Annotated in this window: 50 protein-coding genes, 1 tRNA gene and 1 riboswitch; of the genes, 30 read left to right on the top strand and 21 right to left on the bottom strand. The window is 70.8% G+C overall.

Going from position 1 to position 53,983, the window contains the following annotated elements:
* The first annotated feature begins 192 nt into the window (after window positions 1-192).
* Window positions 193-546 (top strand): PRC-barrel domain-containing protein, encoded by a 354-nt coding sequence (locus tag ACFWVP_RS31895; protein WP_384501463.1) that lies wholly within the window; start codon window positions 193-195, stop codon window positions 544-546.
* Between the two features lie 513 nt (window positions 547-1,059).
* Here ACFWVP_RS31895 and ACFWVP_RS31900 read toward each other — a convergent pair.
* The gene (locus ACFWVP_RS31900; protein ID WP_384501464.1) at window positions 1,060-1,266 is read right to left on the bottom strand and encodes a hypothetical protein; all 207 of its coding nucleotides are present in this window, start codon (window positions 1,264-1,266) and stop codon (window positions 1,060-1,062) included.
* A gap of 16 nt (window positions 1,267-1,282) precedes the next feature.
* On the bottom strand, window positions 1,283-1,540 hold the full coding sequence (locus ACFWVP_RS31905) for a hypothetical protein (RefSeq protein ID WP_384501465.1): 258 nt from the start codon (window positions 1,538-1,540) through the stop codon (window positions 1,283-1,285).
* A 115-nt stretch (window positions 1,541-1,655) separates the two neighbouring features.
* Between ACFWVP_RS31905 and ACFWVP_RS31910 the strand changes: the two genes are divergently transcribed.
* The 5 genes from ACFWVP_RS31910 (at window position 1,656) to ACFWVP_RS31930 (ending at window position 5,828) form a co-directional block, all read left to right on the top strand.
* Entirely contained in the window at window positions 1,656-2,498 is an 843-nt protein-coding gene (locus ACFWVP_RS31910) for a Scr1 family TA system antitoxin-like transcriptional regulator (RefSeq protein WP_384501466.1), read from the top strand.
* Window positions 2,479-2,745, top strand: a complete 267-nt coding sequence (locus ACFWVP_RS31915) for a DUF397 domain-containing protein (protein ID WP_384501467.1) — start codon at window positions 2,479-2,481, stop codon at window positions 2,743-2,745. Before ACFWVP_RS31910 ends, ACFWVP_RS31915 begins: the two co-directional genes overlap by 20 nt.
* A 188-nt stretch (window positions 2,746-2,933) precedes the next feature.
* Complete coding sequence (locus tag ACFWVP_RS31920; protein WP_384501507.1) at window positions 2,934-4,613, top strand: sensor histidine kinase; 1,680 nt, start codon at window positions 2,934-2,936, stop codon at window positions 4,611-4,613.
* 93 nt (window positions 4,614-4,706) lie between these two features.
* On the top strand, window positions 4,707-5,360 hold the full coding sequence (locus tag ACFWVP_RS31925; RefSeq protein WP_384501468.1) for a response regulator: 654 nt from the start codon (window positions 4,707-4,709) through the stop codon (window positions 5,358-5,360).
* A 75-nt stretch (window positions 5,361-5,435) separates the two neighbouring features.
* Complete coding sequence (locus ACFWVP_RS31930; protein ID WP_384501469.1) at window positions 5,436-5,828, top strand: type II toxin-antitoxin system VapC family toxin; 393 nt, start codon at window positions 5,436-5,438, stop codon at window positions 5,826-5,828.
* Window positions 5,829-5,833: 5 nt separating this feature from the next.
* Here the strand turns inward: ACFWVP_RS31930 and ACFWVP_RS31935 are convergent, their stop codons facing one another.
* Window positions 5,834-6,787, bottom strand: a complete 954-nt coding sequence (locus tag ACFWVP_RS31935; RefSeq protein WP_384501470.1) for an NAD(P)-dependent alcohol dehydrogenase — start codon at window positions 6,785-6,787, stop codon at window positions 5,834-5,836.
* 59 nt (window positions 6,788-6,846) lie between these two features.
* Here ACFWVP_RS31935 and ACFWVP_RS31940 point away from each other — a divergent pair, with 59 nt between their 5' ends.
* Both ACFWVP_RS31940 and ACFWVP_RS31945 read left to right on the top strand, forming a co-directional pair.
* Complete coding sequence (locus ACFWVP_RS31940; protein ID WP_384501471.1) at window positions 6,847-7,479, top strand: TetR/AcrR family transcriptional regulator; 633 nt, start codon at window positions 6,847-6,849, stop codon at window positions 7,477-7,479.
* 248 nt (window positions 7,480-7,727) lie between these two features.
* Window positions 7,728-8,630 carry a hypothetical protein gene (locus ACFWVP_RS31945; RefSeq protein WP_384501472.1) on the top strand — a complete coding sequence of 301 codons (903 nt, stop codon included), beginning with the start codon at window positions 7,728-7,730 and terminating at the stop codon, window positions 8,628-8,630.
* 112 nt (window positions 8,631-8,742) lie between these two features.
* On the opposite strand, the gene ACFWVP_RS31950 is transcribed toward ACFWVP_RS31945, so the two are convergent.
* Window positions 8,743-11,331 (bottom strand): glycoside hydrolase family 9 protein, encoded by a 2,589-nt coding sequence (locus ACFWVP_RS31950; RefSeq protein WP_384501473.1) that lies wholly within the window; start codon window positions 11,329-11,331, stop codon window positions 8,743-8,745.
* 419 nt (window positions 11,332-11,750) lie between these two features.
* On the opposite strand from ACFWVP_RS31950, the gene ACFWVP_RS31955 reads away from it, so the two are divergent.
* Window positions 11,751-12,791: a LacI family DNA-binding transcriptional regulator gene (locus tag ACFWVP_RS31955; RefSeq protein ID WP_384501474.1), complete on the top strand. Its 1,041-nt coding sequence runs from the start codon at window positions 11,751-11,753 to the stop codon at window positions 12,789-12,791.
* 116 nt (window positions 12,792-12,907) lie between these two features.
* Here the strand turns inward: ACFWVP_RS31955 and ACFWVP_RS31960 are convergent, their stop codons facing one another.
* Window positions 12,908-15,688: a glycosyl hydrolase gene (locus tag ACFWVP_RS31960; RefSeq protein ID WP_384501475.1), complete on the bottom strand. Its 2,781-nt coding sequence runs from the start codon at window positions 15,686-15,688 to the stop codon at window positions 12,908-12,910.
* A gap of 240 nt (window positions 15,689-15,928) precedes the next feature.
* On the opposite strand from ACFWVP_RS31960, the gene ACFWVP_RS31965 reads away from it, so the two are divergent.
* The 5 genes from ACFWVP_RS31965 (at window position 15,929) to ACFWVP_RS31985 (ending at window position 21,866) form a co-directional block, all read left to right on the top strand.
* Window positions 15,929-17,230, top strand: a complete 1,302-nt coding sequence (locus ACFWVP_RS31965) for an ABC transporter substrate-binding protein (protein WP_384501476.1) — start codon at window positions 15,929-15,931, stop codon at window positions 17,228-17,230.
* Window positions 17,231-17,382: 152 nt separating this feature from the next.
* Entirely contained in the window at window positions 17,383-18,354 is a 972-nt protein-coding gene (locus tag ACFWVP_RS31970) for a carbohydrate ABC transporter permease (protein WP_384501477.1), read from the top strand.
* Complete coding sequence (locus ACFWVP_RS31975; protein ID WP_384501478.1) at window positions 18,351-19,256, top strand: carbohydrate ABC transporter permease; 906 nt, start codon at window positions 18,351-18,353, stop codon at window positions 19,254-19,256. Before ACFWVP_RS31970 ends, ACFWVP_RS31975 begins: the two co-directional genes overlap by 4 nt.
* A 45-nt stretch (window positions 19,257-19,301) precedes the next feature.
* Window positions 19,302-20,705 (top strand): GH1 family beta-glucosidase, encoded by a 1,404-nt coding sequence (locus ACFWVP_RS31980; protein ID WP_384501479.1) that lies wholly within the window; start codon window positions 19,302-19,304, stop codon window positions 20,703-20,705.
* A 615-nt stretch (window positions 20,706-21,320) separates the two neighbouring features.
* Entirely contained in the window at window positions 21,321-21,866 is a 546-nt protein-coding gene (locus ACFWVP_RS31985; protein ID WP_384501480.1) for an AAA family ATPase, read from the top strand.
* A gap of 542 nt (window positions 21,867-22,408) precedes the next feature.
* Here the strand turns inward: ACFWVP_RS31985 and ACFWVP_RS31990 are convergent.
* The 5 genes from ACFWVP_RS31990 to thrC form a co-directional block, all read right to left on the bottom strand.
* Window positions 22,409-22,918 carry a DinB family protein gene (locus ACFWVP_RS31990; RefSeq protein WP_384501481.1) on the bottom strand — a complete coding sequence of 170 codons (510 nt, stop codon included), beginning with the start codon at window positions 22,916-22,918 and terminating at the stop codon, window positions 22,409-22,411.
* 164 nt (window positions 22,919-23,082) lie between these two features.
* Window positions 23,083-24,705, bottom strand: coding sequence for a chaperonin GroEL (gene groL / locus ACFWVP_RS31995; protein WP_384501482.1), 1,623 nt, complete (start codon window positions 24,703-24,705; stop codon window positions 23,083-23,085).
* A 310-nt stretch (window positions 24,706-25,015) separates the two neighbouring features.
* On the bottom strand, window positions 25,016-25,222 hold the full coding sequence (locus ACFWVP_RS32000) for a cold-shock protein (protein WP_003967346.1): 207 nt from the start codon (window positions 25,220-25,222) through the stop codon (window positions 25,016-25,018).
* Between the two features lie 505 nt (window positions 25,223-25,727).
* Window positions 25,728-26,003, bottom strand: a complete 276-nt coding sequence (locus tag ACFWVP_RS32005; protein ID WP_384501483.1) for a MoaD/ThiS family protein — start codon at window positions 26,001-26,003, stop codon at window positions 25,728-25,730.
* Between the two features lie 28 nt (window positions 26,004-26,031).
* Window positions 26,032-27,330: a threonine synthase gene (gene thrC, locus ACFWVP_RS32010; RefSeq protein WP_384501484.1), complete on the bottom strand. Its 1,299-nt coding sequence runs from the start codon at window positions 27,328-27,330 to the stop codon at window positions 26,032-26,034.
* An 18-nt stretch (window positions 27,331-27,348) separates the two neighbouring features.
* Window positions 27,349-27,476, bottom strand: a riboswitch (SAM riboswitch).
* Window positions 27,477-27,629: 153 nt separating this feature from the next.
* Here thrC and ACFWVP_RS32015 point away from each other — a divergent pair.
* Together ACFWVP_RS32015 and ACFWVP_RS32020 are read left to right on the top strand one after the other, a co-directional pair.
* Window positions 27,630-28,580: a glucosyl-3-phosphoglycerate synthase gene (locus ACFWVP_RS32015; protein WP_384501508.1), complete on the top strand. Its 951-nt coding sequence runs from the start codon at window positions 27,630-27,632 to the stop codon at window positions 28,578-28,580.
* A gap of 56 nt (window positions 28,581-28,636) precedes the next feature.
* Window positions 28,637-30,013, top strand: coding sequence for a trehalose-6-phosphate synthase (locus ACFWVP_RS32020; protein ID WP_384501485.1), 1,377 nt, complete (start codon window positions 28,637-28,639; stop codon window positions 30,011-30,013).
* A 101-nt stretch (window positions 30,014-30,114) separates the two neighbouring features.
* Here the strand turns inward: ACFWVP_RS32020 and otsB are convergent, their stop codons facing one another.
* The 3 genes from otsB to ACFWVP_RS32035 form a co-directional block, all read right to left on the bottom strand.
* Window positions 30,115-30,963 (bottom strand): trehalose-phosphatase, encoded by an 849-nt coding sequence (gene otsB, locus ACFWVP_RS32025; protein WP_384501486.1) that lies wholly within the window; start codon window positions 30,961-30,963, stop codon window positions 30,115-30,117.
* A 156-nt stretch (window positions 30,964-31,119) separates the two neighbouring features.
* Window positions 31,120-31,362: a DUF3263 domain-containing protein gene (locus tag ACFWVP_RS32030; RefSeq protein WP_384501487.1), complete on the bottom strand. Its 243-nt coding sequence runs from the start codon at window positions 31,360-31,362 to the stop codon at window positions 31,120-31,122.
* Between the two features lie 10 nt (window positions 31,363-31,372).
* A complete protein-coding gene (locus tag ACFWVP_RS32035) occupies window positions 31,373-32,590 on the bottom strand; it encodes an extracellular solute-binding protein (RefSeq protein ID WP_384501509.1) in 1,218 nt (405 codons plus the stop codon).
* 244 nt (window positions 32,591-32,834) lie between these two features.
* Between ACFWVP_RS32035 and ACFWVP_RS32040 the strand changes: the two genes are divergently transcribed.
* The 3 genes from ACFWVP_RS32040 to ACFWVP_RS32050 all read left to right on the top strand — a co-directional run bounded on the left by ACFWVP_RS32040 (window position 32,835) and on the right by ACFWVP_RS32050 (window position 36,038).
* Window positions 32,835-33,767 carry an ROK family protein gene (locus ACFWVP_RS32040; RefSeq protein WP_384501488.1) on the top strand — a complete coding sequence of 311 codons (933 nt, stop codon included), beginning with the start codon at window positions 32,835-32,837 and terminating at the stop codon, window positions 33,765-33,767.
* Window positions 33,767-34,930, top strand: a complete 1,164-nt coding sequence (gene nagA / locus ACFWVP_RS32045; RefSeq protein WP_384501489.1) for an N-acetylglucosamine-6-phosphate deacetylase — start codon at window positions 33,767-33,769, stop codon at window positions 34,928-34,930. The genes ACFWVP_RS32040 and nagA overlap by 1 nt, the downstream gene beginning before the upstream one ends.
* A gap of 160 nt (window positions 34,931-35,090) precedes the next feature.
* Entirely contained in the window at window positions 35,091-36,038 is a 948-nt protein-coding gene (locus tag ACFWVP_RS32050; RefSeq protein ID WP_384501510.1) for a 1-phosphofructokinase family hexose kinase, read from the top strand.
* A gap of 79 nt (window positions 36,039-36,117) precedes the next feature.
* Here the strand turns inward: ACFWVP_RS32050 and ACFWVP_RS32055 are convergent, their stop codons facing one another.
* Both ACFWVP_RS32055 and cdgB read right to left on the bottom strand, forming a co-directional pair.
* Window positions 36,118-37,071, bottom strand: a complete 954-nt coding sequence (locus ACFWVP_RS32055; RefSeq protein WP_384501490.1) for a carbohydrate-binding protein — start codon at window positions 37,069-37,071, stop codon at window positions 36,118-36,120.
* Between the two features lie 132 nt (window positions 37,072-37,203).
* Window positions 37,204-38,853 carry a diguanylate cyclase CdgB gene (cdgB, locus tag ACFWVP_RS32060; RefSeq protein ID WP_384501491.1) on the bottom strand — a complete coding sequence of 550 codons (1,650 nt, stop codon included), beginning with the start codon at window positions 38,851-38,853 and terminating at the stop codon, window positions 37,204-37,206.
* Between the two features lie 415 nt (window positions 38,854-39,268).
* Between cdgB and ACFWVP_RS32065 the strand changes: the two genes are divergently transcribed.
* Genes ACFWVP_RS32065 through ACFWVP_RS32075 form a run of 3 tightly spaced genes read left to right on the top strand, consistent with a single transcriptional unit; the run spans window position 39,269 to window position 40,954 of the window.
* Window positions 39,269-39,775: a flavin reductase family protein gene (locus ACFWVP_RS32065; protein ID WP_384501492.1), complete on the top strand. Its 507-nt coding sequence runs from the start codon at window positions 39,269-39,271 to the stop codon at window positions 39,773-39,775.
* Window positions 39,776-39,817: 42 nt separating this feature from the next.
* Window positions 39,818-40,399, top strand: a complete 582-nt coding sequence (locus ACFWVP_RS32070) for a sugar O-acetyltransferase (protein ID WP_384501493.1) — start codon at window positions 39,818-39,820, stop codon at window positions 40,397-40,399.
* Between the two features lie 9 nt (window positions 40,400-40,408).
* On the top strand, window positions 40,409-40,954 hold the full coding sequence (locus tag ACFWVP_RS32075) for a TetR/AcrR family transcriptional regulator (protein WP_384501494.1): 546 nt from the start codon (window positions 40,409-40,411) through the stop codon (window positions 40,952-40,954).
* Between the two features lie 392 nt (window positions 40,955-41,346).
* Here ACFWVP_RS32075 and arfB read toward each other — a convergent pair whose 3' ends face one another.
* Window positions 41,347-41,781 carry an alternative ribosome rescue aminoacyl-tRNA hydrolase ArfB gene (arfB, locus tag ACFWVP_RS32080; RefSeq protein WP_384501495.1) on the bottom strand — a complete coding sequence of 145 codons (435 nt, stop codon included), beginning with the start codon at window positions 41,779-41,781 and terminating at the stop codon, window positions 41,347-41,349.
* 172 nt (window positions 41,782-41,953) lie between these two features.
* Here arfB and ACFWVP_RS32085 point away from each other — a divergent pair, with 172 nt between their 5' ends.
* On the top strand, window positions 41,954-42,529 hold the full coding sequence (locus ACFWVP_RS32085) for a TerD family protein (RefSeq protein ID WP_384501496.1): 576 nt from the start codon (window positions 41,954-41,956) through the stop codon (window positions 42,527-42,529).
* 202 nt (window positions 42,530-42,731) lie between these two features.
* On the opposite strand, the gene ACFWVP_RS32090 is transcribed toward ACFWVP_RS32085, so the two are convergent.
* Window positions 42,732-44,147, bottom strand: coding sequence for a M1 family metallopeptidase (locus ACFWVP_RS32090; RefSeq protein WP_384501497.1), 1,416 nt, complete (start codon window positions 44,145-44,147; stop codon window positions 42,732-42,734).
* 162 nt (window positions 44,148-44,309) lie between these two features.
* Here ACFWVP_RS32090 and ACFWVP_RS32095 point away from each other — a divergent pair, with 162 nt between their 5' ends.
* Window positions 44,310-44,807: a hypothetical protein gene (locus tag ACFWVP_RS32095; protein WP_033297163.1), complete on the top strand. Its 498-nt coding sequence runs from the start codon at window positions 44,310-44,312 to the stop codon at window positions 44,805-44,807.
* A 28-nt stretch (window positions 44,808-44,835) separates the two neighbouring features.
* Here ACFWVP_RS32095 and ACFWVP_RS32100 read toward each other — a convergent pair whose 3' ends face one another.
* The gene (locus ACFWVP_RS32100; RefSeq protein ID WP_384501498.1) at window positions 44,836-45,537 is read right to left on the bottom strand and encodes a pentapeptide repeat-containing protein; all 702 of its coding nucleotides are present in this window, start codon (window positions 45,535-45,537) and stop codon (window positions 44,836-44,838) included.
* A 100-nt stretch (window positions 45,538-45,637) separates the two neighbouring features.
* On the opposite strand from ACFWVP_RS32100, the gene ACFWVP_RS32105 reads away from it, so the two are divergent.
* Both ACFWVP_RS32105 and ACFWVP_RS32110 read left to right on the top strand, forming a co-directional pair.
* Entirely contained in the window at window positions 45,638-46,840 is a 1,203-nt protein-coding gene (locus tag ACFWVP_RS32105) for an NAD(P)-binding protein (protein WP_384501499.1), read from the top strand.
* A 43-nt stretch (window positions 46,841-46,883) separates the two neighbouring features.
* Window positions 46,884-47,885, top strand: coding sequence for a zinc-binding dehydrogenase (locus ACFWVP_RS32110; protein ID WP_384501500.1), 1,002 nt, complete (start codon window positions 46,884-46,886; stop codon window positions 47,883-47,885).
* Window positions 47,886-47,901: 16 nt separating this feature from the next.
* Here the strand turns inward: ACFWVP_RS32110 and ACFWVP_RS32115 are convergent, their stop codons facing one another.
* Together ACFWVP_RS32115 and ACFWVP_RS32120 are read right to left on the bottom strand one after the other, a co-directional pair.
* Window positions 47,902-48,378, bottom strand: coding sequence for a GNAT family N-acetyltransferase (locus tag ACFWVP_RS32115; protein WP_384501501.1), 477 nt, complete (start codon window positions 48,376-48,378; stop codon window positions 47,902-47,904).
* Window positions 48,379-48,418: 40 nt separating this feature from the next.
* Window positions 48,419-49,321, bottom strand: coding sequence for an aminoglycoside phosphotransferase family protein (locus tag ACFWVP_RS32120; protein WP_384501502.1), 903 nt, complete (start codon window positions 49,319-49,321; stop codon window positions 48,419-48,421).
* A 102-nt stretch (window positions 49,322-49,423) separates the two neighbouring features.
* On the opposite strand from ACFWVP_RS32120, the gene ACFWVP_RS32125 reads away from it, so the two are divergent.
* Complete coding sequence (locus ACFWVP_RS32125; RefSeq protein ID WP_384501503.1) at window positions 49,424-50,824, top strand: NAD(P)/FAD-dependent oxidoreductase; 1,401 nt, start codon at window positions 49,424-49,426, stop codon at window positions 50,822-50,824.
* A gap of 305 nt (window positions 50,825-51,129) precedes the next feature.
* On the opposite strand, the gene ACFWVP_RS32130 is transcribed toward ACFWVP_RS32125, so the two are convergent.
* Window positions 51,130-51,203: transfer RNA gene (locus ACFWVP_RS32130), tRNA-Thr, on the bottom strand.
* 176 nt (window positions 51,204-51,379) lie between these two features.
* On the opposite strand from ACFWVP_RS32130, the gene ACFWVP_RS32135 reads away from it, so the two are divergent.
* The 3 genes from ACFWVP_RS32135 (at window position 51,380) to ACFWVP_RS32145 (ending at window position 53,921) form a co-directional block, all read left to right on the top strand.
* Complete coding sequence (locus tag ACFWVP_RS32135) at window positions 51,380-52,516, top strand: ABC transporter ATP-binding protein (RefSeq protein ID WP_384501504.1); 1,137 nt, start codon at window positions 51,380-51,382, stop codon at window positions 52,514-52,516.
* 232 nt (window positions 52,517-52,748) lie between these two features.
* Entirely contained in the window at window positions 52,749-53,168 is a 420-nt protein-coding gene (locus ACFWVP_RS32140; protein WP_384501505.1) for a hypothetical protein, read from the top strand.
* A gap of 33 nt (window positions 53,169-53,201) precedes the next feature.
* Entirely contained in the window at window positions 53,202-53,921 is a 720-nt protein-coding gene (locus ACFWVP_RS32145; protein WP_384501506.1) for an NDP-sugar synthase, read from the top strand.
* The last annotated feature ends 62 nt before the right edge of the window (window positions 53,922-53,983 follow it).

Below are 53,983 nucleotides of genomic sequence, written 5' to 3' on the forward strand. Positions count from 1 at the left end.
GGGGGGCGGGGGGGTGGGTTTGCCGGTGTTTAACACAATATCACTCTATATTGTTGGGGGGGGGGGCGCCTCCCCCTGGCGCCCCCCCCCCCCCACGTTTCCCTTTCCCCGTCCCTCAATATGCGTACTCCGCCGAAACAGGGGCACGCGAGTTCCAGAACACGAAAGATTCCGTCGCGAAAGGAGCCAATGATGAACGACTACCTGTGGGGCTACCAGCCGACAAGCGGTCACACCGCCGGCGCCGACCTGACCGGTTATTCGGTCGAGGCGACGGACGGAGGAGTCGGAAAGGTCGACAAGCATTCCGACGAGGCCGGCTCGGCCTACCTCGTCGTCGACACCGGTGTCTGGATCTTCGGCAAGGACGTCCTGCTGCCCGCAGGCACGATCAGGGCCATCGACATCGGGGACCGGAAGATATACGTCGACCTGACCAAGGCCCAGATCAAGGATTCGCCCGAATTCGACAGGCACCTGCACGCGGACGACCCGGGCTATCACGCCCAACTCGACAGCTACTACGGCACCTTCCGCATCATGTGACCTCGCGCACCCTGACCGGCCGGAAACGGGCGGCGAGCCGGTCGGAGAACCGGACGCCGCCCACCGGCCTCACACTGTCCGGACGCTGATCCGTGAACCATCGGGCAGTACGTACGGGCAGAGGGAAGCGGCAGACATGACGCACGGGCCGGCGAGTGGTGACCGTGAAGGATCGACGGCCCCGCGCGAAGAACGGCGGGCCGAGGAGGAGCGCGGGCCGCGACACGGCATCACCCGAACGGCGTTCGCCGTCCTGCGCCGTGACGGACTCCCCCTCTTCGGCCGGGCCGCACGCGTAGCCGGGCCGACGGCACCGGGTGGACCACTGGTGACGGTCCGTCGCCGGACTCCTGGCCCCCATCGCCTTCGCCCTGCTCCTCACCAGCGCCCTGACCCTTCCACCCGGCGTACGCCACCCTCGCGATACTCCACCAGCGGCTCGTCCTTTCCCGGGAGCGGCAGGCAGCGGGGGCGAGGGCCACCCGGACGTGACGCCCGGGACGACCTACGGCCTCACGGCAGCCGCCCCTCCCAGTTGATCTCCCTCACCCGGGCCCGCAGCACGAGCCCCGGCGGGGCCGGCCGGACGGCTTCGGGCGGACAGTCCCACTCCGCGCCACCCCCCGGCGGGCGCAGTTGTACGTACGGCCCGACGCGCCCCATCACGCGGCCGACCCTGCCGTCCCGGCCGTCCATGGCGAACGATCCGGGCTCCGGCATGCACGGCTCAAGTCCTTCAACTGTCATGTGCCGCCGCCGCTTCCCGCCGCAGTTCTTCCAGCCCGGCACTCAGCCGCAGCGCCGTGTCGATCGTGCACCGGCCGAGATCCACCAGCGGTGCCGGCTCGTCGCGTGCGCACGACACCGGGTCGATCCGCAGCGAGGGCAGTTTCACGCCGATCCCGGCGAGCCCCGCCCGCAGCCGTGCCACCGCGTCCTCCGCAGCCCGCACTCTGCCCGCTGCTTCTCTGCGCCGTTCCGTAGCCGTCGTCATGATCTTCCCCATTTCCACGCTGAGTAGTGGCTATGCCTACCCAGCGTGGTCAATTCGTCGCTAACGTGGAAGAGGTGCAGTTCCAACACCCGCACGTGTGTCACAGGGAGTCGCCATGCCCGGGCCGAAGAAGCTCGATCCCTCCTCCTCCCCCCGCGCCCTCCTCGGCGCCGAACTCCGCCACCGGCGCGAGGCCGCAGGCCTCTCCCAGGAGGAACTGGGCACGCCGCTGTTCGTCAGCGGCTCCTTCATCGGCCAGTTGGAGGCCGGTACGCGCCGGATGCAGGCCGACCAGGCCCAGAAACTGGACGAGGTGCTGGGCGCCGACGGGTTCTTCACACGGAACTGCGTCGCGCTGAAGCAGTCGAAGTACCCGGACCACTTCGCGGAAGCCGCAGAGGCGGAGGCCGTCGCGGAGACCATTCGGGAGTACTCGCCGCTTCTCGTGCCTGGGCTGCTGCAAGCAGAGGTGTACGCGCGGACGGTGTTCCAGGGCTACCGGCCAACCGCCCCGGAGGAGACGATCGACGAGCTCGTCGCAGCCAGGATCGAGCGAGCAGGTCTTCTCGTCCATCCAACAACGCCCATGGTTTGGACGGTTCTCGACGAGGCCGTCCTGCGAAGGAAAGTTGGTGGGCCCTCAGTCATGGCGGAGGCACTGCACCACCTCACACGACTGATTCACCAGCGACGCATCATCGTGCAGGTTCTGCCCTTCAGCGCAGGCGGGCACGCGGCAATGGGCGGACCGCTCAAGCTCATGGCATTTCCGGACGCACCGCCCCTGGCCTACCTGGACGGACTGGGTTCCGGCCAGCTCCTCGATGATCCGGCAGCAGTCAGGGCGTACGAACTCACCTACGATCTACTCGTGGCCAGCGCATTGTCACCGGAAGCGTCCCTGGCCCTGATCGAGTCGGTGGCGGAGGATTACGCCCATGAAGCCCATCGGATCTGACTACGACCTGTCCACGGCGACTTGGCACAAGTCTTCATACAGCGACGCGAGCGGCGGCAACTGCCTCGAAGTCGCCACCTGGCGGAAGTCCTCGTACAGCGACGGCAGTGGCGGCAACTGCCTCGAAGTCGCCGACGGTCACCCCGGCGTCGTCCCCGTGCGCGACTCCAAGGTGATCGACGGACCCGCGCTCCTCTTCCGGTCCGACGCGTGGGCCGCCTTCGTCACCGGTCTCCAGCGCGGCTAGGTTCCGCGACTTTCGTCGCAGGCCGCTGCGACCAATGGCCACAGCGGTGTCCGGTCCGGGGTCTCTACGGTTGGCGCGTGACTCGTGTCGAACCCATGGACCCCGCTACCCCGCCCCTGACTTCGGCGGTGAGGGCGCTTCAGGCGTTCCGGCCGACCGTGCCGGGGCGGGCCCTCTTCGCGCCCGGGATGTGGCCCGTCGGGCGTGTCGTCGGTGAATCGGTCCTCAGCCTGGCGCTCGCGCTGCTGGCGATGGGCGCCGAGCTCCTGGACGACAGCGGCACCGCGCAGGTCGTCGGCGTCGCGCTGGGGGCGGGGCTGCTGTCGCCCCTGCGTCGGGTGCTCCCCGCGACCGTCCTGCTGGTGGTCGCCGTCGGCTCCGTCCCGTTCGCGGGACTCGGGCCGTTGTTGCTCGTCGCGTCGTGGTCGGCCGGGCGGCGGATCGAGGGGCTGGGCAGGGCGGCCGGTGTCTTCGCGCTCACCTACGTCCTCACCGTCGGTCTGGCCGCCGTGTGGGAGCCCGATGTCTCCCTGTCGATGCTGGTCTTCAGCGGACTGTTCCTGCTGGTCCCGATCATCGTGCCGGGGCTCGCCGGGCGTTACTGGTCGCAGCGGCGCACCTTGACCGACACCCTGCGCGAGTACAACGCGCAGCTGCTGCGCGAGCGCGAGATGATCGCCGGGCACGCCCGGATACGGGAGCGTCAGCGCATCGCGCAGGACATGCACGACAGCCTCGGCCATCAGCTCGCGCTGATCGCGGTGCACACCGGTGCGCTGGAGGTGGACCGTGAGCTGACGGGGCGGCAGCGGGAGGCCGTCGGTGTGCTGCGGGAGGCGTCGGTGGCCGCGATGCACGAACTGCGTGACGTGGTGGGCGTACTGCGGGACGGGGTTCCGGAGGGTCCGCAGGCAGCCGAGCCGGACGGTGAGGAGCCCGGGAACCCCTCTCGTGGGGTGGCCGGTATCGATGGTCTGGCGGAGGGGTCGCGGAGGGCCGGGGCGGTCGTGGACGTGCGGCGTTCGGGCGAGGAGCGGCAGCTCGCGCCGACGGCCGACCATGCGGCGTACCGCGTGGTCCAGGAGGGTCTGACCAACGCGCACAAGCACGCTCCGGGAGCCGCGATCACGATCGGGCTGCGGTACGAGCCGGACTCGCTGGTCGTGGAGGTCGCCAACGGTCCGGCGGTGGAGCCGGTGAGCGGCAGGGTGGCGAGCGGCTGCCAGGGGCTGACGGGGCTGGAGGAACGGGCGCGGCTCGTCGGCGGGATGGTGCACGCCGGCCCCACGGCGGACGGCGGCTTCCGGCTGGCGGGCGTCCTGCCGTACACCTCGCCGGGTGACGGCTTCCCGAGCCCGCCGCCCGGTGATGTCCTGGCGACGTTCGTCGCGCCCACCGACGACTTTCGGGCGCAGAACGCGAAGGGCTCCGCGGGTGAAAGTGATCCGGTCACCGACTGGAACGGTTTCCCGAAGGAGTTGGCCAGGACCATGAGCAGGACCAAGAGGGGCAACGGCATAGCCATCGGCTGCGGAGTCGCGGCGCTCGTCGCCGTGCTGCTGGTGATCGGTCTGGTCGTCGGGGGGATCTTCCTCATGCGTGAGGCGGACACGGCGATGATCGAGCCCAAGCAGTACGAGGCCGTGAAGGTCGGCCAGTCCGAGGCGGAGGTCCGTGATCAGCTGCCGAGCGGCGAGTCTTTCCTGAACACCGAGACGGGCAAGGGCGGGCCGCCCGAGCCGGAGGGGTCGACGTGTCTCACGCTCCTCTCCACGGAGTTCGGCACGGGCTGGGACGCGGAGCCGGTGTTCCGGTTCTGCTTCAAGGACGGGAAGCTGATCGAGAAGAAATCCTTCGAGACGAAGTGAGGTCTCCTGCCCAGGTGTTCGATGCGGACGGCCGATCGGGGATGATGAGCCGATGCCCGCAGGTATGACCGCTCAGGACCGTTCGGGAGAGTCGTGATCAGGGTTCTTGTGACGGACGACGAGCCGCTCATTCGCGCGGGCATCCGGATGATCCTTGCCTCGGCCGACGACATCGACGTCGTGGCCGAGGCGGCGAACGGCCGCGAGGCGGTCGAGATCGCGCGGGCCCAGCGTGTGGACGTGGCCCTGCTGGACATCCAGATGCCGGTCATGGACGGGCTGACGGCCCTGGCCGAGCTGCGCCGGACCGTGCCCGAGGTGCGGGTACTGATCCTGACGACGTTCGGGGAGCGGCACAACGTCCTGCGGGCCCTGACGGAGGGGAGCGCGGGCTTCCTCCTGAAGGACTCGGCGCCCGCGGAGCTCATGCGCGCGGTCCGGGCGGCGGCGGCCGGGGAGGCGTATCTGTCGCCCGGCGCCACCCGTCATGTCGTGGACTCGCTGGCCTCCGGCGGGACCGCGCACCGCGCGGAACAGGCCCGCCGCCGGCTGGAGAAGCTGACGGGACGCGAACGGGACGTCCTGGCCCTGCTCGGCGAGGGCCTGTCCAACGCGGACGCCGGTCAGCGGATCCATATGAGCGAGGCGACGGTCAAGGCGTACGTGAGCCGCATCCTCGCCAAGCTGGAGTGCGAGAACAGGGTGCAGGCCGCCCTGCTGGCCCGGGACGCGGGCCTGGAGGCGTAGGCCGCGCCCGGTCACAGCACCCGTGCACATGACAAGAGTTTTGTTGAACTGCGCGGCGGACGCGTCGGACGCGGCGTGAGTGGGACGCTCGTCCTCGGCTGCGAGGGTCTGTCCAAGCTGGTACGCCGCACACCCGAGCTCACTGAGTGGCTGGCTGCGGCGGAGGCGGAGGACATCCGCGTCGTCACCAGCTCCGTCACGCTCGTCGAGGCCCGCGAAGCGCGAGTGAATCAGGCCCGATTCGATTTCGCTGTTTCGCGCGTGAACGTCGTTCCTCCGAGCGAAGCCGTCGCCCGGCACGCGAGCAGCCTCCTTGCCGCATCCGGCCTGCACGGACACGAGTACGCCCTCGACGCGATCGTGGCCGCCACCGCGCTCGCCGCGCCCGCTCCCGCGACCGTGCTGACCTCCGACCCCGAGGATCTCCTCGTACTGTGCGGTCCCGGCGTCCAGGTCTTCAGGATCTGACCCGATCACACCACCTGGATCACGTGCTTCCCCCGCACTCCGCCCGCTTCCAGGGCCCGGTGGGCGGTGGCGATGCCGCTCAGGGGGTGGACGGTGTCCACCACGGGACGGATCGCGCCGCTCTCCGCGTAGCGGGTCAGTTCGGCGAACAGGTCGTGCTTCGGGTTGCCGCTGAAGAAGCGGACCCGGCGCGGGCCGTGGACCGTCGAGGTGAGCAGGTAGGAGAGGCTCCGGGCGAGGTGCTCCATGTCGAACGCGATGGAGACCATGCGCCCGCCGGGGGCCAGGAGCCTCCGGAAGGCGGGGTGTTCGGTGCCGACCGTGTCCAGGACGACATCGAAGGTGCCGAGGTCGGCCGGACCCGTCGTCGTGTAGCTGAAGGCCTCGTCGGCGCCCAGGTCCCGGACGAAGTCGAGGTTGCCGGCTCCCGCGAGGCCGGTGACATGCGCCCCCAGGGCCTTGCCGAGTTGTACGGCGACGCTGCCGATCCCGCCGGAGGCACCGCGTACGAGGAGCCGCTCCCCCGGTTTCAGCCGCGCCTTGGCCCGCAGCGCCGTGATGGCCGTCGTGCCCGCGGGAAGGGAGGCGGCCTCGATCAGGCCGAGGTTCTCCGGGGCGTACGACAGCTGCCGGGGCCGGACGGCCACGTATTCGGCGGCGCTTCCGAAGCGGCGCCCCAGCACCCCCCACACCCGGTCGCCCTCGCGCAGGCCCGTCACGGCGGGGTCGACCCGGGCGATCTCGCCGGTGAAGTCCATCCCCGTGCGCAGGGGGAAGCGGCGGCCCGTCACCAGGCGCACGCGGCCGGCCCGGCCGTACAGTTCTCCTCCGTTGACGCTCGTCGCGTGGACGCGGACCAGCACCTCGCCCCGCTGGAGGACCGGTACGGGGACCCGGCCCTCGTACAGCACCTCGGGCGGGCCGTAACTGTCGTAGAGCGCTGCTCTCATGTCATTCATGTTTTCCACGCTAGACGGGTAAACGGATGGCACCCTCCATTTAGCCCGAAGTGAGAAACATGCCTGCTCAGCTGCCTCAGAAGGCGCTCCGCGCCGACGCCCGGGAGAACCGCGACCGCATCCTCAAGGCCGCCCGCGAGGCGTACGCCCTCCATGGGATCGACGTACCGATGGCCACGATCGCCCGGCGCGCGGGCGTCGGGGTCGCCACGCTCTACCGACGCTTCCCCACCCGGGCCGCCCTCGTGACCGAGTCCTTCGCCGAACAGCTCGAACACTGTGTGGCCGCGCTGTTCGAGGCGCTGGAGGATCCTGATCCCTGGCACGGGTTCTGCGTGTTCATCGAACAGATCTGTCTGACGCAGGCGACGGAGCGGGGCTTCACCCAGGCGTTCTTCTCCCAGGTCCCCGATCACGTCGAGTACACCGCGCAGCGGACCCGCGCGGAGGAGGGGCTGGCGCTGCTGGTGCGGCGGGCCCAGGATTCCGGGCAGTTGCGCCAGGACTTCGGCGTGGACGACATCGTCCTGGTGATGCTGGCCAACTGCGGTGCGACGGCCGGGGCGGGCGAGCAGGCCGCCGCCGCGTCCCGGCGACTGGTCGCCTATCTGCTCCAGTCGTTCCGGGCCGGACCGGCCGCTCCCCTGCCGTCGCCCGTGCGGCTGGACCTGGACCGGATCCACCCGCACTGAGCGCGGGCGCGGAACCGGAAGCAGGAGCTGGACCGGGGCTCAAGCCGCGAGTTCCGAGCGCTCTTTCAGCGGAATGGGTGGAGGGACTGCTTTCCCACCCACCCTCCCTGCCTGCGGTCTTGACTTTTCGTGACCGACTTGCCACGGAAGGTCATGGCGTTCTAGCGTGCCGGTAGACCAAGCGACCCCCACCTGGTGCGGGAACACCGGGCAGGGGTCTCACCAGATCGATCGAAGAAGGCGATCTCATGGCTGCCGGCCAGTTTAGTGCTGTCCCCTCCACCCCGTACGAGCCCCCGCACCCGATGGCCGATCCCGGCTACGGCAAGCGCTCGGCTCCGGACCAGCGAGCGCGCGGTGAGCGCGACTTCGCGCATCTGCCGCCCCGCGAGGCGGCCGTCGCCGCGTACATCGACCGGCTGCCCGACGGCGCCGACATCTCCGTGAAGACCCTGGCCAAGTGGCTCCCGTACGGGCAGTGCGCCCTGCGTACCGCGCTCAACCGGATCCAGGCGGCCGGCCACCTGCGCCGGGGCAGCGAGTGCGTCGCCACCGACGAGGTGCTGCTCTGGGTCACCCGGACGTTCTTCTCCCGGACCGCGCGGGACGACGAATGGTGGGCGGCCTTCAGCCGGGGCGACGTACCGCAGGAGGCGCGACGCCTCACCCGTTCACGGGCGTTCGTCCTGCTGGCCGCGCTGGGGCGCACCGCACCCGCGCTGAGCCTGTCGGCGGCGGACTGCGTGAGTCTGGAACCGCAGGTGAGCGAGTGGTTCGAGCGGGGCGCCACCGAGGCGCAGACCCTGCACGCCCTGACGCGCGGGCTCCCCGCCGTCGTGCACCACGCCGCCTCCCTCGTCCGGCGCCGCCTTCTCGACAAGCTGCCGCCCGAACGGATCGACCAGGCCCCGCGAACGGTCCTGCGCACCCTGGAATGCGGGATGTGCCGCGCGCCCGGCAGCCCGGAGGCGCTGCGCGACGGCCTGTGCGCCCGGTGCCGGAACGAGACGGTGGACACGCCCACAGGTCCCCCGGGAGCGGTGCCCACCGACGGCGTGCAGGAGCGGATGGCGGCGGTCCGGGCGGGCCTCGTGCCACGGCAGGACCGGACCGGCAGGGCCAGGGGGTCCATGGCCCGCGCCCGGCGCTGAAGGCGGATTCCAGGCTCGGCGACGGCAGCAACGAACAGGCCGCACCCGGACGGGTCCCGGGTGCGGTGTCCGCCGGAAGGCGGGCCGCACCCGGGCGGGATCGCGGGCCGGGTCAGCCCGTCGTGCAGGAGCGGCCGTTGAGTTTGAAGGTGCTGGGGGTGGTCGCCGCGCCGGAAGCCTTGGTGTTGAAGCCGAAGTCGACCGTGGCACCCGGTGCGATCACCCGGTTCCAGGACAGCGGCCGGGCGCTGAGCGTCCTGCCGTGCTGTTCGAACTCGGCGCTCCAGGTGTGGCTGACCGCCTGCTCACCGGGGAGCAGCCAGGTCAGCTGCCAGGGCGAGACCGGCTCCGAGCCGGTGTTCTTCAGCTTCACCGTGACCGTCGAGCCGGTGCTCCACGGGTGCGTGGCGTAGGAGACCTCGCAGGTGCGCGATGCCGCGCGCCGGCCGTCGCCCGCGTCGTCCAGATACGAGGCGATGAAGGCGAGCGGTGCGTTCCAGTTGATGGTGACCTCGTTGGTGGCCCAGGAGCCGATGTCGTCGATGTAGCACATCGCGGGCGCGCAGCCGTTCAGCTTCTCCACGGCGACCGGGTCACCGGCGGCGACGGCCGTGAGGTTGGGGCCGCCCGCGACCGAACCGGCCGGCGGGTGGGGGAGGTCCGGGTCGTTCTGGTTCGCCCAGAAGCGGTGGTGCTGGTTACGGGAGTCCCGCTCGCCGTAACCGGTGACGTACGACTGGTTGAGGGGGTTGCGGCCGAGAAGGTAGTCCGCGCCGCCCAGCACCGCGTCCTGGTAGGCGGCTTCGCCGGTCAGGTCGTGGGCGGTGGCCAGCACGATCATGTTGTTCAGGACCTGGCTGTTGGAACCCCAGACGTAGTCCTCGTCCTTCGGGGCGTACGGCAGGCCGTACACCTGGGCGCGGGACTGCGCGGCGTAGCGGTCGGCCGCCGTGGTGACGACGGAGCGGACCTCGTCGAGCTGTGCCGGTGTCAGGCCGTTCGGCACGGTGGCCAGCGTGAGCACGCCGAGCCCGCCGGTGGAGCCCCACGAGATGCCGCCACCCGCCGGGAAGACCGCGTCGGTGTCGCCGTGCAGGTCCGAGGAGAGCAGGGCCTGGCGGAACGCGGCCTCCCCCGTCGTGGTGAACAGCTCCGCGGCGGCCCAGTAGAACTCGTCCGAGACGTCGCCGTCGCTGTACGCGCCGCCGCCCGTGCCGTCGTTCGGGTCGGCGAGGACGTCCGGGTGCGCCTCGGCCGCGGCCCAGGCGGTCCGGGCGGCTTCCAGGCAGCGGTCGGCGAAGGCCGCGTCGTAGGGGGCGTAGAGCCGGGCGCACTGGGCCGCCGCGGCGGCCAGGTTGAGCGTGGCGGCCGTCGAGGGCGGGTGCAGCTCGCGCTGCTGGGGGTCGAGGTGCGGGGCGAGCGGCAGGCCCGTCCACGCGGCGTCGTGCATCTTGTGGTGGGCCATCCCGGCCAGCGGCTCACCGGCGGGGACCTGCATCCGCATCAGGAACTCCATCTCCCAGCGCGCCTCGTCGAGGATGTCCGGTACGGCGTTGCCCCGCTCGGGCACCCGCAGCGCGCCGTCCCCGAACTCCGCGGACTCGGCGTCCTCTGCGGTCAGGGTGCGCTCGTACGTGGCCATGAGCTGGGCCACCGAGATCCCGCCGTTGACCACGTACTTGCCGTGGTCGCCAGCGTCGTACCAGCCGCCCGACACGTCCAGCCGGTAGTCACAGACACCGGGCTGACAGGGGACGTCCGTGTCGCCCTTGTTGGGCGCCACACCGATGTGTCCGGCCGGCCGCGCGTAGGCCTCGCCGACGAGGTCCGCGTCGATGGGGGTGCCGCTGCGGTTGTGGTAGAAGTACGCCAGCGCGTCGGAGCGCAGGCTGTCGTACAGGTCGGAGCGCAGCGAGAACGGCTCGCTGACCTGGCCGTCGATCTCGACGGTGTAGCCGTCGCCGGACGTGGTGAGGGCACTGAAGTCGAAGGTGTGGACGCGCAGTCGGGAGCTCGGGTCCTCACCCTGCGGGACGGTCGTTCCGGTGGCGGCCGTCGTACCGTCGGCGGCCTTCACGGACCAGGCGAGGGGTGCCTCGGCGTCGGTGACGACCGTGCCCTTCTTGGGGCCGTGGGGCAGGTATCCGACCTGGTTGACGCGGACCGGCGAACCGGTGTCCGGCTCGTACACGGGCGGCTCGGCGCCGCCGCGCAGCGACACGTCGTCGAGGCAGAAGGTGGTCGCGCTGTCGCCGCCCCCGATCTGCAGGGCGACCTGGGCGCCCGGACGGTCGGCCGCGGCGGTGAAGACATGGGTGACCGTCACGGGGTCCGGCCCGACCGGGTCGGCGGTGGCCAGCTCCGTCGTGTAGGGCGCGGTGGCCTGCTGGACACGGGTCTGGACGGTGAGGGGTTCGGTCGACGAGGCCGTGTAGCTGAGCGTGTAGCTCTCGCCCGCGACGATCGGGATGTCGTTCTGTCCGATGATGACGTCCCACGGATTGGCCGTCCCGGCCGGTACGGGGGCGCAGAGCCGGCCCTCGTTCACGGCCCCGGACGTGTTGGCCGTCCACCACCAGGGAGCGGTACCGGCGGCGAAGTCGCCGTTGGTGATCTGTTCGGGGCCGGGTTCGGCCTCCTGGGCACCGGCCGTGCCGGGCACCGCCAGCACCGCCGCGAACAGTAACGCGGCGGCTGACATCCCGAACGCGCGCCGCCCGTACCGGGGGCGGACGCGCACGGGCCGTGCGGGGAGTGGTGAGGCATTCACCGGGAGGGCCTTTCGTCGACTGGGTGCGGGTGGGAGGCTCCTGCATATGGGAGCGCTCCCATCGGCATTGTGGAGGCGGATCGGCCGATCCGCCAGGGTCATGACAGAGAATGGGGAGATTGTCCGGGCGGGCCGCCGCCCCCGGATCGGCAGCTCCGCCGACCCGGCTCGGCAGGCGGCGATCCGACTTCCGGCGGGGGCAGCCATCGGCTCCCCACGGTTCCCCGCGGTCCCTGCCGAGGCGTGGTTGGGAGCGCTCTCAGCCTCGGGGCGCCTCGGCGTTACGCTGTAGGCGACCTGGCGGTGCCCCGTCTGCCCGTGCCGCCGCCCAGCAACGAGGAGCGCCCGTCTTGCCTGAGCAGCACCCCGGGTCCCGGCCCACCCTGGAAGCCGTCGCGGCGCGGGCCGGGGTGTCACGGGCCACCGCGTCCCGGGTGGTCAACGGGGGTGACGGGGTCCGCAAACCGCTGGTGGACAAGGTGCGCCAGGCGGTCGAGGAGCTCCAGTACATTCCGAACCACGCCGCCCGGACCTTGGTCACCCGGCGCACCGGAGCGGTGGCCGTGGTCATCGCGGAGCCGGAGATCCGGATCTTCTCGGACCCGTTCTTCTCCCAGCAGCTCCGGGGCATCAGCAAGGAACTGGCCGCCCACGACACCCAGCTGGTGCTGCTGATCGTGGAGGGGCCCGCGGACTTCGACCGGATCGCGCGCTATCTGTCCGGCGGCCATGTCGACGGGGCCCTCGCCTTCTCCCTCCACACCGACGACCCGCTGCCCGCGATCACCCGGCGGGCCGGGATCCCGACGGTGTACGGGGGCCGGCCGAGCTGGACGGCCGGGCCCGGGGAACAGGCCGTGCAGTACGTGGACGCCGACAACCGGGGCGGGGCGCGGGTCGCCGTGCAGTATCTGCGGGGGCTCGGACGGGAGCGGATCGCGTACATCGGAGGGCCGCCCGACCAGACCTCGGCCGTGGACCGGCTCGACGGCTACCGGGACATCCTGCTGGAGCCGGACCCGACGCTCGTCGCCGAGGGCGCGTTCACCGTGGAGAGCGGGGCACGGGCGATGGCGGAGATCCTGGAGCGGCGGCCCGACCTGGACGCGGTGTTCGCGGCCAACGACCTGATGGCCACGGGGGCCCTGCGGGTGCTTCACGGGCACGGGATCGCCGTGCCCGAGCAGGTCGCCCTGGTCGGATTCGACGACATGGACTCGGTGGCCGAGACAGCCGACCCGCCCCTGACCACGGTCCGGCAGGACATCGAGGGCCAGGGCCGGCTGATGGCCCGGCTGCTGCTGCGCGGCCTGGACAAGGACCGTACGGAGGCCGACCGCCCCGACTCCGTGATCACCCCGACCACGCTCGTACGGCGCGCGTCGGCCTGAGCGACGTACGGCGCGCGTCGGCGTAGAAGTGGGTACGGCGGGCCCCGGCGCAGGACCGCGGAACGCACGGCGGGCCCCGGGCCGAAAGACCCGGGACCCGCCGCACACCATGGTGTCTAGACGTACGGGATCTTCACGACCGCCGCGTCCGTGCCGGTCTGCACCTGGGACGTGCCGTTGCCCAGCGCGTTCCAGATCTCCAGGCGGACCGTGCCGCCCGCGAGGTTGCCCAGGCTTCCGGTCACCGCCGCGGTGCCCACGGCCTGGGTGTACTCCTCCCACCCCGTGACCGGGTCGGTCGCGAAGTAGCGGAAGGTTTCCGTGCGATCGAAGGTGCCGTCGCCGGTGAGGTCGTAACTGACCCTGACCTGCGGGGCGAGACCCACCTTCGTACCCGCGTCGACCCGCAGGCGGAAGGTGGTGGACGCACCCGCCGAGAGTGTCCCGTCGACCTTCTTGACCTCGTAGACCGTCGGCCTGTACGGCGTGCCGTCCCGGTTGACGCCGTCGGCCGAGGCCAGTGTGTCGGCTCCCGCCGCGCCGTCCGTGGCGGTGGTGAGAACGCCGCCGGACTTCAGCCGGAAGGTGTTGCCGGTGGACGGGCCCGGCTCCTCGGGATCGGGGTCGCCGCCGCCGGCACCCGTGCCGGTGGCCGTGGAGCGGGCCGGGACGGAGAGGGTCTTGCCGTCGGAGAAGGTGACGGTGCGGGCGGTGGAGCCGTGGTTGTGAGCGGCGTACGTGCGGACGCCGTTCTTGGTGAAGACGGCCGATGTCGGGATGTTCCCACTGACCGTCAGGTCGGGCGCGCCCAGGCTGTCGAGCGTGCCGACCCAGTGGTACGTGTGCGCCTTGGACTCACCCTGCTCCGGGGTGTAGCCCGCGTTGCCCGCGTCCCACTTGGCCTTCGCCGCCGCCGGATCGGCCAGTGACTCGAACTCCCACAGGAGGTCGCGCCACTCGACTGCCGGTCCGCCGTTCTCGCGCTCCATCTCGGCGATGTTCCGCTTGATGGCGGCCTTCTCACGGGCCAGGTGCAGCGAACCACCGGTGACGGGGAGGACGTTGATGCCGTGGATCTCCTCCGGGTTCGCGGTCCACCAGGTGGAGTACGCGCCGCCGCTGCCCCAGACCATGCCGACCGTGTCGTGCCCGAAGGAGCCGGGGAAGACCTGCTGGTCGGCGTCGAACCAGTACTGCGTGATCGCTTCCGACTCGGTGGTCAGCAGATAGCTGCCGAGGTCGCGCAGCCCGGTGTCACCCGTCGCGGCGCCCCACAGGACGAGTCCCGCGCTGAGGTTGATCGACTCCGACGAGGACTCCTGGTTGTTGCCCGCCGCGAAGCCCTGGTGGCCGGAGGCCCAGCTGTGGCCCGCGTACACGTCGAAGCCACGCAGGAACGGGTACGCGGTGTCCGTGCGGCTGGGGTTGGCGGCGTCCCGCACCAGGGTCTTGACCATGGTGCCCCAGGCGGAGTCGGCCGCCCACGCCTGGTCGTACTGGGCGACGATCGCCGCCGCGTACACGTAGTAGCTGTAGTGGAAGTGGTGGTCGTTGAGCTCGGTGTCGCTGCCGTACGAGGCCGGGTAGCCGGTCAGCGTCTTCCAGGCCTTGTCGTAGCTGAACTCACTGGCTCCGCCCGCCGTGAACCACTCCTGGAGGCGGCCCTTCATCAGGCCGAGCAGCTTGTCCCGGATGCCCGGCTGGCCGATCTGGTCGGCGACGGGCACCAGCTGGGCGAGGCGGCCGAGCGCCTTGCCCGTCCAGTAGGTGTCACTGGCCCCGGAGAAGGGGTCGGAGGCGTTCGCCACCTCGTTCAGATATCCGGTCAGCCGCGCCTTGTCGACCCCGCTGGAGGCGGGCAGGGCGGGCAGCACGCCCTGGTTCTTCTGGCTGGTGGTGAAGGACGCGGACTCCCGCACCTTCATGGTGCCGCGCGGGGAGACGTACGTGTACGGCGTGAGCGCGTCCGTGGTGTGCAGCCACTGGTGGCGGTACAGCGCCTGGAGCGTGCCGCGCTCGGTGCCCTCCTTGGCCTCCGTGGTCAGGCTGTAGGTCGCCTTGACCGTGCCGCCGGTGGACTCCCAGGCCACCTTGGAGCCGGTGACGAAGCTGAAGGCGTACTTCCGGTAGGTCGCCAGCGCGTCCGTGGACGGCAGCACGGCGAGCGAGAAGTAGTCCTTGCCGCCGAGCCCGGCGGTGATCGCCGTGCCGGAGACGTTCCAGTCGCTGCCGGTCGGGGCGAACAGGGCGTAGTGGTGGCCGGCGACCGTGATGCCGAGGACGTTGCCGTTGTCCGCGAAGACCGTGGGGGTGCCGGCCGTGGTGATCCGGGCGTCGCCGCCGGAGCCCTTGGCGTACACGAAGGGCATGCCGTGCCCGATGGTCGTGCGCAGGGTGCGGGTGCCGTCCGACCAGTAGGGGGTGACCGTCCAGTCGGACCAGTCGTCGGCCTTGGTGTCCGGGGAGTTGAGGCCGTTGAGGCCGACGGTGAGGTCGGCCTTGTGGGCGTACTCGTACTGGCGGCCGTCACCGACGACCGCGGGCGTGGTCGGGTAGCCGACCTCCAGTCCGCCGGAGGTCGCCTGGTAGGTCAGCGGGTGCCCGTACATGGGGGTGGAGTACGGGTTGTCGCCGTAGCGCTGGTAGGCGAGGGAGGTCCACCAGTCGTTGGTGGGGACAGGCTTGTCCTTCGCCGCCGCGGTGAGCTTGGGCGTGACGGGAGCGCCGGTGTTCGTGGTGGGGCCGGAGGTACCGGCGGGGCGGCTGTCGGTGTAGCTGCCGGAACCTGCGGGGATGGTGGCGGCTGCCGCCGGGGATGCGGCAGGGCCCAGGCCCACGGCGGCCAGGGCGATGGCCAGGACCGTCGCCGCTGCTGGTCTGGAGAGGGAGGCTTGCATGGGGCAGCACCTCGTCATGGGGGGTCGGAGCGCGTTCGAGAGCGCTCTCAAGTGCCAAGGAACGTAAAACTTCTGAAACGTGAGTGTCAAGAGAACTCACACAGACGGTAGTTGGAAGCAACGCAAAGCCGTTATGTGTTCGAGTCTTGACGGGGGGAGTGGGCTGCGGGACGCTCCAGACGCACGTTTTGAGAGCGCTCTCAGGCGCTCGGTTCATCCCGAAGCCAAGGGAGGCTTCCCATGCCCATCGCCCGAGCCGCCAAGAGAGCCACCGTCCGCCTCGGCGCGGTCGTCCTCGCCGGAACGCTCCTCGCCGCCTGTGGGTCAGGCACCTCGGACTCCTCCGACAGCGCGAACGGGGACGTCACGCTGACCGTCGACCTCTTCGGGTCGTTCGGCTACAAGGAGGCCGGGCTGTACGCGGAGTACGAGAAGCTGAACCCCGGCGTCACCATCAAGCAGACCGACACCGAGGACGAGGCCGACTACTGGAAGTCGCTCCAGACCCGGCTGGCCGGCGGCGGCGGGCTCGCCGATGTGCAGGGCGTCGAGGTGGGCCGGATCACGTCGGTGACCCAGCAGCAGGCCGACAAGTTCCAGGACCTGAAGGAATTCGGCGCCGACAAGCTCAAGGACCAGTTCACCGAAGCCAAGTGGTCGGCGGCGACCACGAAGGACGGCAAGGTCCTCGGCCTCGGCACCGACGTAGGCCCCGAGGCGATGTGCTACCGCACCGACCTCTTCGAACAGGCCGGCCTGCCCACCGACCGCCAGGAGCTCGCCCAGAAGTGGTCCACCTGGGACGGCTACCTGGAGCTCGGCAAGCAGTACAAGAAGAAGGCCCCCGCCAAGAGCGCCTGGCTGGACAGCATCGGCAGCCTCTACGGGATCATGATCGGCCAGGAGAAGGAGCGGTACTACGACGCCTCCGGCGAGCTGATCTACGAGAACAACCCGGCGGTCAAGCATGCCTGGGACACCTCGGTCGAGGCGGCCGAGGCCGGGCTGAGCGCCAAGCTCGACCAGTGGTCGCCACAGTGGAACCAGGCCTTCGCCGCCGGTTCCTTCGCCACCATCCCCTGCCCCGCCTGGATGCTCGGCTACGTCAAGGGCCAGGCCGGTGACGCGGGCAAGGGCAAGTGGGACATCGCCAAGCTGCCCGGCGGCGCGGGCAACTGGGGCGGCTCGTACCTCTCGGTCCCGCGTGCGGCCGAGCACAAGAAGGAGGCGTACGAGCTGATCAAGTGGCTCACCGCCCCCGAGCAGCAGGCCAAGCTCTTCCAGAAGCAGGGCAACTTCCCGTCCTCGACGGGCGCCATCGCGAAGGTCGCCGACGCCAAGGACCCCTACTTCTCCGACGCGCCGATCGGCCAGATCTTCGGTGACGCGGCCAAGGAGTCCCCGGTCCAGGTGCTCGGTGTGCACGACCAGAACGTCGCCCAGCAGCTGACCAACGCGCTGAGCGAGGTGGAGCGCAAGGGCACGTCCTCGGAGAAGGCGTGGGAGACGGCGAAGAAGGGCGTGGCGAACGTGATCGGCTGACGCCCGGTCACCGCAGCTCCGGTCGGGCCCGGCCCGCCTCCGCACCACGGCGGGCCGGGCCCCGTACCCGGCGCCACATCACGGCAGGCCGGGCCCCGGACCCGTATCCCCTCCCCGACTCCCCCGCCCGTAACTCCCCGAAGGGCCGATCCGTGACCCTCACCGCCACCGCGAAGGCCGCGCCCAGGGCGCCCGGAACCGGGTCCGACGACGGTCGGGCCGACTCCCTCCGGCGCGCCTGGCAGAAGTTCTCGCCGTACGCCTACATCGCCCCGTTCTTCACCCTCTTCGCCGCCTTCGGGCTCTTCCCGCTGCTCTACACGGCGTTCGTCTCGCTCTACCGGGTCGAACTCCAGACGAGCGGCGACATGGAGTGGCGCGGCATCGCCAACTACACGGCGCTGTTCACCGACGAGTACTTCTGGACCTCGCTGCGCAACACGTTCACCATCGGCGTGCTGTCCACCGTCCCGCAGCTCGCGATGGCCCTGGGGCTGGCGCACCTGCTCAACTACAAGCTGCGCGGGCGCACCTTCATCCGTACGGCGATCCTGCTCCCGTACGCCACCTCGGTGGCCGCCGCGACCCTGGTCTTCGCCCAGCTGTTCGGCCGCGACTTCGGGCTGATCAACTACGCGCTGGGCCTCGTCGGGTTCGGCCCCGTCGACTGGCAGACCGGCACGGTCGCCTCGCAGATCGCCGTCTCCACGATCGTCGTCTGGCGCTGGACCGGCTACAACGCGCTGATCTACCTGGCGGGCATGCAGTCCATCCCGGGCGAGCTCTACGAGGCCGCCGAGATGGACGGGGCGTCCCGCTGGCGCCAGTTCGTCCACGTCACGCTGCCCGGTCTGCGGCCCACGATCGTCTTCACGGTGATCGTGTCGACGATCGGCGCCACCCAGCTCTTCGGGGAACCCCTGCTCTTCGAGGGATCCATCTCCGGCGGCATCTCGCACCAGTACCAGACCCTCGGCCTGTACATGTACGAGCAGGGCTGGGGCTTCTTCCACCTGGGCCGGGCCGCCGCCATCGCCTGGGTGATGTTCGTCCTGATCGTGGTGCTCGTCGGGGCCAACGCCCTCGTCGTGCGCCGCCGTGCCCGTAAGGAGGCCGGCCGATGACCACGCTCGCCACGGAGCCGACCGCGCCGAAGACCGTACCGCCCACGACCCCGCCCGCCCGGCGCGCGAGGCCGCGGGGCGCACGGGGCATGCACGGCGGCTGGCTCTCCTACCTGATCCTCGGCTTCGCGCTGCTGATCTCGGCGTTCCCCTTCTACTGGACGATCGTCGCGGCCAGCCGCTCCAACGCGGACCTCGCGAAGGTACCGCCCTCCCTGCTGCCCGGGCCGAACCTCATCAAGAACTTCGAGGCGGTGCTGGAGGAGGCCGCGATCGGCAAGGCGCTGCTGAACTCGTTCATCGTGTCCGGCTCCATCACCGTCGGCACCGTGCTGTGCTGCACCCTGGCCGGATTCGCCTTCGCCAAGCTGCGCTTCAAGGGCCGTGGCGCGCTGCTCACCCTGACCATCGGCACGATGATGATCCCGCCGCAGCTCGGCGTCATCCCGCTGTTCATGCTGATCGCGGAACTCCAGTGGGTGAACCAGCTCCAGGCCGTGATCCTGCCCGGACTGGTGTCGGCCTTCGGGGTGTTCTTCATGCGGCAGTACCTGGTGCAGTCGCTGCCCGACGAACTGATCGAGGCGGCCCGTGTCGACGGCGCGTCCACCGCACGGATCTTCTGGTCCATCGTCATCCCGGTCGCCCGGCCCGGCATGGCGGTCCTCGGCATGCTCACCTTCATGACCGCGTGGAACGACTTCTTCTGGCCGATCATCGCGCTGTCCTCGCAGGAGCCGACCGTGCAGGTCGCACTGCGGCAGCTCGGCGGCGGCTATGTCCACGACCAGTCGGTGATCATGGCCGGCACCCTGCTCGGCACCCTCCCCGTGCTGCTGGTCTTCGGCTTCCTCGGCCGGCAGATCGTCGGCGGGATCATGCAGGGAGCCGTCAAGGGCTGAGTCCTCCCCCACCACCCCCATCTCACCTCCTGGAGTGCCAGTCTCATGACCGCTGTCGATGCCCGCCCCAACACCGTGGCGGGGCTGCGGTTCCCCACCGGATTCCGCTGGGGGACGGCCACCGCCGCCTATCAGATCGAGGGAGCGGCCACCGAGGGCGGCCGCTCCGAGTCCATCTGGGACACCTTCAGCAGAACCCCCGGCAAGGTCCGCAACGGCGACACCGGTGACATCGCCGCCGACCACCTGCACCGGATGCCCGAGGACGTGGCGCTGATGAAGGAGCTCGGCGTCACCGACTACCGCTTCTCGGTGTCCTGGCCCCGGGTCCAGCCGACCGGCCGGGGCCCCGCCGTCGAGCACGGCCTCGACTTCTACCGGCGGCTCGTCGACGAACTGCTGGCCGCCGGCATCCGGCCCGTCGCGACGCTCTACCACTGGGACCTGCCGCAGGAGCTGGAGGACACGGGCGGCTGGCCCGAGCGCGACACCGCGCACCGGTTCGCCGACTACGCCGGGCTCGTGGCCCGCGCCCTGGGTGACCGGGTGGCGACCTGGACCACACTCAACGAGCCCTGGTGCGCGGCCTTCCTCGGCTACGGCAACGGGGTCCACGCCCCCGGACGTACGAGCGACCTCGCCGCCCTGCGCGCGGCCCACCACCTCAACCTGGCGCACGGCAGTGCGACCGGGGTCCTGCGGAGCCTGCTGCCGTCCTCCGCCGAGGTCTCGCTGACCCTGAACCTGCACGCCCTGCGCCCCCTGGCCGACACCCCGGCCGACCACGACGCCGTCCGCCGGATCGACGCCGTCGCCAACCGGATCTTCCTCGACCCCGTCTTCCACGGGCGGCTGCCGCAGGACCTGGTGGAGGACACGGCGACGGTGACCGACTGGTCGTTCGTCCAGGACGGCGACCTGGAGATCATCTCCGCGCCCCTGGACTCCCTCGGCATCAACTACTACTCCCCCAGCGTCGTCTCCGCCGGGTCGTCGGAGTCCCCGTCCCCGTGGGCGGGCGCCGAGAAGCACGTGGCGTTCACCGCCGCGGACGGCCCCCGCACGGCGATGGACTGGCCGGTGGACGCGGACGGCCTGTACGAACTCCTCACCCGGCTCCGCGAGGACCTCCCCGGCCTGCCGCTGATGGTCACCGAGAACGGCGCCGCGTACGACGACTACGCCGACCCGTCGGGCCAGGTCCACGACCCGGAACGGGTGGCCTACCTGGACGCCCACCTGTCGGCCGTCCACCGCGCGATCGGGGACGGCGTGGACGTCCGCGGGTACTTCCTGTGGTCGCTCCTGGACAACTTCGAGTGGGCGTACGGCTACAGCAAACGGTTCGGCATCGTGCACGTCGACTTCGCGTCGCAGCGCCGCACCCCGAAGGACAGCGCCCGTTGGTACGCGGACGTCATCGCCCGGGGCGGCCTCGACCGCCCCTGACCACCGGGGGCCCACGCCCGTTTCCGGGCGTACCGCTCTGGCTCCGATTCGGTTCGGGTGGCCATCGCGGCGTAGCGCCAACCCCTCACACAGCACGAGGCCCCCGGCGGCTTGGGCGAATTCCGGGGGCCTCTCGCGTGCCCGGAGGGACTTGGGGAGGCCGGGGCGGGGTCTCGTGCGCTCCGTAGTACCGCCGGAGCCCGGGGCGACCTATACGGGGGGCTGGGACTGCGATCCCTGCCGCTCTGCTGCTTCCCGCCGGGCCGCTCCACGGCGGGCCGCCTCCCGCTGGGTTGCCTCCCGCTCACGTGCCTCTCGTCGGGCTCGCTTCAGTTCCTGCCAGTGCACGCAGCCACGCTCCCGGAACCAGCGCAACACCAGCACGGCCTGCCGGAACGGCGCGAGCGCCCGCGAGCCGCGGAGTGCCGATGAGGCGGCGGTGCGCGGCCAGTAGGCGGGCGAGGTAGTCCACGACCTGGCGGGGGACATCGAGCGTGGCAACATAGGTGACCAACGTGAAGCCTCTTGGTCACGAACATGATCTTGTGGTGAGACCTGCCCTACCAAGGGCTTCACGGCAGTTCCGACTCAGGTGCACCACGACGGGGGCCGACAGTGCAGGAGCTCAGTTCCGCAGTCGTGCTCGTCACCGGAGTCATGGCGTCAGGGAAGTCCACCGTCGCCCAGCTGCTGGCCGAGCGGCTCCCACGCTCCGTGCACCTGCGCGGCGACAGCTTCCGGCGGATGATTGTGTCCGGTCGCGAGGAGTTCACGCCCCAGCCGACCGTCGAGGGAAGGGCTCAGCTGCGACTGCGCTACCAGGCATCCGCCGCGGTCGCAGACCTGTACGCGCAGGCGGGATGGACCGTCGTCGTCCAAGACGTCGTTCTCGGCGAGCACCTGGACGCCTACCTTGACGCCGTGACGGCGAGGCCCCTGTATCTGGTCGTCCTTGCCCCCCGCCCCGAAGCAGTCGCAGCGCGTGAGGCCGGCCGCCACAAGAACGGCTACGGAGGCCCCTGGACGGTCGACATTCTGGACGACGCACTACGCCGGGACACCCCGCTCCGCGGCCTCTGGCTGGACACGTCGAACCAGACACCCCACCAAACCGTGGATCAGATCCTCGCCGACCTCGCCACGGCTCGCATCGTCGGCTGAGAGAGCCCATCAGAAGGTCGCTGAGAAGACCTCAGTGGCTAGCCCATCTTCACGGCCCGGTGCGTAAGAGCCCTCACGCTGTATTCACGTGGGATGCTTTCTCCGGCTCCGACAGGGCTCCGTGAGGACCCAGAACATAGTTGTCACTGAGACCTGAGCGCGCGGCCGTATTCGGCCTGTGCGCACCACCCGGGATGGTTCCACAAGGCATGCACCGAGTGCAGGTGGTCGGACGTGCCCGAGCGGTTCGGCCTGTGGACGGGCATCCACAACCGGTACAGGACGTGTCGGAACTGCGGCGTCTGGGACGACGTCATGGCCGCCCTGCCGACGGACGGCCCCGGCTACCGCCCGGTGCCGGAACTCAACCTCGTGCCGCCGTTCCGGGTGGAGTGCCGCGTCGACCCGTGTGTCCTGACCGGAGCCGATATCCGGGAAGAAGCGGTGTCCCCGGAATCAGGTGTGCCCACGCCTCACCGCCGTCGAACAGCTGTGGCCCGCAGCCCCTTGTCAAGGGGTGCGGGCCACAGCGCGCGTGGTCCTCACGCCCCCACGGTCCCGTCGACCCCCTCGCGCAGGAGGTCCGCGTGCCCGTTGTGGCGGCTGTACTCCAGGAGCACGTGCATCATCGCCAGGCGCAGCGACACCTCCTTCTCCCAACGCGGCTGGCGGCCCAGCAGGTCCAGGGACTCGGCCTCCCGCTCGACGCGGCGCGAGTTCTCCACCTCGGCCTCCCAGGCGCCGAACGCCTCGACCCTGGTCGAGGCGCTCGCGTCGTAGGCGGCCTGGAAGTCGATCCGGTCGGACCAGACCATCGGCGCCGCGTTGTCCTCGAACACACGGCGGAACCAGGCCCGTTCCACCTCGGCCATGTGCCGCACCAGCGCGAGCAGCGACAGCGTGGACGGGGGCATCGACCGGCGCCGCAGCTCCTCGTCGTCCAGCCCCTCGCACTTCATGGCCAGGGTGGCCCGGTGGTAGTCGAGGAAGGCCCGCAGGGTCTCACGCTCGCTGCCCGAAACCGGCGGGCCTGTCCGGGAGTCCGTGGTCACAGGCGTGCGCTCCTTCGGGACGGGTAAGGGGAGGGACCAGTATCCGCCACCTCCGTGATCACGCGAACAGGAACGACGCCGGCCCCCGGGACGGATCCCGGGGGCCGGCGTCGTACAGGTACTGCGGATGCGGCTGACGCCGCGTGGAGCTGCTGATCCGAGGATCAGAAGTCCATGTCACCGCCCGGCATGCCGCCCGGAGCGGCCGCGGAGGCCTTCTCCGGCTTGTCGGCGATGACGGCCTCGGTGGTGAGGAAGAGCGCGGCGATGGACGCGGCGTTCTGCAGGGCGGAGCGCGTGACCTTCGCCGGGTCGATGATGCCCTCGGCGATCATGTCGACGTACTCGCCGGTCGCGGCGTTGAGGCCGTGACCGATCGGCAGGTTGCGCACCTTCTCGACGATGACGCCACCCTCGAGACCACCGTTGACGGCGATCTGCTTGAGCGGAGCCTCCAGCGCGAGCTTCACGGCGTTGGCGCCCGTGGCCTCGTCACCGGTCAGGTCGAGCTTCTCGAAGACGGCCGTGGCCTGGAGCAGAGCCACGCCACCACCGGCGACGATGCCCTCCTCGACGGCGGCCTTGGCGTTGCGCACCGCGTCCTCGATGCGGTGCTTGCGCTCCTTGAGCTCCACCTCGGTGGCGGCGCCGGCCTTGATGACGGCCACGCCGCCGGCCAGCTTCGCGAGGCGCTCCTGGAGCTTCTCGCGGTCGTAGTCCGAGTCGGAGTTCTCGATCTCGGCACGGATCTGCTTGACACGACCCTGGACCTGGTCGCTGTCGCCGCCACCGTCGACGATCGTCGTCTCGTCCTTGGTGATGACGACCTTGCGCGCGGTGCCGAGCAGGTCGACGCCGGCGTTCTCCAGCTTGAGACCGACCTCCTCGGAGATGACGGTGCCACCGGTGAGGATGGCGATGTCGCCGAGCATGGCCTTGCGGCGGTCACCGAAGCCCGGAGCCTTGACGGCGACGGACTTGAAGGTGCCACGGATCTTGTTGACGACCAGGGTCGACAGGGCCTCGCCCTCGACGTCCTCGGCGATGATCAGCAGGGGCTTGCCCGACTGCATGACCTTCTCCAGCAGCGGAAGGAGGTCCTTCACGTTGCTGACCTTGGAGTTGACGATGAGGATGTACGGGTCGTCGAAGGACGTCTCCATACGCTCCATGTCGGTCGCGAAGTACGCCGAGATGTAGCCCTTGTCGAAGCGCATACCCTCCGTGAGCTCGAGCTCCAGACCGAAGGTCTGGGACTCCTCGACGGTGATGACGCCTTCCTTGCCGACCTTGTCCATAGCCTCGGCGATCTTGGCGCCGATCTCGGTGTCAGCAGCGGAGATGGAGGCCGTCGAAGCGATCTGCTCCTTGGTCTCCACGTCCTTCGCCTGCTCCAGCAGAGCGGCGGAGACGGCCTCGACGGCCTTCTCGATGCCACGCTTCAGAGCCATCGGGTTGGCACCCGCGGCGACGTTGCGCAGGCCCTCGCGGACGAGCGCCTGGGCGAGAACGGTGGCGGTGGTCGTACCGTCGCCGGCGACGTCGTCCGTCTTCTTGGCGACCTCCTTGACCAGCTCCGCACCGATCTTCTCGTACGGGTCCTCGAGCTCGATCTCCTTGGCGATGGAAACACCATCGTTGGTGATCGTGGGCGCGCCCCACTTCTTCTCGAGGACGACGTTTCGGCCCTTGGGGCCGAGGGTGACCTTGACGGCGTCGGCGAGCTGGTTCATCCCGCGCTCGAGACCGCGCCGTGCCTCCTCGTCGAACGCGATGATCTTGGCCATGTGAAGTGGTCCTCCCGGACAGGGGTGGATTCTCCGGACCGAGAGGCGCCCGCGACGGACGGCCAGCGTGCTCTGTGGTTCCTTGCCCCACAGAGCCTGCGGGCCTCACCGGCCCGGTCCAAGTTCTGTCACTCTCACCTGGAGAGTGCTAACGCCAATGATTAGCACTCGACCCCTGCGAGTGCAAGCGTCCCCCTCCGTCCGCGGACAGCCGGGAGGGGGCGCGCGGACGCACGAAGGGCCCGTAACCCCTCATCGGGGGTACGGGCCCTGCGTGCGTGAGTAGTGTCGTTGGCCGACCGCGCCGAGCTCAGCCGACGGCGAGCTTGACCATGTCCGCCTGCGGCCCCTTCTGGCCCTGCGAGATCTCGAATTCAACTCGCTGACCCTCTTCGAGGGTGCGGTACCCGTCCATCTGGATCGCGCTGTAGTGGACGAAAACATCCGCACCACCGTCGACCGCGATGAAGCCGTACCCCTTCTCCGCGTTGAACCACTTGACGGTGCCCTGAGCCATGCCTAACTCCCCTATTACTGGCCCTTGCACGAGCACCGCACTTCGCGGGCCCGGGTCAAACTCACCCTCCGACCGGAGAGGGTGGCGTGCGTCGGAACGCGTCGACCGCGGCCGAATGTATCTGCCCAACTGCCCTCTGCAACAGGTCAATCGGACGAGAATTCTGGGCAGGGCTGAACGCCCGGATATGGAGAACTTGTGATAATCCTGGGCAATTCGGGCCGGACAAAGGCGGCTTATGCCACAAAGGGTTCACGTACTTTGGCTGCTTCTAGTCGCGACCGGGCGCATTCTCATATGCGGGCGGCACGGGCAGCTGAGGGGGCTTCCCCAACTGTACCGCGCTCAACCATGCAGAATTGCCCCCTCCGCTTCTCTCGCGGAGGGGGCAATGGTGTTCTCGCGGTGGTGCGGCCGGGCGGGAGCGTCAGCCCCAGGCGCCGCGCAGGACGGTCAGCGTCAGGGACCGTGTCCGACGGTCAGCCTCCGGCGCTGTGTCCGACGGTCAGCCTCCGGCGACGGCCGGAATGATCGAGACGCCGGCGCCGTCCGGGGTGGCCGTCGCCAGGCCGCCCTCGAAGCGCACGTCGTCGTCGTTGACGTACACGTTCACGAACCGGCGCAGCTTGCCCTGGTCGTCCAGGACGCGGGCGGCGATGCCCGGGTGGTCCTTCTCCAGGGACTCGATGACCTCGGAGAGGACCGTGCCCTCTGCCGGGACCTCGGCCTGACCGCCCGTGTAGGTGCGGAGGATGGTGGGGATGCGGACCTTGACGCTCATGTGGGTGCCTTCCTTCGGTCCCGGGTGGTCAGTTGGTGGCGGCGAGGCCGGCGGCGCGGAACGCCTCCAGGCTGGGCCGGATCGTGGCCGCCACACCGGTCGTCGGGGCGACGGCGTCCAGCGTCTTCAGCCCGTCACCGGTGTTCAGCACGACGGTCGTCAGCGTCGGGTCCAGCAGACCGGCCTCGATCAGCTTCTTCGTCACACCGACCGTCACACCGCCCGCGGTCTCCGCGAAGATGCCCTCGGTGCGCGCCAGCAGCTTGATCGCGTCGACGACCTGCTCGTCGTTCACGTCCTCCACGGCACCGCCGGTGCGCCGGGCGATGTCCAGGACGTACGGGCCGTCGGCCGGGTTCCCGATGGCCAGGGACTTGGCGATCGTGTTCGGCTTCTGCGGCCGGACGACGTCGTGGCCCGCCTTGAAGGCGGTGGAGACCGGGGAGCATCCCTCGGCCTGCGCACCGAAGATCTTGTACGGCTTGTCCTCGACCAGGCCGAGCTTGATCAGCTCCTGGAGGCCCTTGTCGATCTTCGTGAGCTGCGATCCGGACGCGATCGGGATGACGAGCTGGTCGGGCAGCTGCCAGCCGAGCTGCTCACAGATCTCGTACGCCAGGGTCTTGGAACCCTCGCCGTAGTACGGCCGCAGGTTGACGTTGACGAAGCCCCAGCCCTCGCCGAGCGGGTCGCCGATGAGCTCCGAGCAGAAGCGGTTGACGTCGTCGTAGTTGCCCTCGATGCCGACCAGTTCACCGCCGTACACCGCGGCCATGACGACCTTGCCCTGCTCCAGGTCGTGCGGGATGAACACGCAGGAGCGGAAGCCGGCGCGGGCCGCGGCGGCACCCACCGCACCGGCGAGGTTGCCGGTGGAGGAGCAGGAGAGGGTGGTGAATCCGAAGGCGCGGGCGGCCTCGACGGCGATCGCGACGACGCGGTCCTTGAAGGAGTGCGTCGGGTTGCCGGAGTCGTCCTTGACGTACAGGCCGCCGGTGACGCCCAGCTCACGGGCGAGGTTGTCGGCCTTGACCAGCTTCGTGAAGCCGGGGTTGATGTTGGGCTTGTCCGCGACATCGGAGGGAACCGGCAGCAGCGGCGCGTACCGCCAGATGTTGTCCGGGCCTTCGGCGATGCGCTTCTTCAGCTCTTCGGGGGAGCCGCTCGGCAGGTCGTACGCCACTTCGAGCGGCCCGAAACAGGACGCGCAGGCGAAAATGGGACCGAGCTCGAAACGCTCGCTGCATTCGCGGCAGGAAAGCGCGACGGCGGGACCGAGGTCCACGGTGGAAGAATTGTTGTTCGATGCAACTGTCTGCACGGCCATGATGGCGGAGGCCCTTTCTCCTCATCTTCCTCGCGACGTATTTCGCCACAAGACGGAATTGGCACCTTCCCCACCGTGACCTCGCGGTCGGCAGGAGGGTTGCCGGGACTTCAACGGGCCGTTCCCTCAGTCCCTCTGGATGAGCGCTATGGCACCGGACCATTGATCCGGGCGTTTATTCGCGGACCGACCCCGACATGCGAGGGCCATCCGCGTTGCTCAAGACTGTAACCGAAGCCCCGGGCGGTGGAGATAGTCGTCCGAACCGCGAGATGGATCACATACAGGGAGTATCGACCGTGCTGGAAGAGGTGGAACGCTGGCTGACCAGGCGTTCCTGGTCAGCCGCCGACCGCCCGCTCGAACGGCTCACGGCCGCCCGGGCGAGGGATCCGCACCGTGCGAGCGTGAGTGTCGTGCTGCCCGCGCTGAACGAGGAGGCGACGGTCGGCGCGATCGTCACGGAGATCAGGCGCGAGCTCATGGAGAAGGTCAGGCTCGTCGACGAACTGGTCGTGATCGACTCCGGTTCCACCGACGCCACCGCCGAGGCCGCCCGGCGGGCGGGCGCCCGCGTCGTGCACCGGGACGCGATACTCCCCTCGCTGCCCGCCGTCCCCGGCAAGGGCGAAGTGCTGTGGCGGTCACTGCTGGTGACCAGTGGGGAGATCGTCTGCTTCATCGACGCGGACCTGCGCGACTTCTCGGCGGACTTCGTGTCCGGGATCGTCGGCCCGCTGCTGACCGACCCCGAGGTCGAGTTCGTCAAGGCCATGTACGACCGCCCGTTGGGAGACACCGCAGGCCAGGGCGGCCGGGTCACCGAGCTCGTGGCGCGCCCGCTGCTCAATCTGCACTGGCCGCAGCTGGCCGGCTTCGTCCAGCCCCTCGGCGGCGAATACGCGGTGCGCCGCTCCCTGCTCGAACGGCTGCCCTTCCCCGTCGGTTACGGAGTGGAGCTGGGCCTGCTCGTCGACGCCCTGCACACGGTGGGCCTGGACGCACTGGCCCAGGTCGACGTCGGCGTACGCAAACACCGCCACCAGGACGGTCAGGCGCTCGGCAGGATGGCCGCCGCGATCTACCGCACGGCGCAGCTGCGGCTCTCCCGGGGGCATCTGGTGCGGCCCTCGATCACCCAGTTCGAGCGGGGCGCGAACGGCTTCGTACCGCGCACCCACGCGGTGGACACGGAGGAAAGGCCGCCCATGCGTGAGATCGCGGAGTACGCGTCCCGCCACGCGGCGTAGCAAGGCGGGACCTGCTTCACGTTTGGCGGCTTCCCGAACGGGCTAGGTTCGGGTACATGGTCTCCGAGCACGCTGCCCAGGTCCTCGTCGCGTCCAACCGCGGCCCGGTGTCGTACGCCCTGCGTGAGGACGGCACGCTCGACTCGAAACGCGGCGGGGGCGGACTCGTCTCCGGCCTCAGCGCCGTCGAGGACAAGCTGTGGGTGTGCGCCGCTCTCGGCGACGGCGACCGCGAGGCGGTCCGGCGGGGCGTCTGCGAGCCCGGTGTCCGGATGCTCGACATCGACGCCGGAGTCCACGCCGACGCGTACAACGGCATCGCGAACTCGGTGCTGTGGTTCGTCCACCACATGATCTACCAGACGCCGGTGGAGCCCGTCTTCGACGCGGAGTTCCGTCGGCAGTGGGCCTCCTTCGAGGCGTACAACCGGGCCTTCGCCGAGGCGCTCGCCGAGGAGGCGGGCGTCGGCGCGGCGGTTTTGGTGCAGGACTACCACCTCTCGCTGGTGCCCGGCATCCTCCGCGAGCTCCGGCCCGACCTGCGGATCGGACACTTCTCGCACACCCCGTGGGCGCCGGTGGACTACTTCCGGCTGCTGCCCGACGACATCGGCGAGCAGCTGCTGCGCGGCATCCTGGGCGCCGACCGGGCCGCGTTCCTGACCCGCAGGTGGGCGGATGCGTTCATCTCCTGCTGCACGGAGATCCTCGGCGGCACCGGCCGCACCCGGATCGGGGTGCACGGGCTGGGCGCCGACGCGGACTTCCTGCGCCGCCGCTCCCACGAGGCGGACGTGGACGAGCGGATGGGGACGCTGCGGGAGCAGGTGGGCGCCGGGCGGAAGACGATCGTGCGGGTGGACCGCACGGAACTGTCCAAGAACATCGTGCGCGGCCTGCACGCCTACCGGGCGCTGCTGGAGGAGCGCCCGGAGTGGCGCGAGCGGGTGGTGCACGTGGCGTTCGCCTACCCCTCCCGGCAGGACCTCGCGGTGTACCGCGCCTACACGGCGGAGGTCCAGCGGGTCGCCGACGGAATCAACGAGCAGTACGGCACCCCGGACTGGACCCCGGTCCTGCTGCACGTCGATGACGACTTCGCGCGCTCGCTGGCGGCCTACCGGCTCGCGGACGTGGCGCTGGTCAACCCGATCCGCGACGGCATGAACCTGGTGGCCAAGGAGGTTCCCGTCGTCTCCGACGAGGGCTGCGCGCTGGTCCTCTCCCGGGAGGCGGGGGCGTACGAGGAGCTGGGCGAGGACGCGATCGTGGTCAACCCGTACGACGTGTCGGCCACGGCTGTGGCCCTGCACGAGGCGCTGACGATGGACCGCGACGAGCGGGCCGCCCGGACGAAGCGCCTTGCCGCCGCGGCGACCTCACTGCCGCCGCAGCGGTGGTTCCTGGACCAGCTGGACGCGCTGCGGGGCTAGGGTCTCCCGTTCGGATCACGCCGGGCCCGCCGGGCCCGGCACCGCTCCCTGATCCCGCCCGGTCCGAACGGAGGACCCCAGGGCGCCGCCCTCGCGCCGGGTCACGGCTGTCTCAGCTGCCGGGCGAGGGTCGCCAGCAGGTCCACCACCGCTGCCGGGCCCGGCAGCGACAGGTCGGCGCGCCCCACGAGTTCGGGGACCTCGGTGCCGCTGCAGACCAGCAGGCCGGCGGTGCCGTCGGTGCGGAGCTTCTCCACCGCGGCGTACGCGGCGAGGTCACCGAGGTCGTCGCCCGCGTACAGGACGGACTCGGCGCCGGTCTCCCGTACGTACTCCGCGAGCGCGACGCCCTTGTCCATGCCCGGCGGGCGCAACTCCAGGACCAGGCGGCCGGGTTCGACGATCAGTCCGTGCCGGGCCGCGAGGTTCCCGAGCGGGCCGCGCAGCGCGTCGAAGGCGGCCTGCGGCGCGGGCGCGCGGCGGGTGTGCACGGCGACCGCCCGCCCCTTCTCCTCGATCCAGGTGCCGCTGCCCGCACCCGTCCCCTCCAGCACCGCGGGCAGCTCCGCCAGGGCGGCCGCGACTCCGGGGTGAGGCTCGGGGGCGTGCACGGTGCCGGTGACGGCGTCCCAGCGTTCGGCACCGTAGTGCCCGAGGACGACGAGGTGGTCCAGGCCCGGCACCCCGGCGAAGCCGCCGTAGCGGACCGCGACGGCGGCGGGGCGGCCGGTGATCACGGCGACGGAGCCGACCCGCGGTGCGAGCGCGGAGAGGGCCGGGACGGCGCCCGGGTGCGGGCGGGACTGTTCTGGGTCGGGGACGATCTCGGCGAGCGTGCCGTCGAAGTCGAGCGCGACGACGGCCCGGTCGGGCCGGGCGAGCAACGCGGCGAGGCCTTCGCGGCCGGCCTGGGTGGACGGGATCGGGAGGGGGTGCTCGGGGTTACCCATGCGGGCGAGCGTATCGGGCGGGCCGGCACCTCGCGCGGCTTCCGGCCGCCGCGGTGGTGCGGACCGGGCCCGTCGGAGGGCCGGGACGGGCCCGGATTCGCGTACCGCGGGAGCCCGGAGACGTCCGCCGGGTCCGGGCCGCGCGCCGGTTCCGCCTCAGCGGCGGCCCCGCCTCGCGTCCCGGACCCGGCGCAGGCGGTTCACCGTCACCGGGTCCTCCTCCAGCGCGCGCCGGTCGTCGAGGAGGGCGTTGAGGAGCTGGTAGTAGCGGACCGGTGAGATGCCCAGCTGCTCCCGGATCGCCCGTTCCTTCGCCCCGGGGCCGGACCAGGAGCGCCGCTCCACGGCGAGTACCGCGCGCTCCTGGTCGGAGAGCGGGGTGGCGGGGTCGGCGGTCATATCAACCAACCTACTCCGCGCTCTCGACCTGCCGCGCCTGCTCCGAGATCCCCCCGAGCACGCTCTCCGGGTTGCCGTTCGACTCGACGGCGCCGCCGATCCGCTCCTTGATCGACTCGCTGGCCCGCGCCCAGGAGGTCTTGCCGAACGGGTACAGCGTGGAGTTCGGCAGCGCCGCCAGGAATTCGTGCAGCGACTTGTACTTCCCGTCGGACTCCATCGCCAGGGACGCGCTGCCGGTGACGGGGAGCAGGTCGTACCGGTCGGCGAAGTCCATCACGTTGTCGTCCGTGTACGCGAAGTCGAGGAACTTGCCGATCTCCTCGCGGTGGCCGTTCTGCTTGAAGCCCATCATCCAGTCGGCCACGCCCATCGAGCCCTTGGTCGGCCCCTCGCGGCCGGGCAGCGGCACCATGCCGACGTCGATGCCCTTCTTCTCGGCTTCCTGCATCAGCGTCGGGTGGCCGTTGAGCATGCCCACATCACCCTTGGTGAACGCGTCGAACGCCTTCTCCCGGTCGAGCTCGCCGGGGGCCACGGGCCCGGTGAGGCCCTTGCCCACGAGGTTGTTCTTCAGCCAGGTGAAGGTCTGGACGTTGGCCGGGGAGTCGATGTCGTAGTTGCCGGTGTCGTCCGTGTAGCCGCCGCCCCCGCTGAGCATCCACATCAGGGTCTCGGCCTGGGACTCCTCGGGGCCGAGCGGCAGGGCGAAGGGGTACGTCACCCCGCGCCGCTTCAGGGCCGCGGCGTCGCTCTGGATGTCGGCCCAGGTCTGCGGGGCGTCGATACCCGCCTCGGAGAACAGTCCCTTGTTGTAGAAGAGCAGCCGGGTGCTGGCCACGAACGGCAGCCCGTAGAGGTTGCCGTCGACCTTGCCCGCGTCACTGAGCGAGGGCAGGAAGTTGGACTCGGTGCGGATCGCGAGCATGTCGTCGGAGGTGTAGAGCTTGCCCGCCTTGGCGTAGTCGGCGTACGCCCCGATCTGCGCGATGTCGGGGGCCTCGCCGGCCTTCACCATGGCCGCGACCTCGCGGTCGACGTCCTTCCAGGAGTAGACCTGGACATCGACCTCGATGCCGGGGTTGGCCTTCTCGAACTTCCCGGCGACCTCACCCCAGTACTTCTCGGAGCTGCTCGCCGCGTCGGTTCCGTAGTCGGCCGCGACCAGCTTCAGGGTGACGTCCCCCGAACCGCTCTCGCTCCCACAGCCCGACAACGTCGCCGTCATGCCGAGTGCGGCTATCACCGCGGTCAGACCCACAAAACGCCGCTGCACAGCCCTGTTCACCCTTACGTCGGTTCCTACCGGTCACGGTCCGTCGGTGACCGGTGATACTGCCTCCCGACCGGTCGAAGGTCTACACCACCGCCGTATCGATTCGGCAATCTAGCAGGGTCATTTTGTATGCATACTCAACAAACCACGATAGTGGACTAGACCTTTTAGGGGTCGGCGGGCGAAACTGTCTCCTGTGAGACACGTCATCGCCCTCGATGTGGGCGGCACAGGAATGAAGGCCGCACTGGTCGGGGCCGACGGCACCCTGCTCCACGAGGCCCGCCGGGCCACCGGCAGGGAGCGCGGGCCCGAAGCCGTCGTGGAGACCATCCTCGGCTTCGCCGCGGACCTCCACGCCCACGGCAGGGAACGGTTCGGCGAGGGCGCGGTCGCCGCCGGGGTCGCCGTGCCCGGGATCATCGACGCGGAGCACGGGATCGCGGTCTACGCCGCCAACCTGGGCTGGCGCGACGTGCCCCTGCGGGCACTCATCGGCGAGCGGCTCGGCGGCATACCCGTCGCGCTCGGCCACGACGTCAGGACCGGCGGCCTCGCCGAAGGACGGATCGGCGCCGGCATGGGGGCCGACCGCTTCCTGTTCGTGCCGCTGGGCACCGGCATCGCCGGCGCCATCGGCATCGCCGGCAGCATCGAGGCCGGGGCCCACGGGTACGCGGGTGAGATCGGCCACGTCGTGGTCCGGCCGGACGGCCCGGACTGCGGATGCGGCCAGCGCGGCTGCCTGGAGACCCTCGCCTCCGCGTCCGCGGTGTCCCGGGCCTGGGCCGCCGCGTCCGGGGACCCGGACGCCGACGCCGCGGACTGCGCCAAGGCCGTCGAATCGGGCGACCCCGCGGCACTGCGCGTCTGGGCGGACGCCGTCGACGCGCTCGCCGCCGGACTGGTCACCGCGCTCACCCTGCTGGACCCCCGCACGCTCATCATCGGTGGCGGTCTGGCCGAGGCAGGGGAAACCTTGTTCACACCACTGCGTGCGGCTGTCGAGGAACGGGTCACGTTCCAGAAGCTGCCTCACATCGTCCCGGCGGCCCTCGGGGACACCGCCGGATGCCTGGGCGCAGGGCTGCTCGCCTGGGATCTTCTCTCCACGGAGGTATCCGCCTGATGGCCGGACGCGCAGACAGCACAGTTCTCGCAGGTGCCCGGGTGGTGCTGCCCACCGGGACCGTCGAGGACGGCCGGGTGATCATCGAGGGCACCCGGATCGCCGGCAGCACGCCGGAGGGCGCCCGGACCGTCGACCTCTCGGGCCACTGGGTGGTCCCCGGTTTCGTCGACATGCACAACCACGGCGGCGGCGGCGCGTCCTTCGCCACCGGCACCGCCGAGGACGTCCTCACCGGCGCCCGGGTGCACCGCGAGCACGGCACCACGACCGTCGTCGCCTCCACCGTCACCGGCGACATGGACTTCCTGGCCCGGCAGGCCGGGATGCTCTCCGAGCTGGTGGAGCAGGGCGAGATCGCGGGCGTCCACTTCGAGGGACCCTTCATCTCCCCGTGCCGCAAGGGCGCCCACAGCGAGCAGCTGCTCCGCCACCCCGACCCCGCCGAGGTCCGCAAGCTGCTCGACGCGGCACGCGGCACCGCGAAGATGGTCACCCTCGCCACCGAACTGCCCGGCGGCATCGAGTCCGTACGGCTGCTCGCCGAGCACGGGGTCATCGCGGCCGTCGGGCACACGGACGCGACGTACGAGCAGACCGTCGAGGCCATCGAGGCGGGCGCCACCGTCGCCACGCACCTCTTCAACGCGATGCCCGCGCTCGGCCACCGGGCGCCCGGCCCGATCGCGGCCCTCCTGGAGGACGAGCGGATCACCGTCGAGCTGATCAACGACGGCACGCATCTGCACCCCGCCGCCCTGGAGATGGCCTACCACCACGCCGGCGCCGACCGCGTCGCGCTGATCACCGACGCCATGGACGCGGCCGGGGTCGGCGACGGCCGCTACCAGCTCGGCCCGCTCGCCGTCGAGGTCAAGGAAGGCGTCGCACGCCTGGTCGAGGGCGGCTCCATCGCGGGCTCCACCCTCACCCTGGACACCGCCTTCCGCAGGGCCGTGACGATCGACCGCATCCCCGTCGACGACGTCGTACGGTCCATCTCCGCCAACCCGGCCCGGCTGCTCGGCCTGTACGACAGGGTCGGCTCGCTGGACCCGGGCAAGGACGCCGACCTGGTGGTCATGGACGCGGACTTCGCGATCAGGGGCGTCATGCGCCGGGGCGAGTGGATCGTCGAGCCGTCCCTCGCACGGATCGGCTGAAGACGTCCTCCTGTTGACGGCACGTTGAACACGTAACGAAGAGACGGCGGTTGTCCCGGAGGACTGGGACGGCCGCCACCTCTTTGGCATGATCGCCCGGGCGGCGCCCGCGGGAGACGGCGCGCAGGACGGACGACCAGGGAACCGGAGGCCGGTGCGGGTGATACTGACCGTCACACTGAACACGGCACTCGACCTGACGTACACCGTCCCCGCCCTCGTCCCGCACACCAGCCACCGGATCAGCGAGATGTCCGAACGCCCCGGCGGCAAGGGCGTCAACGTCGCCCGGGTGCTCTCCGCGCTGGGGCACGACACCGTGGTCACCGGCTTCGCCGGAGGCACCACGGGAGCCGTCCTGCGCGACCTGCTCGGGACACTCCCCCGCCATGCCACCGACGCACCGCTCACCGACGCGCTCGTCACCGTCGCCGGGAACACCCGCCGCACCACGGCCGTCGTGGACCGCTCCAGCGGCGACACCACCCAGCTCAACGAACCCGGACCGCACATCGGCTCCGGCGAATGGGCCGCCTTCCTGCGGACGTACGGCGAGCTGCTCCCCGGAGCCGACGCGGTCGCCCTCTGCGGAAGCCTGCCGCCCGGCATACACGTCGGCGCGTACGCGGAACTGATCCGCCTCGCCCGCGCGGCCGGCGTCCCGGCACTCCTGGACACCAGTGGCGAACCGCTGCGCCGCGGCATCGCCGCCCGCCCCGACCTCGTCAAGCCGAACGCCGACGAACTCGCCCAGCTCACCGGCGCCCGCGAACCCCTGCGCGCCACCCGTGACGCCCGCCGCCGGGGCGCCCACAGCGTCGTCGCGTCCCTGGGCGCGGACGGACTGCTCGCCGTCACCCCGGACGGCACCTGGCGGGCCGCACCGCCGTCGCCGGTACGCGGCAACCCGACCGGCGCGGGCGACTCCGCGGTGGCCGGACTGCTGTCCGGGCTCGCGGACGAGCTGGACTGGCCGGCCCGGCTCGCCCGTGCGGTGGCCCTCTCGACGGCGACCGTGATGGCCCCGGCGGCCGGTGAGTTCGACCGCGCGGCCTACGCGGACCTGCTGCCCCGTGTCACCGTCGAACAGCAGGCGTCCGCGGCCTGAGCGCGCGCGCTCCCGGAAACACCACGTCCCGGCTCGCGCGGGGCGACGACCGGGACGGTGGTGACGTACCGCTCGACGGCTACGACTTGACGTGACCCGACTTCAGCGACAGCTGGTCCAGGTTGGCGTCGCACTGGTCGCCCTCGCGGCACGACAGCGTGAGCGTGTTCGACCCCTCGTTCAGCTGGACGTACGCGAACGTGTTCGTCCAGCCCTTCTCGAGATCGCCCTCCGCCGCGCGCGCGAAGTTCTCCATGTTGATGGAGCGGGGATCCTCGTCGTTGACCGTGAGGGACGTCTTGGCGTCCTTGCCGGGCACGCCGTACGTCACGAAGAGCGTGTACGGGCCGCTCGCGGGCACATCGACCGTCCAGGAGGCCGACCGGCCGACCTCGTTGAGGCTGATGTACTGGCCGTTCGCGCTCTTGGCGCCCTTGACCGAGTTGTCCAGCGCGGCCGAACCGCCGAGCGTCAGCGTCGCCGCGTCCTGCTCGGGGAGGTCGACCGCCTCCTTGGACGGCTCGGTGGACTTCTCGGGCTTCGGCGACTCCTCGACCTCGCCCGCCGGGCCGGCCGACGTACCGGCCTCGTCCTTCTTCTTGTCCTTGGGGTCGTCGTCCGTCATCAGGGCCGCACCGATACCGATGAGCACCACCGCGACCACAGCGACCGCCGCGATCAGCATCGCCTTGGTGTTGGGACCGCCCCGGCCGGAACCCGAACCCCTGCCGCCGTGCGGCGGGATCGGGCCGGTGGGCGCGCCGCCGGGATAGGTCTCCGGCGCCGCGTACTGCGGGTTCGGTCGGCCGTACTGCCCGCCCTGCTGCGGCGGAACCTGCCCGTACTGGCGTTCGCCGACGGTCCTCACCTGGTTGTAGGACGTTCTGGGAACGCCGGGCTGCGCGACGGGGCCGGGGTAGCCGTAGCCGCCCTGGCCGGGCGGCTGGGCGCCTGCCGCCCGCCCGTCCTCGTACAGGTAGCCGAACGGATCGTCGTCCTCGGGCTTGCTCGCGCCGTTGTTTCCGGCCGTCATCCCTGGGTCACTCCTCACCATGTCGCCAGCCGTCGCCGACCGGCCGAGCCTACCCCGAACGGAGCAGGCGTCGAATTGCCCTCGGCCCACCCGGAAACCGGGCGTGGTACGGGGACTGCCGGGGTGTGAACGTCAGCCGGCTCGGCGGTGAACCTTCGACCGGGACCGCTTCTCCACGTACATCCGCTGGTCGGCGGAGCTAAGGACCTCTTCCACGGTCATCCCGCACTCGGCCCAGCCGATACCGAAACTCGCCCCGACCCTGACAGCCCGGCCGTCCACCCGGATGGGCGGAATGATGGCATTACGCAAGCGTACGGCCAGGTCTGCGGCATCTGCCGCCCCCAGACCGTCCGCGAGGACGACGAATTCGTCACCCCCGAGCCGTGCGACGGTGTCCCCGTCGCGCACACAGGTGGTGAGCCGCCGGGCGACCTCGATGAGAACCTCGTCACCCGTGTGGTGTCCGAAACGGTCGTTGATCGACTTGAAGCCGTCCAGGTCGCAGAAGAGCACCGCCAGGCCCTTCGCCCCGTCGTCGCGCTCCATGTCGGGCGCCATGACGTGCACGTGGTGGTCGTACGGGCCGACGCCGGGGACCGCGTCCGCCTCGTAGCCGTCCGCCCGATACGCGGGCGACGCCTCCACGTCCCCGTACGCCGCGTCGAGCGCCTCTATCGCGGTGGTGGCGATGGAGTGGGGCCTCTCACACAGCCGGGCGCTGAGGCGGGAGCGCAGCTCGGCGCTGTTGGGCAGGCCGGTGAGCGCGTCGTGCGAGGCGCGGTGCGCGAGGTGGAGCTCGTTGCGCTTGCGCTCCTCGATGTCCTCGACGTGGGTGAGCAGGAAACGCGGACCGTCGGCGGTGTCCGCGACGACGGAGTTGCGCAGCGAGACCCAGAGGTAGGTGCTGTCCCTGCGCCCCAGCCGCAGCTCCGCCCGGCCACCCTCGGCGGAGGTGCGGAGCAGAGTGCCGATGTCCTCGGGGTGGACGAGATCGGCGAAGGAGTAGCGGCGCAGCACGGAGGCGGGGCGGCCCAGGAGGCGGCAGAGCGCGTCGTTGGTGCGCAGCAGCCTGCCGTGCTGGTCGCCGCCCATCTCGGCGATGGCCATGCCGCTGGGGGCGTACTCGAAGGCCTGGCGGAAGGATTCCTCACTGGCCCGCAGCGCCTGCTGTTCCCGTTCGAGCCTGACCAGGGCGCGCTGCATATTTGCTCGAAGCCGTGCGTTACTGATCGCAATGGCGGCCTGGGAGGCGTACATCTGCAGTGCTTCCCGGCCCCAGGCGCCGGGCCGGCGGCCGTTGCGCGGCCGGTCGACCGAGAGGACGCCCAAGAGGTCCAGACCTCCGCCGGAGGCGTACATGGGCGCGTAGAGGCGGTCCAGGGGGTGCCACTCGTCCTCGAAGCGCGGCTCCGGGCCCTCGGTGTGCCACTGCGGTACGTCGTCGTCGAGGAGGACCCAGCCCTCGGTGTGCGGTATGAAGCGGAGTCTGTCCCAGGCCTCACCCATGGACAGCCTGCGATCCCAGGAGTCGCGGGAGCCGACACGACCGGTGATCAGGGCTTCGGCGGCGGTGTTCCCCGCGAAGGCGGCGACGACGAGGTCACCGTCGGGGCGGACCAGATTCACGCAGCCCAGCTCGTAGCCGAGGCCGGTGACGATGCCGTCGGCCACGGTCTGCAGCGTGTCCGCCAGACTGCGCGCCGTGTTGAGGTCGGCGACGGCCTGGTGCAACTGCCGCATGGTCGCAAGGCGGACGTACGGCTCCGACTCGGCCTCCATTGCTCGCACTCCCCGAGACCTCGACAGCAACTCCAGGTTTCATATCGACGTACTTGTTGCAGTGTCACGCTCACTGAATCACAGTGAGCTGTGCACCCGGTACACAGGGTCAACAAATATTGCGCTCTGTGACTCAAGTCACAACAGATGGTAAAGAGGCCGCAGTCGCACCGCGTGGCCCGTCATCCTTTTCTGTTCGCAAATCCGCCACCGCCCTGTTCGCACATCCACCACCGCTCACCCTGCCCGGCCACTCCGCCCGGTCACCCGCGCGCGGACCCCGGGCCCGGAGTCCTAGGACCCGGCTGGTCCCTCGGTCCGATGCGACGGCGCGGCGTCCGGCGCTAGCGTGCCCGATGTGCCGCAAAAGACTCCCCCCGCCCCGTACCCCGAAGCCGTCCCCCATGCTGAGGGGGTGAGCAACGACGAATTCCGCGCCGCCCTGGCCCGCCTGGCCGCGGGCGTGGTGCTGATCACCGCCCAGGAACCGCCGCTCGACGAGCACGGGCGCGGTGAGGACGTCGGCATGACGGCGACCGCCTTCGTGTCGGTCTCCCTGGACCCACCGCTGGTCATGGTGAGCCTGCGCAACGACTCACGGATGGACGACCTGCTGGCCGAGCAGCCGCTGTGGGCGGTGTCCGTGCTGGCGGAGGGCCAGCGGCAGATCGCCGGCCGCTTCGCCATGAAGGGCCGGATCAGCGACCGGTTGCTGTTCGAGGACGTCCCCTACATACGGGGGGACTTGACGGGCGCGCCCCTCATCGGCGGGGCGCTCGCCACGCTGGAGTGCCGCACCGAGCAGCGGGTCCCGGCCGGCGACCACACGCTGGTGATCGGTCGGGTGCTGACCGCGTCGCTCCCCAGCGCGGACGGCGAACCACTGGCGTACTTCAAGGGCCGCTACCGCCGGCTGGGATGAGAGAGCGTACGATCGTACGCTTCAGGGTGTACGCTCGTACGCATGGCTACGGACCACTTCGCCGGCGACCCGCGCACGAACCTGGAGCGGATGCTCGCGGGTGACCTCTACATCGCGGACGACCCCGAGATCGCCCGGCTCCAGCAGCACGCGATGCGGCTGGCCGCCCGCTACCAGGCCGCCTACGTCGAGGACGCGGGCACGGCCCGGCCGCTGCTCGCCGAGCTGCTCGGCTCCGTGGGCGAGGGCGTCGACGTGCGGCCGCCGCTCGCCGTCGACTACGGCAGCAACATCACCGTCGGGGCGCGCACCTTCGTCAACTACAACCTGACGGCGCTCGACGTCGCGGCGATCACCATCGGTGAGGACTGCCAGATCGGCCCGAACGTCCAGCTGCTCACCCCCACCCACCCGGTGGAGCCGCAGCCCCGGCGGGACAAGCTCGAAGCCGCGCTTCCCATCACCATCGGCGACAACGTCTGGCTGGGCGGCGGCGTCATCGTGTGCCCCGGGGTGACGATCGGCGACAACTCCGTCATCGGCGCCGGTGCGGTGGTCACGAAGGACATCCCCGCGAACGTCGTCGCCGTCGGCAATCCCGCCCGACCCGTGCGCGAGCTCTGACGGCGCCGCATGGCCACCGGACAGACCGACCCCCGACGGCGCGAACGGATCCTCGCCGCGGCGCTCGACCTCGTCGCCGAGGAGGGCGTGGCGGGTGTGTCCCACCGCAAGATCGCCGCCCGCGCCGACGTGCCGCTGGGCTCGATGACGTACCACTTCACCGGCATCGACGACCTGCTGGGCGAAGCCTTCACGGGGTTCGCCGACCACATCGTGGCCGTCTTCGACCTTCACCTCGGCCGCGCCAAGAACCCCGAGCAGGCCCGTGAGGCCGTCACCGACCTCATCCACACGCTCTCCGAAGGACCCCGCCGCGACCTGGTCCTCACCCAGGAGCTCTACACCCTCGCCGCCCGGCGCCCCGAGTACCGGAAGCTGACCCAGGCGTGGATGCGGCGCAGCCGCGACCTCCTCGAACAGCACTTCGACGCCACCACGGCCAGGCAACTGGACGCGCTCATCGAGGGACTGACCCTGCACCGCGCCCTGGACGAGGCACCCCATGACCGTGAGCTGACGCGCCTGGCGGTGGCCCGGCTCACCGCCGCGGCCTAGCCGCCCCACAGCAGCCCGTGGGGTGCGGACCTGACCCCGCATCCCACGGGCATCGTGGCGCGGGGGCTTCCTGGGGGGGGGAGGGCTTGTGGTGCGGGGGTTCTTGCGGGCTCGGGGTGCGGGGGCTACCTGCGGGCCCTCGGCCCGGGTGGGGGTGCTCCCTGCGAGCCGGGGTGCGGAGGCTTCCCGGGAGCCGGGGTACGGGGGCTCCCTGCGCGAGCCGGGATGTGGATGCTTCCCGCGGACCGGGGCGACGGGGGCTACCCGCGGGCCGGGGTGCGGGGCTTCCCGCGAGCCTGGGGGCGGGGGCTTCCCGCGGGCCGGGACCGGGAGCTTTCCCCACGCCCACGCTTCGGGCCGCCCGCCGCCGTCCGTCCGCACGCGGGGCCGGCCTACCAGTCGCGGCCGGAGCGGCCGCGCTTCGTGTCGCCGCGCTGCTTCTTCTCCCGCAGTCGGCGCTCGTTGATGCCCCGCGGGATCTTCTTCTTGAGGCGCGGCTTCGGCGGCGGCGCCGTGGCCTCCGCCAGGAGTGCGGCCAGCCGCACGGCGGCCGTCTCGCGGTTGCGCCACTGGGAGCGGTGCTCCGAGGCGCGTACCGCCACGACTCCGCCCACCAGCCGGCTCGCGAGGCGGTCCAGCGCCCGCGCCTTCCAGACCTCGGGCAGTGCCTCGGTCGCCGCGAGGTCGAAGCGGAGCTCCACCTGGGAGTCACTGGTGTTGACGTGCTGCCCGCCGGGCCCGGAGGACCTCGAGAAACGCCACATGAGCTCGGCCTCCGGCAGGGAGACCGAACCACGGATGACATAGGGCCCGGACATGACACCCATGTTCCCTGCCCCGCAGCCCGTTCGTCACCTTCTTTTGCGAGCGTTCGGTCAGAAGTTCGGTAAAGAAAGTAAAGCGAGCAGGAACCTCGTGGTCCACTGCCTGCGTTATGACGGGTGACGGTAGCTTTCGTGATGGCACGAAGCCCGCACACGACGAGGAAAGGGACTTCCCATGGCAGTAAGCCTGTCCAAGGGCGGCAACGTCTCGCTCACCAAGGAGGCACCGGGCCTGACCGCCGTCACGGTCGGCCTCGGCTGGGACGTCCGCACCACCACCGGAACCGACTTCGACCTCGACGCCTCGGCGATCGCGGTCAACACGGCCGGCAAGGTCTACTCCGACGGCCACTTCGTCTTCTTCAACAACAAGGCGACGCCGGACCAGACCATCGTCCACACCGGTGACAACGTCACGGGCCAGGGCGAGGGCGACGACGAGCAGATCAACGTCAACCTGGCCGGCCTCCCGGCGGACATCGACAAGATCGTCTTCCCGGTCTCCATCTACGACGCCGAGACCCGCAGCCAGAACTTCGGCCAGGTGCGCAACGCGTTCATCCGCATCATCAACCAGGCCGGCGGCACCGAGCTCGCCCGCTACGACCTGAGCGAGGACGCCGCCACCGAGACCGCCATGGTCTTCGGCGAGCTCTACCGCAACGGCGCCGAGTGGAAGTTCCGCGCGGTCGGCCAGGGCTACGCCTCGGGCCTGCGCGGCATCGCGCAGGACTTCGGCGTCAACCTCTGACGTAGACGGTCCGTACACGGGAGCCCCCGGCCGACTCTTCGGCCGGGGGCTCCCGTGCGCCATGACGGCGCCCGGCCCGCCGCCCCGGCACCCCCGCCTGCCGCAGCCTCCGCGAATCCGGGCGGACAGCGCCGGACCCGCCGCCGTCGACGCCGCCTGGACCGGAGCCGACGTGAAGCAACCCGCACGGAAAGGGAGCCGGTCAGCCCCGCGCGGGCCGGCTCCCGCCGTTGAGCCAGGTGTCCCACAACTCCGTCAGATCAAGGCCGGACTCCCGCTCCACGTACGCGGTGAAGTCGTCCGTCGACGCGTTGCCGTGCCGACGGTCCTTCAGCCAGCCCCTGACGAGGCCGAAGAAGGCCTGGTCGTCGCCCATCTCCTCCCGGATCCGGTGGACGACCATCGCCCCGCGCCCGTACACCGGGGGCCCGGACAGATCGGCGGCGCCCGGCGGACGACCCGGCGGGAACGCCCAGTTCGCCTCGTCCTCGTACGCATCGTCGAAGAGCTCCCGCACCGTGGCGCCCCCGTGGTCATCGCTCCAGAGCCACTCCGCGTACGTCGCGAAGCCCTCGTTGAGCCACATGTCCTGCCAGCTCGCCGGTGTGACGGAATTGCCGAACCACTGGTGGGCCAGCTCGTGGACGAGCAGGCCGATATCGGGCGGGCCGGGGAAGAAGGGCCGGTTCTGGGTCTCCAGGGCGTACTCCGCGTCCTCCCCCAGGCCGACGATCGCCCCGGTCGACGCGAAGGGGTACGGGCCGAATTTCCGCACCCCCCACTCCACGACCTCCGCGATGCGGCCCGGCACGACGGCGCCCGGCCCGGCCGCCTCCGGATCCACGGCGGTCACCACCGGCATGCCGTCCGGGGTGACGTCGTGCCTCAGCGTGTAGCGCCCGACCGCGACGGTCGCGAGATAGCTCGCCATGGGTTCGCGGGTGCGCCAGTGGAACACCGTGCGTCCGCCGGCCGTGCGACGGGACGTCAGCTCCCCGTTGGAGACGGCGGTCTGCCCGTCTGGGACGGAGATCCGGACATCGTACGAGGCCTTGTCGCCCGGGTGATGGTTCCCGGGGAACCAGGCGGGGGAACCGGCGGGCTCCCCGAGCGCGACCGCCCCGTGCTCCGTCCTGAGCCAGCCCTCCCGGGACCCGTCCGCGTCGGTGACGGTCCGCGGGGCACCGGAGTAGCGGACGACGGTGCGGAAGGTCCGGCCCGTGCGGAGGCGGTCCTCGACGTCGTGGTCCGGCCGCAGCGTCAGCTCCCCGCCCGCCCGGTTCACGGAGGCCGGCCGCCCCTCGACGGTCGCCGACCGGACGTCGAGCCCGGTGAGATCCAGGTTGAACGCACTGAGGTCCTGGGTGGCCCGGGCAATGATCACCGCCGTGCCCCGCAGCTGCCCCGACGCGGTGTCCACGTCGAGCTCCAGGTCGTAGTGCGTGACGTCGTAACCGCCGTTGCCGAGCCGGGGGAAGTACGGGTCGCGCACACCGGCGGCACCCGGAGTGCCCACGACCCCGCCCCGGCCCACGGCGCAGGCGGTGGCGAGGGTGATCACGGCGAGCAGCAGAACGGCGCCGGGCACGGTGCGGCGTGCCGCTGTTCGCTGATCCACACCGGCGATCCTATGTACGCGAGCGGGGGCGCCGGGCTCCGCCGCCGCTGCCCACCCGGCGGCCGGGGGACGGCCCCACCGAACCGCCGCGGGCCCCGGACGGCGGCCGAGCCGCCCCGCAGCCCGGCGCGGGTCGCTCACCGGGCATGACACCATCGAACCGTGCTCGACATCGGCTACTCCCTCTCCCGGCGCTTCCCGGACCCCCCGCAGACCGACTACCGCCGCGCGGACGTCCACGCCCTGCGGCACGATCTGTTCTCCGGCGACGTCTACCTCGCCGACACCAAGGCGGACCGCGAAGTATCCACAGCCTGGGGATGGGTTCCCGTCCTCGACTTCGCCTGGGCACTCTGCGACATCGTCGAGCAGATCGACCGGGACCCCCGCGGCAACCGCTCACACCGCCAGCAGTACGCCGAGCTGGACTTCACCGAATCCTCCGACCGCATGCTCTTCGAGCGCCGCTTCGGCTGGGTGGACGTCGAGGCGGACTGGATGCCCGGCGACGAACCCCCGCTCACCTTCAGCCACTCCCTCCTGCGCCGCGAGGCCCGCGACTTCCTGCACGACCTGATCGCCGACCTGGCCGACATGCACGAAGGCCTTGCCGACAACCCCGTCGTCTGGGACCTCCAGGCCCGCTTCCCCCGCCTCTGAGCACCACACCGGGCCCCGGGCCCCGGGCTCACATCTCCACCCGCACCCCGATCTGCGCCGCGAACGCCGGAGCCAGCTCCATCAGCTGGGACGGACTGATCACCGCCCCCGCGAGCCGCTCCACCCCCCGCGCGATGTCGAGCTCGGCCACCGTCCGCAGATCGACCGAATCCATCCGGACGGCACTGAAGTCGGCCCGCTTCAGCACACAGTCGCGGAACTCCACCCGCGTCAGCTGCGCCTCCCCGAAGTCCGGCTCCGACAGCACACAGCCCTCGAAAACGACGTCCTTCAGCCGCGCCTTCCGCAGATTCAGGTAGTCGATCTTCCCGCCCCGGACGAGCACCCGCTCCAGCACCGCCCCGTGCAACTGCACCCCGCCCAGCCGCGCGTCCACCACCTCGACGTCCCGCAGCGACGCCCCCGCGAGATCCGTACCCACGCCCCGCACACCCGTCAGCACCGAGTCGATGAACCGCGCCCGCACCAGCTCCGTACGGTCCAGGGCGCATCCCCGCAGCTCACAGTCCATGAAGCGCGCACCGGGACCCGACGCGTCCGCGAGGTCCGTCTCCTCGAAGCACACGCCGTCGTAGTCCCCGTCCGGCTCCAGTCCCTCCCCGTCGTACGCGACGAGCGAGGGCAGCCGGACCTCCGGCCTGCGCACCGCAGCCACCGTGTCCTTCGCGCCCCTGCCGCCCGTGTTGCCTCTGCCTGCCATGCCCCCCATCGTGACGTACACCACTGACAACGCCCGGATCCGATGTCACAGAACCACCCCGCCCGGCCGTCCCCCCGCACACAAGCGCCCACCGCGAGGAGACACAGCCATGCAACGCATCCACATCGTCGGCAGCGGCCTCGCCGGACTGGCCGCGGCCGTCACCGCCGCCGAGTCGCGGGCCCCCGTCACCCTGTACGAGGCCCACCACACCCTCGGCGGACGGGCCAGGACCGCCGAAGGCCGCTACCTCACCAACGAGGGGCCCCACGCCCTCTACCGCCGCGGACCCCACCGGACCTGGCTCGAACGGCGCAATCTGCTCGGGCCGATCGCCTCCGTACCGCCCCTCGAAGGCGCCCGCTTCCTCTTCCGCCGCGACGGCGCACTGCGCAGGACCCCGCCCCTCGCCCTGCTCCGCCTCGCCCGCCGCAGCGCCCGCACCGCCCCCGTCGACACCGACTTCCACAGCTGGGCCACCGCACACGCCGGCGAGGAGGGCGCCCGCGCGGCCGCCCACTACATGGGTGTGGCGCTCTTCCACCACGACCCCGGATCGCTCTCCGCCGCCTTCGTCCAGGAACGGCTCCGCCGCGCCACCGCTCTGCCGCCCGAGGCCCGCTACCCCGTCGGCGGCTGGGCGCAGATCGTCGAACGGATGGCCACCCGGGCCTGGAACCTCGGCGTACGCATCGAAACGGCCGAACGCGTCGGCGCCGGCACCCTCCAGGACCTCGCGCGCAGCGGCCCGGTGATCGTCGCCACCCACCTCTCCGCCGCCCGCACCCTCCTCGACGACCCCACCCTGACCTGGGACAGCGGCCGGACCGCCCTGATCGACCTGGCCGTACGGACCCGGCGCGGCGACCCGTTCGTCCTCTCCGACCTCGACGCCCCCGGCTGGATCGAACGCTTCACCGCGCAGGACCCGACCCTCGCCCCCCGGGGCGAACAGCTCGTCCAGGGCCAGATCCCCCTCGCCCCCGACACCCCGCGCGCCGACGCCCTCCACCGGGCCGAAGAACTGCTCGACCTCGGCTTCCCCGGCTGGCGCGACCGCACCACCTGGCGCCGTGACTCCCTCGCCTCCGGGCGCACCGGCGCCGTCGACAGGCCCGGCACCACCTGGCGCGACCGCCCCGCCATCGACCGCGGCGACGGAATCCTCCTCGCCGGTGACCAGGTCGCCGCACCCGGCCTCCTCAGCGAGGTCTCGTTCAACAGCGGCATCGAGGCGGCCGCCCTCGCCCTCGCCCTGATCGGGAGGACGGCACGGCCCACCGACCCCGGGCTTGACCTCAAGCACACTTGAGGTCAGAGAGTGGGCCCCACGCCACCACCCAGGGGAGCCCACCGTGCACGCCATCCGCCTCCACGCCTTCGGCCCCGCCGAGAACCTCACGTACGAGCACGCCGACGACCCCGTACCCGCCCCCGGCCAGGTCAGGATCGCCGTCGCCGCAGCCGGCGTGCACCTCCTCGACACCGCCCTGCGCGAAGGCATGACCGGCCCCTACCCCGCCCCCGCCGAACTGCCCACGATCCCCGGCCGCGAGATCGCCGGAACCGTCGAAACCCTCGGCGAGGGCACCGACCCCCACTGGCTCGGCCGCCGCGTCGTCGCCCACATCGGCATGGCACCCGGCGGCTACGCCGAACTCACCGTCGTCGACGCCGACAAGCTCCACCCCATCCCCGACGGGCTCGACGCGGCCACCGCCGTCGCCATGATCGGCACCGGCCGCACCACCCTGGGCATCCTCCAGTTCACCGACCTCGGCCCCGAATCCGTCGCAGTCGTCCCCGCGGCGGCCGGCGGGATCGGCACCCTCCTCGTCCAGTACGCCAAGAACGCCGGAGCCACCGTCATCGGCCTCGCCGGCGGACCCGGCAAGGTCGCCCGCGTCACCGCGAACGGCGCCGACCTCGCCGTCGACTACACCCGCCCCGACTGGCCCCGCACGGCCCGCGCCCACCTGGACGCCCTCGGCCGCGACGCCACCGTCGTCTACGACTCCGTCGGCGGGACGACCGCCCGCGCGGCGGTCGACCTGCTCGGCAAGGGCGGCCGGCACATCGTCTTCGGCTGGACGAGCCAAGGCCTCCACGACGGACAGCCGCTCACCCTCACCGACGAGGAACTCGCCGCCCGCGGCATCACATCCACAAACGTCCTCGGCCCCGTCATGACCGAGAAGGCCGGCGGCCTCCGGGCCCTGGAAACCCTGGCCCTCACCGAAGCCGCCGCCGGACGGCTCCGCCCCGCCCTCCAGCCCTACCCGCTCGCCGAAGCGGCCGCCGCCCACCGCGCACTCGAAACCCGAGGCACCACAGGCAAGGTCGTCCTGATCCCCTGACCGACCGGCCGCCCGCTCAACGCCCCCCGAGCCCGGCCAGCGCCCCGTCCGTCAGCCGGTACACCGTCCACTCCTCCTGCGGACGCGCACCCAACGACTCGTAGAACGCGATGGACGGGGCGTTCCAGTCCAGCACCGACCACTCCAGACGCCCGTACCCCCGCTCCACACAGATCCGCGCCAGCTCCGCCAGCAACGCCTTCCCGTGCCCGCCACCACGCCGCTCCGGACGCACGTACAGATCCTCCAGATACACCCCGTGCACCCCGCGCCACGTCGAGAAGTTCAGGAACCACAGCGCGAACCCGACCACCTCACCGTCCTCGTCCGACACCGCGATGTGCGCGTACGCCGCGGGCCGCTCCCCGAACAGCGCCTCACGCAACTGCTCCTCCGTGGCGTTGGCCTCGTCCAGCGCCTTCTCGTACTCGGCCAGCTCACGGACCATGGCGTGGATGGCGGGGACATCAGCGGCGGTAGCAAGACGAATCATGGGGGCAGCGTAGACACACGGCCCCGGACGCTTGCACGCGTCACCCACGCCCCAGCAACCGCCGGGCGATCTCCGCGTGATCCGGCGGCAACCGCCGGCCCCCGCCGCGGATCCACAGCCCGTTCTGCAGCACCCGCCCCAACGTCCAGGCCCTCGCCCGCTCCCGGTCCAGCGCCCCCGTCAGCACATCGAACCGCCACAGCACGTCCGACGCGTCGAACCGGTTGTCCAGCGCCGGGAACAGCTCGAACCCCGGGTCCCCCGCCAAAGGCTTCGGATCCAGCACGACCCACTCCCCCGCCCGGTCCCCCCGCGCCCAGCCGGCCAGGACGTTGTCGTAGTGCAGGTCCCAGTGCAACAACCGGTCCCCAGGCTCCCCCGCCACCTCCCGCACCGCCGCCGCGCAGTCCAGCAGCAGCAGCCGCTCCCCCTCGTCCGCCAACGCCCGGGAAGCCTCCGGCGCGGCCTCCAGCATCCGCGCGGCCACGTCCCCCAGCCGCCGCATCCCCTCCGGGGCCGGCACGGCCACCAGCCGGGCCGACAACTCCGCCAGCACCCGCACCGCCTCCCGCACATCCGCCACCCCCGTCAACGGGCGCCGCTCGTCCAGCCGCTCCAGCAACATCGCCCCGGTGGCCCCGTCGTACTCCAGCAGCCCCACCACCCCCGCGCCCGCCTCACCCCAGACCCGCAGCGCGACGGGCTCACCCACCGTCTCCTCGTCCACCTCCTGCAGCTTCAACACCGCGCGCCGACCGTCCGCCACCCGCACCACGGGAAGCACCAGCGCACACATCCCGTGCAGCGCCGGCCCGTCCCGCCGCAGCCCCCACTCCTCGAGAAACCGCCCGGCCATCCCCGGCAGCACGGCGACGAACGCCCGCCCGGCCGCACCCCTCAACTCCGACTGTGCGGCCGCAAGACCCTCAGGAACCTCGATCACACCCCGAGCCTAGAAGCCCACCGCACGACGAAACCGCCGATCGCGCAGTAACGTCCCCCCTGCGACTCACGACTCAGCTGCACACGGACAAGCAGGGGACACATGAGCACCGTCAGCACCGTCAACGGCGGCATATCGTTCTGGTACGCGCACGAGGGCACGCCCGCCCCCCGCGAACCCCTGCCCGGCGACTCCACCGCAGACGTCTGCATCGTCGGCGGCGGCTACACCGGACTCTGGACGGCGTACTACCTCAAGAAGGCAGTGCCCTTCCTCAACATCACCGTCCTGGAAGCCAAGTTCTGCGGCTACGGCGCCTCCGGCCGCAACGGCGGCTGGCTCTACAACGGCATCGCGGGCCGCGCCCGCTACGCGAAACTCCACGGCCACGACGCGGCCGTACGCCTCCAGCAGGCCATGAACGACACCGTCGGCGAGGTCATCCGCACCGCCGCCGACGAGAACATCGACGCCGACATCCACCACGGCGGCGTACTCGAAATCGCCCGCACCCCCGCCCAGCTCACCCGCCTCAAGAACTTCCACTCCGTCGAGATCGCCTTCGGCGAGAAAGAACGCGTCCTGCGCGGCGCCCGCGAGACCGCCGAACGCATCCGCGTCACCGGCGCCGTCGGCTCCAGCTGGACCCCGCACGGCGCCCGCCTGCACCCCGCCAAACTCGTCAAGGGCCTCGCCGACACCGTCGAAGCACTCGGCGTCACCATCCACGAGTCCACACCCGTCACCGAGATCAAGCCCAAGCACGCCGTCACCCCGTACGGCACCGTGCGCGCCCCCTACATCCTGCGCTGCACCGAGGGCTTCACCGCGGGCCTCAAGGGCCACAGACGCACCTGGCTCCCCATGAACTCCTCCATGATCGTCACCGAACCCCTCCCCCAGTCCCTCTGGGACACCATCGGCTGGGACGGCCGCGAGACCCTCGGCGACATGGCCCACGCCTACATGTACGCCCAGCGCACCGCCGACAACCGCATCGCCCTCGGCGGACGGGGCATCCCCTACCGCTACGGCTCGGCCACCGACAACGACGGACGCACCCAGCCCGCCACCGTCGAAGCCCTCCGCGACCTCCTCGTCCGCTTCTTCCCCACCACCGCGGGCACCCGCGTCGACCACGCCTGGTCCGGCGTACTCGGCGTCCCCCGCGACTGGTGCGCCACCGTCACCCTGGACCGCTCGACCGGCCTCGGCTGGGCCGGCGGCTACGTCGGCTCCGGCGTCGCCACCGCCAACCTCGCCGCCCGCACCCTCCGCGACCTCATCCAGCAGGACTCCGGCCAGGCCGGCCCCACCGACCTGACCACCCTCCCCTGGGTCAACCACAAGGTCCGCCGCTGGGAACCGGAACCCCTCCGCTGGCTCGGCGTCCACACCCTCTACGCCGCCTACCGCACCGCCGACCGCCGCGAGGCCACCTCCCCGCACGCGGACACGGACCGCATCGCGAAGGCGGCGGACCGGATCTCGGGACGCGGCTAGCCACGGCGGTCCCCGCTCATGAAGCGCAGGAACTGAACCGATGGGTGGGGGAACCGCATCGGAACAGGTGGAGGCCACGATGGCAGAGACCGGTCCAGCACCCCTGGACGTCACCTGTGGGGACCGACGAACAGCCGTGGCGCCGCGGACGCCACAGGGGATGCCCGTGGAGGGAATGTTCGAGACCGCAGACGAACTCCTGCAAGAAGGCTCGGAGAAACCCCACAGGCAGCGGATCGGCGCCCACGAGGCCACGTCTCAGCAAGAAGGCCAGGTCACGGACTAGGTGACCTGGCCTTCCTCAGAGCCCCCTGTCGGATTCGAACCGACGACCTACGCATTACAAGTGCGTTGCTCTGGCCAGCTGAGCTAAGGAGGCGTGCCGGAGCAGTCTAACCAACTCGGCGGCCCCTACCTGCGCAATATTCGGGACCCAGGACTGCTGACAGATTCGAAAACGCCAGGTAGCGTCACCTCAGGTTCACTCCAGTGGACCACACCACTCCCTACTCGGATCGTCCGGCACGTTCCTGCCGGTGGAGGAGAAGAATCGTCATGGCCAGTGTCACGTTCGACAAGGCGTCCCGCGTCTACCCCGGCTCCACGAAGCCGGCCGTGGACCAGCTCGAGATCGACATCGAAGACGGTGAGTTCCTCGTCCTCGTCGGTCCTTCCGGTTGTGGCAAGTCGACCTCCCTGCGCATGCTCGCGGGTCTCGAGGACGTCAACGGCGGCGCGATCCGCATCGGTGACCGCGACGTCACGCACCTGCCGCCGAAGGACCGGGACATCGCCATGGTGTTCCAGAACTACGCGCTCTACCCGCACATGTCCGTCGCGGACAACATGGGCTTCGCGCTGAAGATCGCCGGGATCAACAAGACGGAGATCCGGGCGAAGGTCGAAGAGGCCGCCAAGATGCTGGACCTCACCGACTACCTGGACCGGAAGCCGAAGGCGCTCTCCGGTGGTCAGCGTCAGCGTGTGGCGATGGGCCGCGCGATCGTGCGTGAGCCGCAGGTCTTCCTCATGGACGAGCCGCTGTCGAACCTCGACGCCAAGCTCCGTGTGTCGACGCGTACGCAGATCGCCTCCCTGCAGCGCCGCCTCGGCATCACCACCGTGTACGTCACCCACGACCAGGTCGAGGCCCTCACCATGGGTGACCGGGTCGCGGTCCTCAAGGACGGTCTGCTCCAGCAGGTCGACTCGCCGCGCAACATGTACGACCGCCCGGCGAACCTCTTCGTGGCCGGCTTCATCGGCTCCCCGGCGATGAACCTCATCGAGGTCCCGATCACCGACGGTGGCGTGAAGTTCGGCAACAGCGTCGTCCCGGTCTCCCGTGCGGCGCTCTCCGCCGCCGCCGACCGCGGTGACCGCACCGTCACGGTCGGCATCCGTCCCGAGCACTTCGACATCGTCGAGCACGGCGGCGCCGCCGCGCAGACCCTCACCAAGGGTTCCGCCGACGCCCCGGCCGGTCTCGCCGTCTCCGTCAACGTCGTCGAGGAACTCGGCGCCGACGGTTTCGTCTACGGTGCCGCGCAGGTCGGTGGCGAGCACAAGGACCTGGTCGTCCGCGTCGGCGGCCGTGCCGTTCCGGAGAAGGGCACGGAGCTGCACGTCGTGCCGCGCCCGGAGGAGCTGCACGTCTTCGCGACGTCGACCGGTGAGCGCCTCACCGCCTGACGTCCTCCCCGTTGTACGACGGCCCCCGCACCTCGACGCGAGTCGAGGCGCGGGGGCCGTTCGCATGTCGCGTGGCGGATACGGGTTTCGGATCGGCCGACGCCAAATACCCCGGCACTTCGGGCAATTCACTCCGGCACGTCAACCCATGATTCGAAAAGACTCCTCGAACCATCCCCCGCAAGAGTGACGAAATGTCGTCGATTCATCACTGACCGCTACGCTCGCCTGCGTGACCCACACCGCGCGCCGAATCGGCCGAACCCTCGCTCTCGTACTGCCCGTCGTCATGGTCCTCTCCGGGACCCTCGCGGTCACCCGCGTGTCGTGGTCGGCGCACAACACGGAGTCGCAGTTGCTGACCGCTGCCTCCGAGACCACCGTGTCCAAGCGCACCAAGACGCCGCGCGCCGCGCAGGACGTCCTGCGCGACAAGCTCCTCGTGGAGATGAGGGAGAAGGACCCGGGCGTCGCGCTCACCGAGTTGCAGCGCGCCGTCGAGGCACGTCCGTCGATGGCCCGGCACTGCATGTCGATCGCGAAGGCGCTGGGCAAGGCCGCCGTCGACCAGTACGGACCGACACGCGCGCACCGTTTCTCCCGTCCGGTCTGCGACACGTCGTTCGCCTCGGGCGTGGCGCAGTTCAGCTGATCCCCCGCCTGGGCACGGCATATCGTGCCTGGCATGCATACGTATCCGACGCAGGCCGTGATCCTGGCGGGTGGCCAGGGCTCACGGCTGCGCCCGTACACCGATGACCGTCCCAAGCCGATGGTCGAGATCCCTGGAACCGGGACCCCGATCATCGGCCATCAGCTTGCCTGGCTGGCCGCCGAGGGTGTCACCGACGCCGTGATCTCGTGCGGCCATCTTGCCGATGTGCTGCGGGACTGGCTGGACTCGGCCGATCTCCCGTTGCGCGTCACGACCGTCGTCGAGACCGAGCCGCTGGGCCGGGGCGGCGGTCTGAAGCACGCCGCGACGCGGCTGCCCGCCCCGTCGGAGCCCTGGTACGCGACCAACGGCGACATCTGGACGCGTTTCTCGCTGCGGGAGATGGCCGCGTTCCACACCGAGCGGGATGCCACGGCGACGCTCGCGCTGGCCCGTCCGCGGATTCCGTGGGGTGCGGTGGAGACGGACGCTTTCGGGCACATCACGGACTTCATCGAGTCGCCCCCTTCGCCGTACCTGATCAACGCGGGGGTGTACGTCTTCGCACCCGGGTTCACGGCGCTGCTGCCGGACATCGGTGACCATGAGCGGACGACGTTCCCGCGGCTGGCGCGGGAACGCAGGCTGGCCGGGTTCCCGTTGCCGCACGGGGCGTACTGGCGGGCGATCGACACCGCGAAGGACCTGACGGAGGCGGCCAGGGAGCTGAACGCCCAGCGGGGCTCCTGAAGGCCGCGCACGACTTCGCGAGCCCGCATTGCTCGACCGCGTGCAAGACCGCGTGTGACACC

The organism is Streptomyces sp. NPDC058637, from assembly GCF_042717325.1.
Classification (GTDB): Bacteria; Actinomycetota; Actinomycetes; order Streptomycetales; family Streptomycetaceae; genus Streptomyces.

Coding starts and splice junctions, on each gene's coding strand:
- ACFWVP_RS31895 (WP_384501463.1), top strand. CDS start 193: ATGAACGACTACCTGTGGGGCTACCAGCCGACAAGCGGTCACACCGCC.
- ACFWVP_RS31900 (WP_384501464.1), bottom strand. CDS start 1,266: ATGCCGGAGCCCGGATCGTTCGCCATGGACGGCCGGGACGGCAGGGTC.
- ACFWVP_RS31905 (WP_384501465.1), bottom strand. CDS start 1,540: ATGACGACGGCTACGGAACGGCGCAGAGAAGCAGCGGGCAGAGTGCGG.
- ACFWVP_RS31910 (WP_384501466.1), top strand. CDS start 1,656: ATGCCCGGGCCGAAGAAGCTCGATCCCTCCTCCTCCCCCCGCGCCCTC.
- ACFWVP_RS31915 (WP_384501467.1), top strand. CDS start 2,479: ATGAAGCCCATCGGATCTGACTACGACCTGTCCACGGCGACTTGGCAC.
- ACFWVP_RS31920 (WP_384501507.1), top strand. CDS start 2,934: ATGTGGCCCGTCGGGCGTGTCGTCGGTGAATCGGTCCTCAGCCTGGCG.
- ACFWVP_RS31935 (WP_384501470.1), bottom strand. CDS start 6,787: ATGAATGACATGAGAGCAGCGCTCTACGACAGTTACGGCCCGCCCGAG.
- ACFWVP_RS31940 (WP_384501471.1), top strand. CDS start 6,847: ATGCCTGCTCAGCTGCCTCAGAAGGCGCTCCGCGCCGACGCCCGGGAG.
- ACFWVP_RS31945 (WP_384501472.1), top strand. CDS start 7,728: ATGGCTGCCGGCCAGTTTAGTGCTGTCCCCTCCACCCCGTACGAGCCC.
- ACFWVP_RS31950 (WP_384501473.1), bottom strand. CDS start 11,331: ATGTCAGCCGCCGCGTTACTGTTCGCGGCGGTGCTGGCGGTGCCCGGC.
- ACFWVP_RS31960 (WP_384501475.1), bottom strand. CDS start 15,688: ATGCAAGCCTCCCTCTCCAGACCAGCAGCGGCGACGGTCCTGGCCATC.
- ACFWVP_RS31965 (WP_384501476.1), top strand. CDS start 15,929: ATGCCCATCGCCCGAGCCGCCAAGAGAGCCACCGTCCGCCTCGGCGCG.
- ACFWVP_RS31975 (WP_384501478.1), top strand. CDS start 18,351: ATGACCACGCTCGCCACGGAGCCGACCGCGCCGAAGACCGTACCGCCC.
- ACFWVP_RS31980 (WP_384501479.1), top strand. CDS start 19,302: ATGACCGCTGTCGATGCCCGCCCCAACACCGTGGCGGGGCTGCGGTTC.
- groL (WP_384501482.1), bottom strand. CDS start 24,705: ATGGCCAAGATCATCGCGTTCGACGAGGAGGCACGGCGCGGTCTCGAG.
- ACFWVP_RS32000 (WP_003967346.1), bottom strand. CDS start 25,222: ATGGCTCAGGGCACCGTCAAGTGGTTCAACGCGGAGAAGGGGTACGGC.
- ACFWVP_RS32005 (WP_384501483.1), bottom strand. CDS start 26,003: ATGAGCGTCAAGGTCCGCATCCCCACCATCCTCCGCACCTACACGGGC.
- thrC (WP_384501484.1), bottom strand. CDS start 27,330: ATGGCCGTGCAGACAGTTGCATCGAACAACAATTCTTCCACCGTGGAC.
- ACFWVP_RS32020 (WP_384501485.1), top strand. CDS start 28,637: ATGGTCTCCGAGCACGCTGCCCAGGTCCTCGTCGCGTCCAACCGCGGC.
- otsB (WP_384501486.1), bottom strand. CDS start 30,963: ATGGGTAACCCCGAGCACCCCCTCCCGATCCCGTCCACCCAGGCCGGC.
- ACFWVP_RS32030 (WP_384501487.1), bottom strand. CDS start 31,362: ATGACCGCCGACCCCGCCACCCCGCTCTCCGACCAGGAGCGCGCGGTA.
- ACFWVP_RS32035 (WP_384501509.1), bottom strand. CDS start 32,590: ATGACGGCGACGTTGTCGGGCTGTGGGAGCGAGAGCGGTTCGGGGGAC.
- nagA (WP_384501489.1), top strand. CDS start 33,767: ATGGCCGGACGCGCAGACAGCACAGTTCTCGCAGGTGCCCGGGTGGTG.
- ACFWVP_RS32055 (WP_384501490.1), bottom strand. CDS start 37,071: ATGACGGCCGGAAACAACGGCGCGAGCAAGCCCGAGGACGACGATCCG.
- cdgB (WP_384501491.1), bottom strand. CDS start 38,853: ATGGAGGCCGAGTCGGAGCCGTACGTCCGCCTTGCGACCATGCGGCAG.
- ACFWVP_RS32070 (WP_384501493.1), top strand. CDS start 39,818: ATGGCTACGGACCACTTCGCCGGCGACCCGCGCACGAACCTGGAGCGG.
- ACFWVP_RS32075 (WP_384501494.1), top strand. CDS start 40,409: ATGGCCACCGGACAGACCGACCCCCGACGGCGCGAACGGATCCTCGCC.
- arfB (WP_384501495.1), bottom strand. CDS start 41,781: ATGGGTGTCATGTCCGGGCCCTATGTCATCCGTGGTTCGGTCTCCCTG.
- ACFWVP_RS32085 (WP_384501496.1), top strand. CDS start 41,954: ATGGCAGTAAGCCTGTCCAAGGGCGGCAACGTCTCGCTCACCAAGGAG.
- ACFWVP_RS32100 (WP_384501498.1), bottom strand. CDS start 45,537: ATGGGGGGCATGGCAGGCAGAGGCAACACGGGCGGCAGGGGCGCGAAG.
- ACFWVP_RS32105 (WP_384501499.1), top strand. CDS start 45,638: ATGCAACGCATCCACATCGTCGGCAGCGGCCTCGCCGGACTGGCCGCG.
- ACFWVP_RS32115 (WP_384501501.1), bottom strand. CDS start 48,378: ATGATTCGTCTTGCTACCGCCGCTGATGTCCCCGCCATCCACGCCATG.
- ACFWVP_RS32125 (WP_384501503.1), top strand. CDS start 49,424: ATGAGCACCGTCAGCACCGTCAACGGCGGCATATCGTTCTGGTACGCG.
- ACFWVP_RS32135 (WP_384501504.1), top strand. CDS start 51,380: ATGGCCAGTGTCACGTTCGACAAGGCGTCCCGCGTCTACCCCGGCTCC.
- ACFWVP_RS32145 (WP_384501506.1), top strand. CDS start 53,202: ATGCATACGTATCCGACGCAGGCCGTGATCCTGGCGGGTGGCCAGGGC.